Origin of the sequence: Actinophytocola sp., assembly GCF_035634895.1 — a bacterium.
Taxonomy (GTDB): Bacteria; Actinomycetota; Actinomycetes; order Mycobacteriales; family Pseudonocardiaceae; genus Actinophytocola.
In genome coordinates this window covers 1-47542 of record NZ_DASQCC010000139.1, presented here as the reverse complement: position 1 = coordinate 47542, position 47542 = coordinate 1, and the positions used below count along the sequence as shown (strand labels likewise).

At 70.6% G+C, this 47542-nt stretch carries 38 protein-coding genes and 1 pseudogene; 19 read left to right on the top strand and 20 right to left on the bottom strand.

All coding sequences use genetic code 11. From position 1 onward, the window contains the following. Positions 1 to 104: 104 nt before the first annotated feature. Positions 105 to 233, top strand: a pseudogene (locus VET29_RS44090) (CPCC family cysteine-rich protein); the annotation flags it as partial. 208 nt (positions 234 to 441) lie between these two features. Here VET29_RS44090 and VET29_RS20360 read toward each other — a convergent pair. Both VET29_RS20360 and VET29_RS20355 read right to left on the bottom strand, forming a co-directional pair. Continuing rightward, on the bottom strand, positions 442 to 1095 hold the full coding sequence (locus VET29_RS20360) for a TetR/AcrR family transcriptional regulator (RefSeq protein WP_324922758.1): 654 nt from the start codon (positions 1093 to 1095) through the stop codon (positions 442 to 444). 125 nt (positions 1096 to 1220) lie between these two features. Next, entirely contained in the window at positions 1221 to 1766 is a 546-nt protein-coding gene (locus VET29_RS20355; protein WP_324922756.1) for a TetR/AcrR family transcriptional regulator, read from the bottom strand. A gap of 320 nt (positions 1767 to 2086) precedes the next feature. Between VET29_RS20355 and VET29_RS20350 the strand changes: the two genes are divergently transcribed. Continuing rightward, on the top strand, positions 2087 to 3727 hold the full coding sequence (locus tag VET29_RS20350) for a PEP-utilizing enzyme (protein WP_324922754.1): 1641 nt from the start codon (positions 2087 to 2089) through the stop codon (positions 3725 to 3727). A 135-nt stretch (positions 3728 to 3862) separates the two neighbouring features. On the opposite strand, the gene VET29_RS20345 is transcribed toward VET29_RS20350, so the two are convergent. The 5 genes from VET29_RS20345 to VET29_RS20325 form a co-directional block, all read right to left on the bottom strand. Then, entirely contained in the window at positions 3863 to 4477 is a 615-nt protein-coding gene (locus VET29_RS20345; protein WP_324922752.1) for a GTP-binding protein, read from the bottom strand. Beyond that, on the bottom strand, positions 4458 to 4838 hold the full coding sequence (locus tag VET29_RS20340; RefSeq protein WP_324922750.1) for a DUF742 domain-containing protein: 381 nt from the start codon (positions 4836 to 4838) through the stop codon (positions 4458 to 4460). Before VET29_RS20340 ends, VET29_RS20345 begins: the two co-directional genes overlap by 20 nt. Further along, on the bottom strand, positions 4835 to 5272 hold the full coding sequence (locus VET29_RS20335) for a roadblock/LC7 domain-containing protein (protein ID WP_324922748.1): 438 nt from the start codon (positions 5270 to 5272) through the stop codon (positions 4835 to 4837). The genes VET29_RS20340 and VET29_RS20335 overlap by 4 nt, the downstream gene beginning before the upstream one ends. A 17-nt stretch (positions 5273 to 5289) precedes the next feature. Then, complete coding sequence (locus tag VET29_RS20330; RefSeq protein ID WP_324922745.1) at positions 5290 to 7698, bottom strand: nitrate- and nitrite sensing domain-containing protein; 2409 nt, start codon at positions 7696 to 7698, stop codon at positions 5290 to 5292. Between the two features lie 175 nt (positions 7699 to 7873). After that, complete coding sequence (locus tag VET29_RS20325; RefSeq protein ID WP_324922740.1) at positions 7874 to 9484, bottom strand: pyruvate, phosphate dikinase; 1611 nt, start codon at positions 9482 to 9484, stop codon at positions 7874 to 7876. An 86-nt stretch (positions 9485 to 9570) separates the two neighbouring features. Between VET29_RS20325 and VET29_RS20320 the strand changes: the two genes are divergently transcribed. Continuing rightward, positions 9571 to 10164, top strand: a complete 594-nt coding sequence (locus VET29_RS20320) for a hypothetical protein (protein WP_324922736.1) — start codon at positions 9571 to 9573, stop codon at positions 10162 to 10164. 15 nt (positions 10165 to 10179) lie between these two features. On the opposite strand, the gene VET29_RS20315 is transcribed toward VET29_RS20320, so the two are convergent. Beyond that, the gene (locus tag VET29_RS20315) at positions 10180 to 11325 is read right to left on the bottom strand and encodes a glycosyltransferase (RefSeq protein WP_324922733.1); all 1146 of its coding nucleotides are present in this window, start codon (positions 11323 to 11325) and stop codon (positions 10180 to 10182) included. A gap of 312 nt (positions 11326 to 11637) precedes the next feature. Between VET29_RS20315 and VET29_RS20310 the strand changes: the two genes are divergently transcribed. Both VET29_RS20310 and VET29_RS20305 read left to right on the top strand, forming a co-directional pair. Then, a complete protein-coding gene (locus VET29_RS20310) occupies positions 11638 to 12642 on the top strand; it encodes a terpene synthase family protein (protein ID WP_324922729.1) in 1005 nt (334 codons plus the stop codon). A gap of 74 nt (positions 12643 to 12716) precedes the next feature. Next, positions 12717 to 12869, top strand: coding sequence for a hypothetical protein (locus VET29_RS20305; protein WP_324922725.1), 153 nt, complete (start codon positions 12717 to 12719; stop codon positions 12867 to 12869). 102 nt (positions 12870 to 12971) lie between these two features. On the opposite strand, the gene VET29_RS20300 is transcribed toward VET29_RS20305, so the two are convergent. Next, positions 12972 to 14396, bottom strand: coding sequence for an MFS transporter (locus VET29_RS20300; protein ID WP_324922722.1), 1425 nt, complete (start codon positions 14394 to 14396; stop codon positions 12972 to 12974). A 101-nt stretch (positions 14397 to 14497) separates the two neighbouring features. Here VET29_RS20300 and VET29_RS20295 point away from each other — a divergent pair, with 101 nt between their 5' ends. After that, complete coding sequence (locus VET29_RS20295; RefSeq protein WP_324922720.1) at positions 14498 to 15325, top strand: helix-turn-helix transcriptional regulator; 828 nt, start codon at positions 14498 to 14500, stop codon at positions 15323 to 15325. A 335-nt stretch (positions 15326 to 15660) separates the two neighbouring features. Here the strand turns inward: VET29_RS20295 and metH are convergent, their stop codons facing one another. Then, entirely contained in the window at positions 15661 to 19269 is a 3609-nt protein-coding gene (metH, locus tag VET29_RS20290) for a methionine synthase (RefSeq protein ID WP_324922718.1), read from the bottom strand. 199 nt (positions 19270 to 19468) lie between these two features. Continuing rightward, positions 19469 to 20527 (bottom strand): hypothetical protein, encoded by a 1059-nt coding sequence (locus tag VET29_RS20285; protein ID WP_324922715.1) that lies wholly within the window; start codon positions 20525 to 20527, stop codon positions 19469 to 19471. A gap of 110 nt (positions 20528 to 20637) precedes the next feature. On the opposite strand from VET29_RS20285, the gene VET29_RS20280 reads away from it, so the two are divergent. From VET29_RS20280 to VET29_RS20260, 5 genes are all read left to right on the top strand, one after another. Further along, positions 20638 to 20874, top strand: a complete 237-nt coding sequence (locus tag VET29_RS20280) for a hypothetical protein (RefSeq protein ID WP_324922711.1) — start codon at positions 20638 to 20640, stop codon at positions 20872 to 20874. Positions 20875 to 20978: 104 nt separating this feature from the next. After that, positions 20979 to 22001 (top strand): cytochrome P450, encoded by a 1023-nt coding sequence (locus VET29_RS20275; RefSeq protein WP_324922706.1) that lies wholly within the window; start codon positions 20979 to 20981, stop codon positions 21999 to 22001. A gap of 33 nt (positions 22002 to 22034) precedes the next feature. Next, positions 22035 to 22787, top strand: a complete 753-nt coding sequence (locus VET29_RS20270) for an SDR family NAD(P)-dependent oxidoreductase (protein WP_324922704.1) — start codon at positions 22035 to 22037, stop codon at positions 22785 to 22787. Between the two features lie 24 nt (positions 22788 to 22811). Next, the gene (locus VET29_RS20265; RefSeq protein ID WP_324922702.1) at positions 22812 to 25700 is read left to right on the top strand and encodes an ATP-binding protein; all 2889 of its coding nucleotides are present in this window, start codon (positions 22812 to 22814) and stop codon (positions 25698 to 25700) included. A 68-nt stretch (positions 25701 to 25768) separates the two neighbouring features. Continuing rightward, positions 25769 to 26905: an FAD-dependent monooxygenase gene (locus tag VET29_RS20260; RefSeq protein WP_324922700.1), complete on the top strand. Its 1137-nt coding sequence runs from the start codon at positions 25769 to 25771 to the stop codon at positions 26903 to 26905. 195 nt (positions 26906 to 27100) lie between these two features. On the opposite strand, the gene VET29_RS20255 is transcribed toward VET29_RS20260, so the two are convergent. From VET29_RS20255 to VET29_RS20245, 3 genes are read right to left on the bottom strand one after another with little or no spacing between them, the layout of a single operon-like run. Further along, positions 27101 to 27850, bottom strand: a complete 750-nt coding sequence (locus VET29_RS20255) for an SCO6745 family protein (protein ID WP_324922698.1) — start codon at positions 27848 to 27850, stop codon at positions 27101 to 27103. An 11-nt stretch (positions 27851 to 27861) separates the two neighbouring features. After that, positions 27862 to 28353 carry a hypothetical protein gene (locus tag VET29_RS20250; protein WP_324922695.1) on the bottom strand — a complete coding sequence of 164 codons (492 nt, stop codon included), beginning with the start codon at positions 28351 to 28353 and terminating at the stop codon, positions 27862 to 27864. 35 nt (positions 28354 to 28388) lie between these two features. Further along, complete coding sequence (locus VET29_RS20245; RefSeq protein ID WP_324922693.1) at positions 28389 to 29627, bottom strand: alpha/beta hydrolase; 1239 nt, start codon at positions 29625 to 29627, stop codon at positions 28389 to 28391. A gap of 107 nt (positions 29628 to 29734) precedes the next feature. Between VET29_RS20245 and VET29_RS20240 the strand changes: the two genes are divergently transcribed. Then, positions 29735 to 31426: a phosphatidylglycerol lysyltransferase domain-containing protein gene (locus tag VET29_RS20240; protein WP_324922691.1), complete on the top strand. Its 1692-nt coding sequence runs from the start codon at positions 29735 to 29737 to the stop codon at positions 31424 to 31426. A 29-nt stretch (positions 31427 to 31455) separates the two neighbouring features. On the opposite strand, the gene VET29_RS20235 is transcribed toward VET29_RS20240, so the two are convergent. Continuing rightward, the gene (locus tag VET29_RS20235; RefSeq protein ID WP_324922689.1) at positions 31456 to 31839 is read right to left on the bottom strand and encodes a VOC family protein; all 384 of its coding nucleotides are present in this window, start codon (positions 31837 to 31839) and stop codon (positions 31456 to 31458) included. 115 nt (positions 31840 to 31954) lie between these two features. Continuing rightward, positions 31955 to 32416 carry a nuclear transport factor 2 family protein gene (locus VET29_RS20230; protein WP_324922687.1) on the bottom strand — a complete coding sequence of 154 codons (462 nt, stop codon included), beginning with the start codon at positions 32414 to 32416 and terminating at the stop codon, positions 31955 to 31957. Between the two features lie 75 nt (positions 32417 to 32491). On the opposite strand from VET29_RS20230, the gene VET29_RS20225 reads away from it, so the two are divergent. Both VET29_RS20225 and VET29_RS20220 read left to right on the top strand, forming a co-directional pair. Next, entirely contained in the window at positions 32492 to 33037 is a 546-nt protein-coding gene (locus VET29_RS20225) for a TetR/AcrR family transcriptional regulator (protein WP_324922685.1), read from the top strand. A gap of 51 nt (positions 33038 to 33088) precedes the next feature. After that, entirely contained in the window at positions 33089 to 34066 is a 978-nt protein-coding gene (locus VET29_RS20220; RefSeq protein ID WP_324922683.1) for an aldo/keto reductase, read from the top strand. A 45-nt stretch (positions 34067 to 34111) separates the two neighbouring features. Here VET29_RS20220 and VET29_RS20215 read toward each other — a convergent pair whose 3' ends face one another. From VET29_RS20215 to VET29_RS20205, 3 genes are all read right to left on the bottom strand, one after another. After that, complete coding sequence (locus tag VET29_RS20215; protein ID WP_324922681.1) at positions 34112 to 35869, bottom strand: glycoside hydrolase family 18 protein; 1758 nt, start codon at positions 35867 to 35869, stop codon at positions 34112 to 34114. Next, positions 35866 to 37434: a chitinase gene (locus VET29_RS20210; RefSeq protein ID WP_324922679.1), complete on the bottom strand. Its 1569-nt coding sequence runs from the start codon at positions 37432 to 37434 to the stop codon at positions 35866 to 35868. Before VET29_RS20210 ends, VET29_RS20215 begins: the two co-directional genes overlap by 4 nt. A 449-nt stretch (positions 37435 to 37883) precedes the next feature. Continuing rightward, a complete protein-coding gene (locus VET29_RS20205; protein ID WP_324922677.1) occupies positions 37884 to 38261 on the bottom strand; it encodes a helix-turn-helix domain-containing protein in 378 nt (125 codons plus the stop codon). Positions 38262 to 38367: 106 nt separating this feature from the next. Here VET29_RS20205 and VET29_RS20200 point away from each other — a divergent pair, with 106 nt between their 5' ends. The 3 genes from VET29_RS20200 to pxpB all read left to right on the top strand — a co-directional run bounded on the left by VET29_RS20200 (position 38368) and on the right by pxpB (position 42132). Continuing rightward, complete coding sequence (locus VET29_RS20200) at positions 38368 to 39675, top strand: MFS transporter (RefSeq protein ID WP_324922675.1); 1308 nt, start codon at positions 38368 to 38370, stop codon at positions 39673 to 39675. 133 nt (positions 39676 to 39808) lie between these two features. Next, on the top strand, positions 39809 to 40603 hold the full coding sequence (locus VET29_RS20195; protein WP_324922673.1) for a 5-oxoprolinase subunit PxpA: 795 nt from the start codon (positions 39809 to 39811) through the stop codon (positions 40601 to 40603). Continuing rightward, positions 40600 to 42132, top strand: a complete 1533-nt coding sequence (gene pxpB / locus VET29_RS20190; RefSeq protein ID WP_324922671.1) for a 5-oxoprolinase subunit PxpB — start codon at positions 40600 to 40602, stop codon at positions 42130 to 42132. Before VET29_RS20195 ends, pxpB begins: the two co-directional genes overlap by 4 nt. On the opposite strand, the gene VET29_RS20185 is transcribed toward pxpB, so the two are convergent. Next, positions 42077 to 42748 (bottom strand): GntR family transcriptional regulator, encoded by a 672-nt coding sequence (locus VET29_RS20185; RefSeq protein WP_324922669.1) that lies wholly within the window; start codon positions 42746 to 42748, stop codon positions 42077 to 42079. The genes pxpB and VET29_RS20185 overlap by 56 nt on opposite strands. Positions 42749 to 42907: 159 nt before the next feature. Between VET29_RS20185 and VET29_RS20180 the strand changes: the two genes are divergently transcribed. Further along, complete coding sequence (locus VET29_RS20180) at positions 42908 to 46330, top strand: phosphodiester glycosidase family protein (RefSeq protein ID WP_324922665.1); 3423 nt, start codon at positions 42908 to 42910, stop codon at positions 46328 to 46330. 335 nt (positions 46331 to 46665) lie between these two features. Continuing rightward, the coding region (locus tag VET29_RS20175; protein WP_349256447.1) for an IS5 family transposase at positions 46666 to 47542 on the top strand (877 nt) is incomplete at its 3' end.

Sequence of the window (47542 nt, the reverse complement as noted above, 5' to 3'; positions counted from 1 at the left end):
GCCCGCATTCCTGTCCCTGCTACGGATCCTGACTCTCGGCGGACGAGGACAGTTCGAGGTCGGCCCCGTCTGCTTCTGCGAGGACGACCACGACGCCGACACCCGGAGGCGGGCCCAACGGTCGGCTCAGTCTCTCCCAGGCCCGACGCAACTACGCACACGCCGTTGCGTGCGAAGAACGTTACCTGCGACACCTACGAGAACCGATCCCGGACGAGCACCCAGTCATGTAGACGGTTCATTCCGCAGCACCCCGTCGGACTTGGGGAAGGCCACCACTTGCGCCGGCTCGTCGAGCGGCATGGCGATCCGGGTCGAGAACAGGTGCCGGAATTGTCCTGCAACAGGCACGCAACGTCCCATGTCGACGATGGCGCCGGCGAGTACAGGACCACCGGCCGGTGCCATCGCGGGGGTCTTCAGACGAAGCCGAGGACCGCGCTACAGCGCGCCCTCGACCGGTACCGGTATCGACGGCAGCCATCGGGCGCGTTGTTGTTCGACTGCGGTGTCGATGGCCTGCAGGATGCTCGTGATGACGAGGTCGTAGATCTGGTCGGCGTTCAACCCGCGCTCGGCCGCGGCCTTCGCCAGGGACGGGTACTCCTCGGTGGCGCTCTCGGCCGGGCCGCTGCTCTGGGTTTCGTGTAGGGCGCTGCTGATGGCGAACGCCGCGAGGGCGCCGAGCAGGGGCATCACCACCGCGCTCGGGACGCCATCGCTCAGGAGGCGGGCGGCGGACGCGTCCAGCAGCCGTGCGCCCTGGCCGTGTGACCGGGCCGCGACGACCACCGGCAGCAGGGCGGGGTGGGCGAGCAGAGCGTGACGCAGGGCACGCGCGTTCTCCGGCAGCCACTGACGCCAGGACGCGCCGGGCTCGCCAACGCCGCGGACCTCCGCCAGCGCCAGGTCCACCACGCCGATGACGATGTCCTCCTTGCTGCTGAAGTGGTGGTAGAGCGAGGCACCATTGACACCCAGCGCGGTCGCGAGGCGCCGGATACTCAGCGCGTCGAGTCCGTCGCTGTCGATGATCTCGAGAGCGACCTCCAGCGCTTTGCGCCGCGAGATCAACGGAACCTTGGGCCTGACCACGTCGTTACTATAAACAACAACTTGCCAGCGTCCGGGCGGGCCGAAATTTACGTTGGCGTCAATTACGTTCGATCCGGTTCGCCGCGTAGCGGCTGTTCAGGGGGTCGGACCGGTGGTCGGGGGCCTCACCAGAGGGCGCCGGCGATCAACCTTGAAAATTGGTCTACTACCACTTCCAACTGATCATGGGTGCCCACGAAACCGGCGTACAAAGCCATTCCCCACAAAATGGCGATGAGCATTTCCGTCACTGCCGGAATATCGAGATCCTCGCGAACCTCGCCCGACTCGACGGCGGACCGCAGTGCCAGGCGCACGAACTCGCGAACCTGCTCGATCTGCTCCAGCGTGCTGCCGCGTAGACCCTCGTGCCGGTACCCGTCCAGCACCGAAGCGGCCATGAACCTTGCGAACGACCGGTCCCCCGAGTCGATCTGGACGGCCGCGTCGAGGAACGCCGACAGCTGCCCCGGGAGGGTCTCCTGCGCGACCGCCTGCCCGACGCTGGCGCCGACGACACTCTCCTTTACGGAATCAAAGAGCGCTCGATACAACGCCGTCTTGTCCCGGAAGTAGTGGTTGACCGCGGGCCTCGTCAGACCCGCCCGGGTCGCGATCTCCTGGAAAGTGGTGCGCTCGTAGCCAAGCTCGCTGAACACCTGACGGGCCACCCGGAGGATCTCCTCGCGCGTGTCCGCGCCCTCGGACCTGGGCGGCCTGCCTCTTCGACGCTTGTCCGCCACGCTCCCCGCCGCCTTCCACGTCACCAGGGCCCCAGCCTAACAAGATGACCCCGCTGACCTGGATCGATGCCTCTGAGTTAGCGGATCCGTAACCATGCGTTGCTGGATTTGCGTGTCCACGCCGACGGGCTTCGAAACCGTCTCACTTTTTCTTCGGGCACAACCTCTTTCCGCCCCTTACGTGTCCATCGCGGACCGGACTACGATCCGTCGGTCCCTTTGAAACCAAACGATGATTGGTGTCGCACATGCTCTCTCCCACACCAGGATCCGACCCGCTCGACAACGCGGCGTGCGATCCCGGCGTGACGTGGACCACCGGCAACGTCGCCGAAGCGTTCCCCGGAGTCTCCACGGCGCTCGGCTTCACCTTCATCCACCGGCCGATGGAGCTGGCGTTCCGCAAGATGTTCCGTGGCATGGGGGTGTTCGGGAAGGCCTCGCTCGCGGTGCCCGAGCGCATCGAGGACCAGTTCTGGACCGCCTTCGCCGGGCGTGCGGCGGCCAACATCAACCAGTTCCGCACGGTCGCCGGGTTCCTCCCGGGCACCTCGGCGACCGCCATCGAGCAGCAGCTGTTCGGTTACGTGCGGGAAGGCACCGTCGACGACAACTCGATGCGCCGGTACCCGATCATCGCGGTGAAGGCGCCGCGCGTCGTCTTCACCCTGCCCAAGAAGCACGACCGCATGTTCGCCGAGCTCCGCGAGTGGCGCCTCTCGACCCTGCCGGAGATCGCCGAGCGGCCCGCCGCCGACAGCCTGGCGATCCTGCAGGACGCCCGGGAGCGCTTCGAGCGGATCATGATCCTCCACCTGCTGGTGGCGTTCGTCAGCTCGGGAATCACCGACCGGCTCGCCCCCATGGTCGCCGCCGCGAAGGTGCCCGGCCTGGAGTCCCGGCTGTTGTCGGGCGTGGGCTCGGACGAGAACGAGGTCGCCAACGACCTCTGGCTCCTCGCGCACGAGCGGCTCGACCTGGCGACCTTCCTGGACCGGCACGGCTACCACGGCCCGCACGAGGGCCAGCTGCACAGCACCTCGTGGCGGGAGGACCCGGCGCCGATCCTCGCCCGTCTCGACGACTACCGCGCGGTGTCCGAGGACGACCCGAGGGCGCCCCGCAACCGCAGTGCCGAGCAGACCCGGATCCGGCACGAGGCGGCCGAGGAGCTCAAGAAGGCCGTTTCCCCGCTCCAGCGTCGGTCCATCAAGCTGCTGACCAACCTCGCGGCCCGCTTCCTCGCGCTGCGCGAACAGGGCAAGGCCGGGTACCTCCTCACGTTCGACGTCGCCCGCGCCGCCGCCCGGCGAGCCGGGGCGGACCTGGTGGCGCGAGGCCTCCTGGACGACGCCGCCGACGTCTTCCACCTCACCTTCGACGAGCTGGTGTCCGGCGACGCGGTCGACCGTCGCGAGCTGGTGCGGCAGCGTCGTGCCCAGTACGAGGACCGGTTGCGCTACCGGCTCCCCGTGGCGTGGGCCGGGTTGCCCGAACTGATCGAGATCGGCGGTGACGCCGCGACGGACGCACCCGAGGGCACCACCGTCACCGGCATCGCGGCCAGCGGGGGCGTCGTCGAGGGGCGCGCGCGGGTGGTCCGGGACCCGGCGGCGACCGAGCTGGACGACGGCGACATCCTCGTCTGCGAGACGACCGACCCCAGCTGGGTGTCGCTCTTCCTGGTCGCCGGGGCCGTGGTCACCGACTTCGGCGGACTGCTCAGCCACGGCCCGATCGTCGCCAGGGAGCTTGGCCTGCCGTGTGTGTGCGGGACGGAGGACGGCAGCCGCCGCATCCGGGACGGCCAGCGGATCCGCGTCGACGGCGACCGCGGCGTGGTCGAGGTCCTCTCCCCCGTCCAACGGACGGAGCCGGCCACCCGATGACCACCGACTGCATCGGTCTTCGCTGACAAGGCGCCGGTTCGCCCACGTACCAGCTCTCGGTACCTGGGCGGACCGGCGCCGCCGGCGGGAAGTCGAGTCAGCCGCCGGATTCCCGGCGAGGGACGGGCGGGAGGGTCACCACCTGCTGGCGGTCGCTCCGGCTGTCGCGACGGTCATCAGGTGCTCCAGCAGTCGCACGAGGACACGCTTGCTCGAGTCGCGGTCGCGCACGTCGCACAGCTGCACCGGCACGTGGGCCTCGAGGTCGAGTGCCAGGCGCACCTCTTCCTCGTCGTAGACCTCCGCGCCGTCGAAGCAGTTCACCGCCACGATGAACGGGATCTCGCGCGACTCGAAGAAGTCGATCGACCCGAAGGAGTCGTCGAGGCGCCGCGTGTCGGCCAGCACGACCGCGCCGAGCGCACCGACCGACAGTTCCCTCCACATGAACCAGAAGCGGTCCTGGCCCGGTGTGCCGAACAGGTAGAGCACCACGTCCTGGTTGATCGTGATCCGGCCGAAGTCCAGCGCCACCGTGGTCGTGGTCTTGCGTTCGACGCCGGTCAGGTCGTCGACCCCCGCCCCGATCGCGGACAGCCGCTCCTCGGTGCGCAGGGGTTTGATCTCGCTCACCGCGGTGACCAGGGTCGTCTTGCCGACCCCGAATCCGCCCGCGACGAGGAGCTTGACCGCCCGCACTCCGGTGAGGCCAGGAGAGCCGGCGGTCGGGTCAGAGGTTTCGAACGCCATCGAGCACCGCCTGCAGAAGTTTGATGTCGGGCCTGCCCGAGGTGGGCGGAGGCGGCGACCGGTAAATGAGATGACCGGAATTGATCAGATCGCTGACGAGCACCTTCACCGCTGCCAGCAACAGGCCCAGCTTGGCCGAGATCTCGGCGACGGAGAGCGGCCGGCCCTGACACATCCGCAGGATGTCGCCGTACTCCCGGTCCAGCCCGGCGACGTCCGCCTCGGGACGCACGGCCACGACCAACGTGATGATGTCGAGCTGATGCAGGTCCTTCCCGGCCCGCCCGCGGGTCACCGCGAACGGGCGGATGAGGGGCCCTGGATCGAACTCGAAGGACCTGTCGTCCCTGCCGTGCTTCATGGTGCGTGTGGAACGGGCATCTCCGTGAACATCCCGCGGGGCGTCGCCACCATGCTGTCCCCGACCTGCTGCACGATCACGTTCAGCTCGTAGGCGATCATGCCGAGGTCGGCGCTGGCCGAAGCCAGCAGCGCGAGGCACGCGCCCTCCCCCGCCTCGGTCACCACGAGGTAGCCGTACTCGAGCTCGACGACCGTCTGCTGGACCAACCCCTTGTCGAACTGCGTGCCCACGCCGCGTGCGAGGCTCCGGAACGCCGACGCCATCGCCGCGAGGTGTTCGCCGCCCTCCCGGTCGAGGTTCGCGGACCGGCCGAGCAGCAACCCGTCAGCGGACAGCGCGGCGGCTCTCTCGGCCCCGGGCAGACGCTTCACCAGATCGTCGAGCAACCAGTTCAGGCCGCTCGCGTTGCTCCTGACCAGATCTTCGTTCATCGCCTGACCATTCGTGTTCATCGGTTGTGCTCGGACGGCAGACCACGCCCCTGACGCGTCCCGCGCTGGAAGGACGCCATCGAGTTGTGGGCTTCCTCCGGAGTGCGGGTGCGCCGGGGCCGGCTGGTCTTCGGACCGGCTTCGGTGTCCAGTTGCAGCTGTGGCACGAGGTTCGCCTGACGCTGCCGCCGCGGTAACGGTGGCCGTTCACGCGGAGCAGGAGTGGGCGGCCGTTCGCGGGGTGGCGGACTCGCCGGCCGCTCGGTCGCCGCGACCGGGGTCACCGGTTCGAACGCCCCGAAACTCGTCCGAGCTGTCGGCGAGACATCCTCGGGCTCCTCCATGGGCCAGTGCCGGGGAATGTTGTCGGCCGTGCGGGTCAGGCGCGGCACGGGGTCCTGCGTCGGTTGCGGCACGAAGTTCGGCGGTGCCTGGTGCCTGCCGGTGCGCGTCGCCGGGGACGACGACTCCTGCGGGGACTCGCGGCCCTCGGTCTCGGTCGCCGAGGACGGGATCAGGACGATCGCCTTGATGCCGCCGTAGGCCGACTCCTGCAGGCTCACCGAGATCCCGTGCCGTTTCGCCAGCTGGCCGGTCACGAACAGACCGAGGTGTCGCTGTCCCGCCAACGCCATGGACTGGAAGTCCGGTGGGTTGCGCAGTGTCTCGTTGAGATATTCCCGTTCCCCGAAACCGATGCCCAGACCCTGGTCCTCGACCTCCACGACGACGCCCTTGCCGACCAGGTTGCCGCGCACCGTCACCGGGGCGTCCGGCGGCGAGAACGACGTCGCGTTGTCCACGAGCTCGGCCAGGAGGTGGATGAGGTCGGCGACCACGTTGCCGAGGACCTTCACGTCGGGCAGCCGGACCGCGCTGACCCGGACGAAGTCCTCGGTCTCGGAGATCGCGCTCCGCACGATCTCCTCGAGCGCCACCGGTGTGCGCCACTTCCGGCCCGGCTGCCCACCGCCGAGGATCAGGAGGTTCTCGGCGTTGCGCCGCGCGTGTGTGGCTAGGTGGTCGAGCTGGAACAGCAGTTCGAGGTGTTCGGGATCGGCCTGTTTGGACTCCGCCAGGTCGAGCACCTCCAACTGCCGGTGCACGACGATCTGGCTGCGGTGCGCGATGTCCAGGAAGACCTTGTTGATGCCGCCGCGGGTCTTCGCCTCGGCGGCGGCCGCCGCGACGGCGGTGCGTTGCGCGGTCTCGAACGCCTCGGCGACCTGTCCGATCTCGTCGGTGCCGTGGTCGACCCGGAGCAGCTCGGCGTCGACGTTGACCTCCTCGCCGTCGGCGATGCGTTGCACCATCGCGGGGAGCTGCTTGTCAGCCAGGTCAAGGGTGTTCGTGCGCAGCTTCCGCAGCCGGCGGACGAGCGCGTTGGCCATCCGGACGGCGATGAGGAACGCCACGATGGACAGCACGAGCACGACCGAGCCGGCGATGATCGACTGCATCAGCGACGTGTTCGCGGCGTCCTCGGCCAGGGACTCGGCGTAGCGGAAGTGGTCACCCCACAGCCCGAGCAGCTCGGTGGAGACCTCCTTCTCCGCCGAGAGCCAGTCGCCGAGCGGGATGTCCAACTCGCCACGCGAAGCGAGGCCGTCCTCGGCCGCGGTGGCGGTCTGCCATGCCGAGGAGGCGGTCAGGCGCTTGAAGTGGTCCTTCTCCGAAGGGGTCAGGCGGGTGGTCAGCGCCATGAGCTGGTTGCGGTACGCACCGGTCAGCTGAGCGATGACCAGTCGCTCGGGGTCGCCGAGTTCGCCCTGGGCGACGCCGTTCGCGGCCAGGCCGACCGCCCGGGAATGCTGGTCGGTCACCCAGAACAGGTCGACCGCGGTCGTCTCCTCGGCCGCGGTCGCCGCGTCGGGGGTGGTGCGCACCGTGCCCTCGAGCCCGGTGATGATCACGCCGGCGAGGCCGGAGTAGAAGGCGTCGACGTCGGCGGCGCGCGCCTGGTGCACGTCGACGCCCTGACGTAGCAACGCCAACTGTTTGGACAGCTCGGCGAACGCGGCATTGGACTGCGAGACCGCGTCCGGGTTCAGGTTCTGCACCACGCCGGCGAGATCGGTGATCTTGGCGAGCACCGCGTTCGTGGTGTCCCGCTGCGCCTGCAGTCCGCCCTGCGCCTCCGGGTCACCGCCCAGCGCACGCAGGGAGATCGTGCGTTCGTCCTGGACGACGGTCACGAACTCGACGAGCGGATCGATGGCCTGCCCGAGGTAACCGGAGAAGTCCCGGGCATCGAGACCCTCGGAGATCAGGTAGCCGGCGACCGACGCGCCGGTGACCAGCAGGGCGGTACTCGGGATGAGCACGATCGCGAGCACGCGGTTGCGGATGCTCCTCGTCGACTTCCGGCGCGAGAACAACCGTCGCCGCGGTCCCGCCTGGGTGTTCTCTGCGGTTGGTTCACGCAACTGTTTCGCCCTGTCCTCGCTGACGTCTAGGCATCGGCATAGCCCCGGTGCCGGTGACGGCAAATCAAACCACACGCCGATTGGTTACGGAACCCGGGCGGTGACCCACCGAATTCGCGTGGGCACGTTTTCACAGGTGGATCCCGGAGTTCGGGGCCCGTGGCGCAGCCGCGGGTCACCGTCGCGCGTGGATCGCGGCCAGCAGCACCGGCAGCGGATACTCCGTGACCACAACGCCCACGCTGTCACGCAACGCGTTCTCCACGGCCGCGTCGGACGAAACGTCCACTTCGGGCACGATTTGGGCGCCTGCCGGGACTTCGTCCGATCGCCATGCCGCCAGCGGCGAGATGTCGCGCGCCCACTGGGTGAGAAGGCGCAGGTCCTCGTCGTCGTGTTCGGACGGTGCCCGGAGCGGGATCGCCCCTTCGCGCACCTCGCCGGTGTCGCCGCACACGGTGACCATCCGACCATCGAATCCGATCATGGTGTCCTCACCACATCCGACCACACAGGGCACACCCAGCTCGCGACTGACCACGGCCGCGTGTGAGGTCGCGCCGCCGATCTCGGTGACAATGGCGGCGGCGGCAAGCATTCCGTGCAGATCGTGCGGGCTCGTCGTCCGGCGCACGAGCACCACCTCCTCGCCCTCGGCGGCACGGGCCTCGGCCTCGTCCGGGTCGGTCACGACCACTCCGGTGCCGACGCCGGGGCACGCCGGGGTGCCGGTGGCGAGCAGCGGAGCGGCCGCGCGTTCGCGGGGATCCAGGCCGGGCACCAACACGGCGCGCACCTGGTCCGCCGTCACGCGGGAAACGGCCTCCGCCGGTGAGATGAGCCCTTCCCGGCCGAGCGCGGCGGCGATCGCGATCGCACCTCGCGGAGAGCGTTTGGCCGAGCGTGTCTGCAGCAGCCAGAGGCGGCCGCTCTCCACGGTGAACTCGATGTCCTGCACGTCGCGGTTGCGTTGTTCGAGACTGCGCGCGTGGTCCATGAGCTGGGCATGGACCTCGGGCAGGAGCCCGGCGAGGGCGTCGAGCGACTCGGGTGCCCGGGTGCCGGACACGATGTCCTCGCCCTGTGCCCGGGTCAGCCATTCGCCGAAGGGTTCCGGGTCGCCCGTGGACGGGTTCCGGGTGAACAGGACGCCGGTCCCGGAACGCTCGTCCGCGTTGCCGAAGACCATGGCCTGCACGGTCACGGCGGTGCCGGCCTCGTCGTCGAGACCGTGCCGGCCGCGGTAGGCTGCGGCCCGCGGCGAGCGCCAGGACCGGAAGACCGCCGCGATCGCGAGACGCAGCTGGACCCACGGGTCGGCCGGGGTGTCGCTGACGCCGACGACCTCGGCGAAGAGCTGCTCGAAGCGCTGACGGGTGTCGCGTGCGTACGCCGTCCCCTGGGTGCGCGCCAGGCCGTCCGAGATCTCCTGGTTCAGGCCCAGGTTGAGGATGGTGTCCATCATGCCGGGCATGCTCGTCGGCGCGCCGCTGCGCACGGAGACGAGCAAGGGCGCGTCGGCCGAACCGAACAGCCTGCCGGTCCGCCGCTCCAGATAGCTCATCGCGGCACGGACCTGCGGCCACAGCGCGTCCAGGACACCGTCACCCGCCGCGAGGAACTCCCGGCAGACGGAAGTGGACAGCGCGAACGCGGGCGGTACCGGGAGCCCGGCCGAGATCATGCGCGCGATACCGGCCGCCTTGCCGCCGACGACCACCGGGTCCGGGTCGACGGAGCCGTCGAGGATCAGTAACCTCGTCGCTCCCATCGCTGCCGCGCTCATGCTTCTCCTGCTCTCCGGGTGTGGATGCCGTGCGGGACAAGGAAGTCCGGCAGCGTACCCGCCCTTGGGACGAGGAGGAACCACCGATGCCCGCCGACATCGCGGACCAGACGCTGCACATCCTCCGCATCAGAGGACGCGCCACCCCCGAGTCGCTCGCCGCGGCGCTCGACGCCCCACCGGAGCTGGTCAGGGCCACTCTGCTCGACCTCGAGTCGCGTGGTTTGGCCGAGGACAGCGGGAAACCACGGCTGGGTTGGAAGATCACCGCGAACGGTCGCCTGTTCGCCGACCGGCGGATGACGGACACCAGCCCGCGGGCGCTGACCCTGGTGGCCGACCACTACGAGACGTTTCGGAAGCTCAACGACGAGCTGAAGCAGCTGTGCGCCGACTGGCAGGCGCGCACCGAAGGCCAGCGCCCCGCGGACTTCGTCGACCGACTTTCCCCGATAGATCAGCAGGTCCAGCGGATCCTGGACGAGATCACCCCCGAGGCACCGCACTTCGCCGAGTACGGCGCGCGGTTCGCCCGGGCGCACAGCCAGTTCGCGTCCGGCTCGGACGCTCACCTGACAGGAGTTCTGGTCGACTCCTACCACAACGTCTGGTTCGAATGTCACGAGTGCTTCTTCATCACGCTGGGCCGGTCGCGACAGGCGGAGGAATCGGGCGCCTGACCGCCGGTCGCGGTACTACGCCAGCGCGGCAACGTCCTCGGCGAGCACCTCGAAGCCGGGGCAGGCGCGGGCCTGCCTGGACATCGCCGCGGCGCGGTGGCGGTAGGGGTCTCGCAGCGCCTCCGCGCAGCTCTCGGCGACCGACGCCGGGGTGACGGCCTCGGCGTCGAACTGGACGCCGAGGCCCAGTTTCGCGGTACGCGCCGCGTTGTGCGACTGGTCGGAGAACATCGGCAGGAGCACCATCGGCGTGCCGGTGCGGATCGCCTCGGCGAGGCTGCCGAAACCGCCGTGGGTGAGGAGGAGGTCCGCGGACTCCAGCAGCAGTGGCTGCGGGACGAACGACATGAGCCGCACGTTGCCGGGCCGCGACCCGGCCCACTCGCCGGGGTCACTGCCCAGTGCGACCACCGCGGTGCACGGCAGCTCGCCCAGCGCGGTGATCATCGTCTCCAGCACCTTCGGCGTCTCCGGCACGAAGGTGTGCGCGACGCTGCCGAGCCCCGCGACGACCAGTGGCCGGTCGCCGGGAAGGTCGAGCAGGGACTTCTCAAGCGGGCCCGCGGGGGAATCCGGCCGGTAGTAGCGGGCCGAGGAAACCCGCAGCTCGTCCGGGTACCAGGCGCCCGGCACCACCCCGGCGAGCAGGGAGTTCGCCGGGTGCCCCGGCTCGTCGACGGTGTCCAGCCCGAGCTCGGCCCGCTGACCGTTCAGCGCGTCCCGCACCATCGGCAGATTCAGTGCCGAGTAGGGGGAAGTGTCCAGGACCGCCTGCGGCAGCCCCAGTTTCTCGGCGGCGAGGTAGCCGCCGAACTCCTTGCACTCCCGTACCAGCACGTCGGGCCGCCAGGATTCGGCCACTGCCAGGACATCTCGCGCGAAGGTCCCGGCCAGCGAGCCCGCGAAGGCGATCGTGAGCGTGCTGGACGCCTGTCGCACGTCACCCTCCGGCACGGCCGCGGGATTGGCCACCAGCTCGGTCAGGGTCAGCACGTTCGGCAGCGGCAGGTGCTCGATCCCGGCGCGGGCGAGGTGGGGCGCCATGGCCGGCGCCGTGGCCACGGCCACCTGGTGCCCGGCGCGCCGCAGCGCCTTCGCCGCGGGTACCAGCACCGGCACGAGGTGTGAGTAGAACGGCTGGCACGTCATGAGCACGCGCATTCAGGATCTCCAAGCTCTCCGTGCGGAAGACCGTCGCTGTTCGGGCATCTTTTCGCCCCGCCCCGGTACGGCCAAGATCACATTCTTTGCTGGTGAGACCCGCGCTCGCAACCACGTCCACCCGCGAGTCCTTTGTGGACAGATGAACGAAGGGTTGACTGGAGGTTGATCCACTCTGCCGCTGCCGCTATGGTTCAAGTGATCGACTTCGCCGCCGACTGAACGGATGTACTGCCCTGTAAGGCATTTGTTCCACTTCAATCGAATTCGGGCATCCTTGCGGATGCTCGGCGACGAACAGGGGATCTCATCATGGTGGCTACCCGCTGGACTCCTGCGGTGCACTGGTTCGGGGAACAGGCGCCGGACTCGGATCTCGTGATCAGATGTCCTTTCCCCGCCCACCTGAACAAGCACTTCGACCAGCTCGTCGTCGATACCGAGCGATGGTTCCTCGAACAGGACATCTTTTCCGGCTATGAGGACGCCGACCGCCTTACCAGACAGTTCCTCAACTTCCAAGGCGCCGAAGAGCACGCGCGGATGTGGCCCGACGCCGACTATCCCGGACTCTGGCTGGCCGGCCGATTACTGACCCACATGTCCTGCCTGGACGACTTCCTCGACGAGATCTGGGGACCCGACCAGGACGAACACGCCGCCCATGTCGTCGGGCTCATCACCGACATCCTCACCGGCAAGGCCAATCCGGCCGAGGTGGCGGCCGAGCCGCTGGCGGTGCTCCTGGACTCGCTGTGGACCGAGACCCGGGCGGTCGCACCGGACCACTGGCTGGACCGAGCCGCGCGGATTCACCTGGCCTACCTGGAAACCAGCATGGCCGAGCGCACGCACCGGGCGGCGAGCTCGGTGCCGACGACGGCGCAGTACGTGACGTCCCGCCACTACAACGGCGGGATGTTCTACGCCGCCGCGCTGATCGAGCTGGCGAACGAGGCCTGGCTGCCGGAGGACGTGTCCAGCCGCCCGGAGATCTCCGACCTGGCGCTGCGCCTCAGCAACGCGAGCACCTGGGCCAACGACCTGTTCTCCTACGAGCGAGAAGCCGCCCACGGCGCCGGCGACAACCTGGCTGTGGTGCTGACGACGCACGAGGACCTGACCGAGCAGGAAGCGGTGACCAAGATCGTCGAGCTGGTCAACGCCGAACTGCTCACCCTGGACTTCCTGTGCGACGCGGCGGCCGCCCTGCCGGATCCGGCCCCCCGCTACGCGAAAGGCGTGCGTGCACTGGCATCCGGACTGATGTACTGGATGGCCACGACCGCCCGCTACGGCTCGACCCCGAACGCCTGACGCCGGTCCACCCGAGTTCCGCACTCGCCAAGGTCGAGAGTGTCGCCGGGCTGGATGTTGGGTAGTCCCAGCGGATGGCAGAGGATCATGAGCTGGACGAGGTCGCCAAGAAGATCAACGAGGCCAAGACCGCCGCCGAACAGGAGAAGCAGTCTCGCCCGTTCGGGTCGGACGACGACGTGACGCCGCCGGAGCCCGCGACGGACGATGAGGCTTCTCCCAGCTGAACCCGACGGCCGGGAGGTGCGCCTGAGCTTCGCGCCCAGGCGCACCTCCCGGCACGAGCCCTCACGGCTGTCCTGCCGGCGCGGCGGCCGCACGACGCTGCGTCAGACCGACGCCTGACGAGGGTCCGGGAGTCGGGTGATCAGAAGCCCGATCACCACGGACAGTGCCGTCATCACCAGAAGGACGAGCACCAGCGCGTCCCGCACGCCGAGGGCGGTCGGACCGGCCAGCGCCACGAACAGCGAGCCGAGGGTCGCGACACCCAGCGCCAGGGACGTCTGCTGCGTCGTGGTCAGCACCCCGCTGCCGGCGCCCGCGGACTCGGCCGGCACCCCGGACAGGATCACCCGGAAGAGCACCGGGCCGATCGCGCCCTGCCCAACCCCGTAGACGAACGCGCCAGGCGCGAGGCCCCACACGGTGACGTTCGGCCAGGACGCGAGCAGGGTCAGCACCAGCACGATCAGCCCCGCACCCTGGAGGAACGCGCCGGCCAGCAGCACACGACGGCCGTACCGGGCGACGAGCCTGCTGGTCTGCAGTGACATCAGCAGGAAGCCGAGGGCGCCGGGCGTCAGCGCGAGGCCGGCCGTGAGCGGGCTGAAGTGCAGGCCGGCCTGGAAGACCAGCGCGAAGACGAACATGAACCCGCCGAACCCGGCGAACACCGGGATCGCGGCCAGCATGCCGAACCGCATGCTCGCCGACCGCAGCAGCGTCGGCGGCAACAGCGGGACGCCGCCGGCCCGTTCCAGCCTGCGGGCCGCCGCCAGGTACCCGGCCGCGAGCACCGGCACGGCCGCGAGCAGCGCCCAGCACCACACCGGCCAGCCCAGCGCCCGGCCTTCGAGGAGTGGCACCAGCAGCGCGAGCAGTGTGCCGGACAGCAGCACGGTCCCCCATCGGTCGACACCGATCGGGTTCGCGGCCCGGCTCTCCGGCAGGGTGCGGTTGACGAGCAGGATCACGATGATGCCGATGGGCACGTTGACCAGGAAGATCGGCCGCCAGCCGGCGCCGAACAGGTCGGCGGCCACCAGCACGCCGCCGAGCACCTGCCCGGCCACCATCGCGACCCCGGCGACGGCGCCGATGTAGCCGATGGTCCTGGCGCGGTGCTCGCCGGTGGACGTGGCCTGGATGATCGAGAACACCTGCGGCACCAGCAACGCGGCGGCCGCGCCCTGGGCGACCCTGGCCAGGACCAGCACGGCCTCGTTCGGCGCGAGGCCGCAGATCATCGAGGTGACGGTGAAGGCGGCGAGTCCCCAGGTGAGCACGCGCCGCCGGCCGAACGCGTCGCCGAGGCGGCCGCCGAGGACCAGCAGCATGGCGAAGGCCACGCCGTAGCCGGCGAGGACCCACTCCAGCGCCGAGGTGGAGGTGTGCAGGTCGGACTGGATCGTGGGCAGTGCGACGTTGACGATGAACAGGTCGATGGGCGCCAGCGTGTAGCTGAGCAGCAGAGTCGCGAGACCCGCGGCGGTCAGCCCGGTCCGCGCCCGTGGGTTGAGCGTTGTCGTCACGAGTACCAGGAAACGCGTGAGCGTAACCTAGTACCAGTTTGTGTTTGTCCTGGTACCCGCACTACCTGGTAACCGTGTCCGGTGCGTGTCAGAGTGGAGGCATGGCGATGCCCGACCAGCTCGACGTCCGGCGCCGTGAGCTTGCCGGCTTCCTGCGCAGCAGGCGGGAGCGGATCACACCGGACCAGGTCGGCCTGCCGCCCGCCGGCCGGCGGCGGACGCCCGGGCTGCGCCGCGAGGAGGTCGCGCAGCTCGCCGGTGTCGGGGTGACCTGGTACACGTGGCTGGAGCAGGCCCGGGACATCAACGTGTCCGAGCAGGTGCTGGAGGCGATCGCGGGGACGCTGCGGCTTGACCCGTCCGAGCGGAAGCACCTCTTCACGCTCGCCGGCGCGCCGCCGCCGCCGCGGGAGAAGGAGTGCCGGGCGATCCCGCCGGGCGTGCACAAGATGCTCATCAAGCTCGATCCGCTGCCGTCGGTGGTGGCGAACGCGCGGACCGACATCCTGGCGTACAACAAGAGTTACGACACGCTCATGGGCGTGTCGAGCCTGCCCCCCGAGGAACGCAACGCCACGGTGCAGGTGTTCACCAACCCGGAATGGCAGTGGCGGATGCCGGACTGGGAGGAGCGCGCCGACCAGCTGGTCGGACAGCTGCGTGCGGCGATGGCGGAGCATGTCGCGGAGCCGGCGTGGAAATCGTTGATCAAGCGCCTGCGGCGGGAGTCGCCGGCATTCGACGAGCGCTGGCAGCGGCATGACGTCAGACCAATGCGGAACCTGACGAAACGTTTTCTCAACGAGACGGTCGGTGTGCTGAACTTCGAGTACACGTACCTGTGGTTGGGCCAGCGTTCCGAGCTTCGCATGACGACCTACACCCCGGCCGACGCCGAGACGGCGGCGAAGTTCGAGTCGCTGTTCTAGTGACGGAACCCACTTTTTCCTGCGGAACGCGGCCGACCCGTCCGCCGTTGTAATGGTTGGTCGCCGCGGAACTCAGGGACTTCCCGGCACGTGTCGATACCCCAGGACACTGCTGATGTGGCCCAGTTCGCCTTGCGCGCGACCGGAAACGCCGGCCGGAAGTACCCCCCAGCCTCCGGCCGGCGCCCTGACCCCCGCGAGTCCCGCGTTCAAACATGCCGAGTCCCGCGTCCGGACACACCGAACTGCGGTTTCGTGCACACGGACCTGCACAAAACCGCAGTTCAATGTGTGCGAACGCGGGACTCGCGGTGTGCAGACGCTGGACTCGCGGGTTAGTCGGGGTCGTAGGCCAGGTTGGGGCGGAGCCAGTGTTCGGCTTCCGCGGTTTCCTGGCCTCGGCGGGTGGCGTAGTCGACGACCTGGTCGCGGTTGATGCGGCCTACCGTGAAGTAGCGGGCGGACGGGTGCTGGAAGATCAGGCCGCTGACCGCCGCTGCCGGGGTCATGGCGTAGTTGTCCGTCAGGGCGATGCCCTGGGACTGTGCTTCCAGGAGGTCGAACAGCAGGGCCTTCTCGCTGTGGTCCGGGCTGGCCGGGTAGCCCAGCGCGGGGCGGATGCCGCGGAAGCGTTCCGCGTGCAGGTCCGCCAGGTCCGGGTCGGCGTCCGGCTCGAACCACTGGCGGCGGGCCTCCAGGTGGATGTACTCCGCGAACGCCTCCGCGAGCCGGTCGGCCAGTGCCTTGACCATGATCGCGCGGTAGTCGTCGTTCTTCGCCTCGTACGACGCGGCCAGGTCCTCCGCGCCCTGGATCGCCACCGCGAACCCGCCCAGGTAATCCCCTGACGGCGCCACGTAGTCCGCGAGGGACCGGTTCGGCCGGCCCTCGGGCTTCTGCGTCTGCTGGCGCAGCATGGGGAAGCGGTCGCCCGACGCCAGCACGATGTCGTCGCCGTCCGAGTGCGCCGGCCAGAAGCCGTACACGCCCCGCGCGGTCAGCGAGCCCGCCGCGATGATCTCCTCCAGCATCGTCGTCGCGTCGTCGAACAGCTCACGCGCGACCGGCTGGTCCAGGATCGCCGGATACTTGCCCTTCAGCTCCCAGGCCAGGAACAGGAACTGCCAGTCGATCATCTCGCGCAGCTCGGCGATGGTCGGCGTCACCACGCGGGTGCCGGTGAACGTCGGCGTCGGGGTGTCGTCGAACGCCACGACCTCGCGGTTCGCGCGTGCCTGCTCGAGGGTCAGCAACGGCTGGCGGCGCTTGTGCTCGTGCTGCTCGCGCAGCGTGTCCTGGTCCTCGCGGGTGCGCTTGGCCAGCGCCTCGGCCCGGTCCGGGTCCAGCAGGTCCGACACCACGCCGACGACCCGCGACGCGTCCAGCACGTGCGCCACGATGTTCGAGTACGCCGGCGCGATCCGGACGGCCGTGTGCTGCCGGGACGTCGTGGCGCCGCCGATCAGCAGCGGGAGCTTCAGGCCGCGGCGCTCCATCTCCGCCGCCACCGAGACCATCTCGTCCAGCGACGGCGTGATGAGACCGGAAAGGCCGACGACGTCAGCGCTTTCGGCCACCGCGGTGTCCAGGATGGTCGCGGCGGGCACCATCACGCCGAGGTCGATCACCTCGTAGTTGTTGCAGCCCAGGACGACCCCGACGATGTTCTTGCCGATGTCGTGCACGTCGCCCTTGACCGTGGCCATGACGACCTTGCCCTGGCCGCGGCCGGTGTCGATCTTGCCTTCGAGCCGCATCTGCTCCTTCTCGGCCTCCATGAACGGCTCGAGGTAGGCGACGGACCGCTTCATCACGCGGGCGCTCTTCACGACCTGCGGCAGGAACATCTTGCCGGACCCGAACAGGTCGCCGACGATCTTCATGCCGTCCATCAGCGGACCCTCGATGACCTGCAGGGGCCGCGGGAGCTTCTGCCGAGCCTCCTCCGTGTCGGCCTCGATGAAGTCCACGATGCCGTGCACCAGGGCGTGCGACAGTCGTTCCTCGACCGTCCCCTCGCGCCACGACAGGTCGACGACCCGCTTGGTGCCGCTGCCCTTCACGTTCTCCGCGAAGGAGACCAGCCGGTCGGTCGCGTCCTCGCGGCGGTCGAACAGCACGTCCTCGACCAGTTCGAGCAGGTCCTTCGGGATGTCCGCGTACACCGCCAGCTGGCCGGCGTTGACGATGCCCATGTCCAGACCCAGCCCCACCGCGTGGAACAGGAACGCGGAGTGGATCGCCTCACGCACGACGTTGTTGCCACGGAAGGAGAACGACAGGTTCGAGATGCCGCCGGAGATGTGCACGCCCGGACAGCGTTCCTTGATCCTGGGCAGCGCGTCGAGGAAGGCCTTGGCGTAACCGTTGTGCTCGGCCATGCCGGTGGCGACCGCGAGCACGTTCGGGTCGAAGATGATGTCGTCGGGTGCGAACCCGACCTTCTGCGTCAGCAGGTCGTAGGCACGGCCGCAGATCTCGACCTTGCGGTCGGCGGTGTCGGCCTGGCCCTGCTCGTCGAACGCCATGACCACGACACCGGCGCCGTAGCCCTGGATCTTGCGGGCGTACTCCAGGAAGGGCTCCTCGCCCTCCTTGAGGGAGATCGAGTTGACGACTCCCTTGCCCTGCAGGCACTTCAGGCCGGCCTCGATGACCGTCCACCGGGAACTGTCGACCATGACCGGGATCCGCGCCACCTCCGGCTCGGTCGCGATCAGGTTCAGGAACGTGGTCATCGCCTGCTCGCTCTCGAGCAGGTCGGCGTCCATGTTGACGTCCAGCAGGTTCGCGCCGCCACGCACCTGGTCCAGCGCGACGTCCACGGCGGCCTGGTGGTCGTCGCCTTCGATGAGCCGGCGGAACTTGGCGGAACCCGTGACGTTGGTGCGCTCGCCGATCATGACGAAACCGGTGTCCGGACCGATCTCGAACGGCTCGAGGCCGGCGAAGCGGGACCGGCGCTCGACCTCCGGCACCGTGCGGACGGGCCTGTCCTGCGCCGCCTCGGCGATCTTGGCGATGTGCGCGGGCGTGGTGCCGCAGCAGCCGCCGACGATGTTGACCATCCCGGCGCCGATGAAGTCGCCGAGCAGCTCGCTGGTCTGCTCCGGCGTCTCGTCGTAGCCGCCGAACGCGTTGGGCAGGCCGGCGTTCGGGTGGCAGGCGACGTAGGTGTCGGCGAGCCGGGCCAGCTCCGCGACGTGCGGGCGCATCTCGGCGGCGCCCAGCGAGCAGTTCACGCCGACGACCAGCGGGTGGGCGTGCGCGATCGAGCGCCAGAACGCCTCGACCGTCTGGCCGGACAGCGTGCGCCCGGACAGGTCGACGATCGTCACCGAGATCCACAGCGGCAGGTCCGGAGCGACCTCACGGGCCGCGGCGACGGCGGCCTTGCAGTTGAGCGTGTCGAAGATCGTCTCGATGAGCAGCACATCCACGCCGCCCTCGGCGAGCGCCGAGATCTGCTCCGCGTAGGCGGCCTTGACCTGGTCGAACGTGACGGCGCGGTACGCCGGGTCCTCGACCTTCGGCGACAGCGACAGCGTGACGTTCAGTGGGCCGATCGAGCCGGCGACGAACCTGCCGTCGAACTCGTCCGCGGCCTGGCGGGCCAGCCGCGCGCCGGCGAGGTTCATCTCGCGCACGTGCTCCTGGAGGCCGTAGTCGGCCTGACCGATGGAGGTCGCGGTGAACGTGTTGGTGGTCGTGATGTCCGCGCCCGCCGCGAGGTACTGACGGTGGACGTCCAGGATCACGTCCGGGCGGGTGATGTTGAGCAGGTCGGGGTCGCCCGTCACGTCGTGCGTGTGGTCGTCGCCGAACCGGTCACCCCGGTAGTCCTCGGGCGTCAGCGAGGCGGTCTGGAGCATGGTGCCCCACGCGCCGTCGAGCACGGCGATCCGTGAGTCGAGCAGTGCGCGAAGAGCGTCGACCTTGCTCATGCGGCCTCCCGTTTCGAGTGGGAGGCGCCCTTGCTTTCGCGGTTCAGCCGGGTCGAGCGTGGCGGACCCCAGTCCGTTGCAGCGCCTCTCGGCCCGACCCTGACTTTACCGAGCCGGCTTCGCCAGCGCGACGTCGGTCACGTGGTGGGAAGGCCGGCTCGTTCGGTGCGGGCGCCCGAGCCGACGCGCGACCAGGCGGTCAGCCCTGGCCAGCGCGCCACAGAGTTTGGTTGTTGTCTCCACCGGGTCCCGCCAACACGTACGTGGTGTCGCCGACCCGCACGACTGCCGTCACCACTCCCGTGGGGCCGGCCGCGTCGCGAACTTCACCACCGAGGGTAGCAACGTGCACGCTACTCCGATCGGAGTACACCAGGGTGTCACCGGTTGGTGGCACCGGCCGGTCATGGTCCCCGACGGGCACGTCCGGGACCCCGGAAACCCGTTGCCACGTGCTACCCGTCTGCCGCCACACCGCCAGCCGCCCGTCCACCCGGCCGGCCACGGCACACGTGTCCGCGCAGCTCACGGTGATGGCCATGGCCGCCCTACCCCCGTCCGGGAGCGTCGTGAGGGTGTACCTGCCGTCGCGCAGCGTCCACACCACCGGCCGCTGCCTGCCGCCCGTCAGCTGCCAGCCCGCGATCAGGACGTCAGCGCCGTGCGACGTCGCGGACATGGGAAACTTGAGGGAGTCGCCAGTGCTCTCCAGCGGGGTCCCAGCCGAGCTCTGGCGGTTCCACTCGGTGCCGTCGGTGGTCCACACCGCCCCGTCGGAGCCGCCGCTCGCGCCCTGCCAGACGCCGACAAGCAGCGGTCCACTCGTGGGGTACACGCCGTCCACGAGCGCGCCGGCGCCGTACCCGCCGAACGCGGAGAACCTCTGCGGCTGCTCGGACAGCGCCGTGCCCCGCATGCGCCAGACGCTCCACCGGACGTTCATGTGCGCGCCGCCGGACTTCCCGCCGACGGCGAGGATGTCGTGGCCGTTCGCGGCGAGGGAGACCCAGTCGGCGACCTGGCCGTACGGGGTGACCGGGGTGACCGGAATCTCAGTCGTGCGCCCGTTCTCGTAGCGCAGCAGGCCCGGCCCGCCGTCCTCGCGGACGCCGATGATCAGGGCGTCGCCGTCGGCCGTGACGCGGGTCGGCACGGCGCCGGACGGCAGATCGATCCTGGTGAACGGGGCGCTGGCGGGCGTTTCGGAGCCGCAGCCCGCGACCAGCAGGAGCACGGCGGTGATCGTGAGCAGGCGCACACCGGTAAGTGTGCCTCAGGTGGTTAGTTCATGGTCAGGTGCTTAGCCGGCCCGGTTTTCGGGAATACGTGTATCAGAATCCCCCAATGGCCTGGTTGAGGTGAGTGACGGTGGCGAAGGTGGAGAGGAGCCCGGCGCGCGGCTCGAAGGTCACGTTCCTGCTGCGTGACGAGCACGGCGAGCGGTTTCGCGTCGGTGAGGTCGTCGGCCCGCTGGAACCTGACCCGATCACGGGCGAACGATGGGTGGGCATCCGAATGGCTGACGGGCCGAGACGGCAGACCGTGACCATGATCCCGACCGCGACGGTCCTCAACGTCACACCACCGGAGCACGGGGTGGTCTGAGCGCGGCTCGTGCGGCGGTCCCGATGTCTCGAAAGCACAACTCGTCGGCGGCGAATGGGCTCGTAACCAACTGAATTCGCGCTGTCACTCTTAGTGTCAACCTGATGACCGCGCTCGCCGAGCTCTCCGCCGATCCACACTCGGCGTATACGCGGCTGCGCGCGGAGGATCCGGTCACCTGGCTGCCGGAGACCGGGCAGTGGCTCGTCACCCGTTGGCACGACGTGCTCCGCGTTCTTTCCGACCCGGCGTCCTTCGCCTACGAGCACGAAGAGCTGCACGAGGTGTTCCGCACCGCCTACGGGCCGGGCCTGACCGCCGCCGAGGTGGACACCATCACCCGGCCGATCGCCCGCAAGGCCGCCGACGACCTGTTCGCCCTTGGCACGGCCGATCTGACCGCCGAGTACTTCGAGCCGGTCGCGGCCGTCGCCGGGGCGACGGTGCTCGGCCTGGGCCTTGGCTGCGCGGACACGTTGCTGCACTGGGGAAACACGCTCGCACGCGATCCGGACGCGGACGCCGGCGACGATGCCGCGGTGATCATCGATCGGTTGCGGCGCCGGCCGGACGACTCGCTGGTGGCGCGGCTGGTGCACGCGGACGCGGATCCCGTTCCGCTGCTGAAGAACCTCGCCGTGAGCGTCCTGGAGCCCGGCTGGCTCGCCGCGTGGACGCTGGCGGCGCTGTGGACCGAGCCCGAGCAGTTCGCGGCAGTGCGGGAGCACCGGCACCTGCTGGGCGCCGCCGTGTACGAGGCACTGCGCTGGGCCGGGCCGGTCGGCGTGCTGACCCGGCGGACGACCCGCACGGTGTCGTTGGGCGGCAAGGAGATCCCCGCCGGCGGCGCGCTGGCGGTGTCGGTCGCGTCGGCCAACCGGGACGAGTCGGTGTTCCGGCTGCCGCACCGGTTCGACGTGCACCGCGAGATGCGGCCACATCTCGGGTTCGGCGGCGGGCCGCGGCACTGCCCCGCGTACCCGACGGTCATCGCGCTGGCACGCACTGCGCTCGACGAGCTGTTCGACCGGATGCCGGACCTGCGCCCGGCGCCCGGCGCCCGGCCGGCGCCGGAGGGCTGGCGGCTGCGCCTGCCCGGCCCGGTCGACGCCGTGTGGTTTTCTTGACCGTTCGTTCCAGATACGGATAGCCTCCCGCCCATGCGCTTTGTGGACCAGGTGGTGCTCGTGACCGGTGGCGGGTCGGGGATCGGCCGGGCGGCGGCGGAGGCGTTCGCGGCCGAGGGGGCGACCGTCGCGGTGGCCGGGCGGTCGGCGGAACCGTTGGCACAGACGGTGAAGCTCGTCGAGTCCGGCGGCGGGACGGCGAGTTTCGTTGTCGCGGACGTGACCCGTGAGGACGACGTGGCCGCGCTCGTCGAGACGGTGGTGCGCCGGCACGGCGGCCTGCACGTGGCGTTCAACAACGCGGGGGTGTTCGTGGGTGGCGGGGTGGCGGACCTGTCCCTGGCGGAGTGGTCGCGTGCCGTCGACGCCAACCTCACCGGCACGTGGCTGTCGATGAAGCACGAGATCGCGCACATGCGGTCCCATGGCGGCGGCACGATCGTGAACACGGCGTCGAACCTGGGCGCGCACGCCCGGCGCCCGGGCATCAGCGCCTACGTGGCGACGAAGGCGGCGGTGAGTGCGCTCACCCGCAACGCGGCGCTGGAGCACGTCTCGGACGGCATCCGCATCAACGCGGTCAGCCCCGGTCCGGTGGACACGCCCATGTCACTGCTGCCCGGTGAGACGCCGGCCGACCGGGCGAGCCGGCTGCGGTCCGCGCTGCCGATCGGCCGGGTCGGCACGCTGGCGGAGGTCACGTCGGCCGTGCTGTGGCTGGCGTCCGCGGAGTCCGGCTTCACGGTCGGTCACGACCTCGTGCTGGACGGCGGCGCGACGGCCTAGGAGCGCGGCCCTACTGTCGTGAGCGTGCGGATCGGGATTCTGGGGTCACTCGAGGTGACCGGCGCGAACGGTGCGCCGGTCACCGTCGGCGGCCCGCGGCCACGGGCGTTGCTGGTGCTGCTGGCGCTGAACGCGAACCGGGTGGTCGGGGTGGACGCGATCATCGCCGCGCAGTACGGGGACGAGCCGCCCACGGACCCGGCGGGGGCGGTGCAGGCACACGTGTCCCGCCTGCGCAGGTCGGTCGCGGTCGAGTACGACGGGGTCGGCTACCGGCTCGCGGTCGACCCCGACGACGTGGACGCGCTCCGGTTCGAGCGGCTCGCCGGGGAGGGCCGGCGGCTGCTCGCGGCGGGGGGCCACGACAAGGCGGCGGCGGTGCTGCGGGAGGCGGTCGGGTTGTGGCGGGGGCCCGCGCTCGCCGACCTGCCACACGGTTCCGCTCAGGCCGCGCGCCTGGCGGAGCTGCGGCTCGGCGCGCTGGAGGACCTCGTCGACGCCGAGCTGGCGCTACCGGAGGGGACGTCCGTGGCGGAGCTGCGGTCCCTCGTGGCGGCGAACCCGTTGCGGGAACGGCTGCGTGGCCAGCTGATGCGGGCACTGCACGCGACCGGGCGGCAGGCCGAGGCGCTCGCCGCGTACGAGGACACCCGCCGGCTGCTGGCCGACGAGCTGGGCGCCGACCCCTCCCCCGAGCTGTCCGCGACACACCTGGCGATCCTGCGTGCCGACCGGTCGCCGCGGCGGGTCGGGGTGCCGGCGCAGCTCACGAGCTTCGTGGGCCGGGCCGAGGAAATGGCGCGGCTGCGTGGACTCGCTTCGGCGCGGCTGGTGACCGTCCTCGGGCCCGGCGGTACCGGCAAGACGCGGCTCGCGTGCGAGTTCGCGCGGGACGCGTGTTTCGTCGACCTGTCGCCGGTCGAGGACGGCGATCTCGTGCCGCATGCCGTGCTCGGGGCGCTGGGGCTGCGGGAGTCCGGGTTCGTGCCGTCGGCCGGGGACCCGGTCCGGCGGCTGGTGTCGTCGCTCGACCGGCAGTCGTCGACGCTGGTGCTGGACAACTGCGAGCAGGTCGTGGATGCGGTCGCCGGGCTGGTGCGGACGCTGCTGGGCGCCTGCCCGGGGCTGTCGGTCATCGCGACGAGCCGGGAGCCGCTGGGGCTCACGGGCGAGACGCTGCTGCCGCTGGCGCCGCTCGGGGCGGACGCGGTGCGGTTGTTCGCCGACCGGGCGGCGGCGGTCCGGCCGGGCTTCGCGGTGACGGACGCCAACCGGGCGGACGTCGCCGCGATCTGCGCGGCGGTCGACCGGTTGCCGCTGGCGATCGAGCTGGCGGCGGCGCGGCTGCGGCAGTTCACGGTGGCGGAGCTTTCGTCGCGGCTGGCCTCGGACGGCCCGTTCCGGCTGCTGTCCCGCGGCGACCGGACGGCCGCCGCGCGGCACCGGACGCTGACGGCGGTGGTGGAGTGGAGCTGGGACCTGCTCACGCCGGCCGAACGGGCCGTCGCGGCGCGGTTCTCGGTGTTCGCCGGCGGTGCTTCGCTGGCGGCGGTCGAGGCCGTGTGCGAGACGACCGACGACGTGCTGGCGGACCTGGTGGATCGGTCTCTCGTCGAGACGGACGGCCGGCGGTACCGGATGCTGGAGACGATCCGGCTGTTCTGTGCGGCCCGTGCGCCCGAGGACGCGCGGGCCGCGCATGCCCGGTACTACCTGGCACTGGCGGAGCGGGCCGACCCGCACCTGCGGCGGGCCGAGCAGCTGGACTGGCTCGCGACGCTGTCGGCGGACCACGACAACCTGATGGCGGCGCTGCGGTGGTCGGTGCTGGGCGATCCGGCGACCGGGTACCGGCTGGTGGCGGCCCTGACGGCGTACTGGTGGCTGTCCGGACGGCACAGCCAGGCGAGCGAGTCGGCGATGAGACTGCTGGCGGTGCCGGGCTTCGCCGACGGTGAGGAGTACGTGGCGTGTGTGGTACACGCCGTGCCGCGGCAGCTGTCGCACTGGACGAGGGCCCGCGAGATCCTGCGTGGCCTCGACGGGCCGCCGCGGTTCCCGTTCGTGCCGACGGTGTGGGGCATGACCGCCGGGCCGTGGGCGGGCGCGCCGTGGGACCCGGTGGACTCGATGGAGGCGCTGCCGGGCACCGACCCGTGGACGATGGCACTCAACCGGCTGAGCATGGGGATCATGCTGGTGCTGGACGGTCGGCCCGCGCCAGGGGAGGCCGAGCTGCTGGACGTGCTGGCGACGTTCCGGGCGCTGGGCGAGCGGTGGGGAATGGCGCAGGCGCTGGACTGGCTGGCGGAGGTGGCCGGTTGGCGGGGTGAGTGGGAGCGGGCGCTGTCGCTGTGGGCGGAGTCGCTGGGGTACTACGAGCGGTTCGGTGCGCTGGAGGAGTGCGTGGACGTGCTGTGCCGGCGGGCGGACAGCCTGATGCGGCAGGGGGATTCGCCGGGGGCCCACGCGGACCTCCTGCGTGCCGGTGAGCTGTCGCGGCGGGCCGGGCAGGAGGCGCCCGCGGTGCTGCTGGGGCTGGCGCGGTCACCCGAGGACCTGGCCGAGGCGCTGGCCGCGGCCCGCGACGACTTCGGCGGCACCCCCGTGCGGGCGCGGATCCTGACCGCGCTGGGCCGGCACGAGGAGGCGATGACGGCGGCCCGCACGTCCCCGTTCGTGGCGACGCTGGCGGCGGCGGTGGAGGGGCTGGCGAGTACCGCGCATGCCGAGCGCGCGGCGTTCCTGCTGGGGTCGGCGGTGGCGTTGCGCGGAACCGCCGTCGCGGGCGATCCCCTGGTCACGGCGACGGCGGCACGGGCGACGGCCGAGCTGGGCACGGAGGCCTTCGCGGCCGCGTACGCCCATGGCGCCCGCCAGACCCGCGACGAGGCGCTGGCCGAACTGCCCTGACAGTGCCCGCCGGCGGCTGTCAGCCGGGTGTCGGTGGGCTGTCGGCGGTCCCCGCGACCCTGCGGGACATGAAGAACACGACAGTCCTCATCTCCGGCGCCAGCATCGCCGGTCCGGCCCTGGCGCTCTGGCTCGCCCGCTACGGCGCCACCGTCACCGTCGTCGAGCGGTCGCCCGTCCTCCGCGCCGGCGGCCAGGCCGTCGACTTCAAGGGCGACATCCACCGCACGGTCCTCACCAGGATGGGCATCCTCGACGAGGTCCACCGCCGCCAGACCGGTGGTCACGACCAGACCGTCGTCGACGCGCGGGGCAGGCCGCTCACCGTCATTCCCGGCGAGTTCACCGGCGGCGACGTCGAGATCCGCCGCGGTGACCTCGCCGACATCCTCCACCGGCGCACCAGGGACAGCTGCGAGTACGTCTTCGGCGACTCCGTCACCTCGCTCACCGAGTCCACCGGCGGGGTGCACGTCACCTTCGAACGCCAGGCCCCGCGCACCTTCGACCTCGTCGTCGGCGCCGACGGCATCCACTCCAACGTCCGCCGTCTCGCCTTCGGCCCGGAGCAGGACCACGTCCACTTCCTCGGCCACTACTACGCCCTCGCCAGCCTCGGCGTCCCCGGCGACGCGTTCATGTACAACGAGCCCGGCCGCATGGTCGCCGTCGGCGGTCCCAAGGCCGAGGCCTTCTTCGTCTTCGCCTCCCCCGAGCTGACCTACGACCGCTACGACCCCGACCAGCAGAAGAAGCTCCTGCTCGACGCCTACCGCGGTGGTGGCTGGCGGATCCCGGAACTGCTCGCCAAGGTTCCCGGCTGCACCGACCTCTACCTCGACACGATCAGCCGCGTCGCGATGGACGACTACGCCAGGGGTCGGGTCGTGCTGCTCGGCGACTCCGCGTACGGCAACACGCTCGGCGGCTTCGGCACCGGCCTCGCGGTCGTCGGCGCGTACGTGCTCGCGGGCGAGCTGCACCGGGCCGGCGGGGACCACACCGTCGCCTTCCGCCGGTACACCGAGCTGTTCCGCCCGTACGCGAAGGTCTCCAGGCAGGGCAACGCCGGCCGGTTCCTCGCGCCGCACACCAGGCGTGGCATCACCATGCGGAACTGGACGTTCAGGCACGCCGCCCTCTTCGGCGCGATGATGAAGCTCACCGACCGCTTCGCGACGAGGATCGACCTCCCGGACTACTGACGACCGCCGGATCGGGCGAACGCGCGGAGCCGATCAGCTCGACTCCTCTCGCACGTGCACACCTGACCCGAGCGCCAGAGGACAGCGCACTCGGGTCAGGTGTGCACGAACCCGCAAGTTCGGTGTGTCCGAGCGCGGGAGTCGGTGTGTTTGAACGCGGGACTCGCGGTGTTTGAACGCGGGACTCGCGGGGGGTCAGGGGTGGAGGACGTTCGTGCCGAGTTTGTGGACCAGGTCGGCGAACTCGGCGCGTTCGGTTGGGGAGAGTGCGCGCTCGTACTCGGCCGCGAGGAGGCGGTCGGTGATCTCCTGGGCCTGGACGTGGCGGTCCTTGAGGTGGTCGCAGTTCGGCAGTTCGGCACGCCAGCCGAGGAACCGCGCCTGCGACTCTCCCTCGTTGGCGAGGATGGCCTCGAGGGGTCCCAGCCCGACCGCGGTCGTCGCGACCAGGTGGACCGAGCCCCGCCACTCACGCATCACGTGCACGAGCTGGAGCAGGCGGCCGACGCCGCCGTCGGCGCGCGGTTCGGCCCGCCACCCGGCGAACAGCGACAGGCACGACTCGTCGGCCGCGTCGACGACCCGCTCGGCCAGCTCGGACAGCCGGTCGGTGTGCTCGAAGCCGGTGAGGTGGTCCTCCGCCCACGCCGCGCAGGCCTCGGCGTACCGGCGGGCGCTCTCCCTCGGCGTGGCGAACGCGAGGCCCCGGTCCCACATGAGCCGCACGAGACCCGGGTCCCACCAACCGAAGGCCGCGATCACGACGCCGGGGTCGACGTCCCCGAGCACCCCGCCGCGCCCGGCGAAGTAGAACGTCCTGGGCTTGTCGTAGCCGTACTCGACGCCCCGTCGTCCCGTGTCCTCGTGGATCATCCACGCGGTGCCGACATCGTGCAGCACGTGGTCGGCGGCCTGGACGGTCTGTTGTCCACTCAGCTCTGGCATAGCTTCGGAGACTACTTGGGTTGCCGGGCACTCCAGTCGTCCTGCCTGGCCTTCAGGCCGTCCCAGACCTCGGCCGGGACCAGCTCGCGCACCGCGTCCGCGACACCGTCGAGCAGTCGCGCACCGCGCTCGCTCGCCCCGAGCGGGCCGGGGTCGTAGGTCATGCCGCCGGCCATGCCGCCGTCCATGGCCTCGGCCGGGCCGAACACCCCCAGGTCACGCAGCCGCCCGTACAGGGCCGTCCGCTGCTCGGCGTTGATGTCGACGCTCTCCCGCCACGGCGTCGACTCGCCGTACCCCGGCCGCCACTCGACCACGGCCGTCGACGCGTCGAACGTCAGCCGCCACCGGAAGTGGTAGGGCGGCGGGACCGAGCCGTTGGCGTACTCGACCGTGCCGGCGAAGTCGGCCGGCATCACCTGCCCGTCGGCCTCCGGGGCGCCGGCATGGCGCTCCGCACAGCCGGCCACCAGCACCAACACGACGAGGAACACGGCACGCATGCCGGTGGACCACCGGTGGCGTGCCGTGGTTCCCGTCAGGTCGGCGTGGTCGACATGGACGCGGCGATCCTCGGCAGCTCCTCGGCCCACTCCTGCGCACCGAACTGCCAGTTGTGGCCGCCCGGCTGGACGACCACCTGGGCGTCGATGCCGTCCGTCCGGCACGCCGCCGCGAGGCGGTACGCGGCCCGGGTCGTCCGGTGCTCCAGCGTCCCGTCCGCGAAGACGCCGTACACGCCGTGGTAGCGGGGATGGTGCGCGAGCACCGTCAGCGGGTCGTGCGCCGCCCACGCCGCCCGGCTGCCGCCGTACAGCGTGGCGATCGTGGTCGCCCGGTCGCCGACGTTCGGGCCGACGTCGCCGGAGATGTCGAGGAAGCGGGTGAACACGTCCGGGTGCTCGACGGCCAGGTCGACCGCGCAGGTGCCGCCCATCGACCAGCCCGCGACGCCCCAGCCCGTCGGCGACACGCCGAAGTGCGCGGCCATGTAGGCCGGGATGTCCTTGACGAGGTGGGCCTCGGAGTTGCCGTGCGGCCCGTCGACGCACTCGGTGTCGACGGTGAACCCGCCCGACGCGTCGGCGAACACCAGGATCGGCGCGCGGCCGTGGTGGTGCCGCGCGTACAGGTCGGCGACGCCGATCGCGTTGCCCGCCCGCAGCCAGTTCTGCGGAGTCGAGAACTCGGCACCGATCATCTCGATTACCGGAAACTGTTCTTTTCGACCGGACCGGAACCACGCGGGCGGCAGGTAAACGAATTCCTCCCGATGAGTAAAATGACTGTAAGTGTCGGGAATGTTCACCGGGACCACCCGCCCGTCCGGGGTGCTCCGATCCACCGTGGACAGCTGGCCGGCACCCACCTGCGATGGCACCGGCTGCCCGGCCAGCTCACCGAACGCGGCACCCACCGTCGGGTAGTAGCCGACGAAGGTGTTCACCGTGCTGGCCGCCGAGGCCGCCGCGAGCACAACCGCACCCGCCGCCGCGAACCGCCGCCACGACTGCCCGCGCCACACGGCCATGACCAGCGCGAACACAATCACTCCGACCCAGAACCACACCTCGTCCGGCAGCGGCTCGGGCTGCTGGAGCGCGTCGTTCGCGACGATCGAGACGATCACCGCGACGGCGACGGCGGCCACGAGGGCCACCGGCACGACACGCGTCCACCAGCGCCGGTCCCACCGCGCGACCGCCACGACGGCGGCGACGAGGGCGGCGATCCGGAGGGTAGTCGGCAACCATCCGGACAGCAGTGACACACTCACGCCCGCCATTGTGATGGAAATTCCTGAGAGTTGGCTGAAATACGGACTCCGGGATGGCGATCACGTTTTTCCGGGCGTATCAATTGAGGCGGCGAAGGGGCGATGCCATGCGAAACACCTGGGGTGTCTACAACGGAGGCGCGGTCCGGGTGCTGGCGACGACGACACGGGTCGCCGGCCTGCTGGCGATCCTCGTGGTCGCACTGCCGTTCGGACGCCGGATGTTCCGGCCCTCGATCGCGACCTGGTTCGGCGTGCCGTACCAGGCGCATGTCGGCGCGTTGATGGTGACCGCGGTCGCCGGGGTCGGGCTGCTGATGCTCGCGACCGGGCTGCGGCGGCGCAAGCGGCGCGCTTGGCAGCTCGCGGTGACCCTCACGGCGCTGATCGCCGTGCTCCAGCTGGTGTTCCGGCACGCGATCGTGGCGCCGGTGGTCACGGCGGCGTTGTTCGTGGCGCTGGTGGCGTACCGCCGCGAGTTCACCGCCGCGCCGGACCCGGTGACCGGCCGGTGGCTCGGCATCCGGGTGTTCCTGCAGGTCGCGCTCGGCGGCGTGCTGATCAACTTCGTGATCATGCTGTTCGCGCGGCACCGGCTGCTCGGCCACCCGTCGGTGGACGACCGCCTGACGCACGCGGCCCTGTCGCTGGTCGGCATCGAGGGCCCGGTCGGCTTCCGGGTGGAGTTCCTGGACGACCTGACGGCGGCGATCGGCCTGGCGAGCGGCATCACGGCGGCCGTGCTGGGCGGGTACTTCCTGCTGCGGTCGGCCGAGCCGGCGCCGCTGGGGTGCGCGGACGCCAAGCTGCGGCGGCTGGTGGGGCCGCAGGACTCGCTGGCGTACTTCGCGTTGCGGCCGGACAAGTCGGTGGTGTTCTCGCCGTCGGAGAAGGCGGCGGTGACCTACCGCGTGCTGGCCGGGGTGGCGCTGGCCTCCGGCGACCCGCTGGGCGATCCGGAGGCGTGGCCGGGCGCGATCGAGGCATACCTGGAGACCTGCGCCGGACACGGCTGGGTGCCGGCGGTGCTGGGCTGCTCGGAGCGCGGCGCGACGGTGTGGACGAGGCATGGCCTGCGTGCGCTGGAGCTGGGTGACGAGGCGGTGGTCGACGCGACGACGTTCACGGTCGACGGTCGCGCGATGCGGGACGTGCGGCAGCTGGCGGCGCGTGCCCGCCGTGCCGGCTACACGGTCCGCGTGCGCCGGGCCGCCGAGGTGTCCGAAGTGGAGCGTGCGCGACTCTCCGAGCTGGCCGAGGAATGGCGTGGCACGGAACCGGAACGCGGCTTCTCGATGGCCCTGTGCCGCACGGCGGCGGCGGACGACCCGGACTGCGTGCTGGTGACGGCGGAACGGGACGGCCGGTGCGACGGGCTGTTGCAGTTCGTCCCGTGGGGCGCGGAGGGCCTGTCGCTGGACGTGATGCGCCGTGACCGGGCGGCGACGGGTGGGCTGAACGAGCTGATGATCACGTCGTTGCTGGCGGGGTGTGCTTCGCTCGGGGTGCGGCAGGTCTCACTGAACTTCGCGGTGTTCCGGGCGGCACTGGAACGCGGCGAGCGGATCGGCGCCGGACCCGTGGCCCGCGCGTGGGCGTCCCTGCTGCGCCTCGGCTCGAGGTGGTGGCAGATCGAAAGCCTGTACCGCTTCAACGCCAAGTTCCAGCCGACGTGGGTGCCTCGCTTCATCGCGTTCCCGGCCGCCAGGGAACTACCCAGGATCGCGTTGGCGGCCATGGAGGCGGAGGGTTTCGGCGGCCGGCCGCGGGTGCTTCTCCGCGCCCTGCAACGGGTCTGACGGTCCGCCCGGCAACCCGTGCCGCGGTCTCACAGCTCCGGCAGGCGCCGCCGCAACAGGCAGAACTCGTTGCCCTCCGGATCCTGGAGGGGGTACCACGCCTCCTCGCCCGTCTGGCCGATGTCGGCCGGCCGCGCGCCCAGCGACAGCAGTCGCGCCAGCTCCGCGTCCTGGTCCCGGTCGACCGGGTTCACGTCGAGGTGCAGCGGCAGCTTCCCCGCCTTCGGCGTGGCGGTCCGGCTGAACACGAGCGTCGGGGCCGCGCCGCCGAAGCCCGAGGCGGGGCCGATCTCGATGCCGTCGTCCGGCTCCTCGCGGCTCAGCTCGACATAGCCCAGCACCTCCGCCCAGAAACGCGACAGCGCCACCGGGTCGGCGCAGTCGACCACCAGCTCAGAGATTCGGCAGCTCATCAGAACCTCGACAGTGTCCGGTCACGGGCGGTCTCCAGCTGACGGGTGATCGAACCCGCCGCGACGATCCTACGGTGCGGGCGGATCGCCCGCGTTCGTGGAACGGACCAGGTGCCTACCGCAGTGGGAACTCCACGCCGTGCTCCGACTCCGGGCGCGGGCCGAAGATGCGCCGCTCCGACTCGTCGATGGCCAGGTCGTTGATGCTTGCCTCGCGGCGCGCCATCAGCCCGTTCCCCGCGAACTCCCACAGCTCGTTGCCGTAGCTGCGCCACCATTGCCCGTCCGCGTCCCGGCACTCGTACTGGAAGCGGACACCGATGCGGTTGCCGTCGAACGCCCAGAGATTCTTGCGCAGCGCGTAGTCCAGCTCCCGCGCCCACTTCCCCGCCAGGAACGCGACCACCTCGTCGCGACCGGACACGAACGTGTCCCGGTTGCGCCACACGGTGTCCGGCGTGTACGCCATCGCGACGCGGTGCGGGTCGCGGGTGTTCCAGGCGTCCTCCGCCGCCTGGACCTTTCTCAGCGCGGCCTCCCGGGAGAACGGGGGAAGCGGCGGGCGGCTCTCGGACACGGCGACCTCCTCGGGACGAGAACGAGCGTTCTCACGTAAGCTAGAGAACGATGGTTCTCAGAGTCAAGGAACACGATGGATCTCCAGACCGCCCAGGCCCGGGTGCTCGCCACCGCGGCGGACCTCTTCTACACCCGCGGCGTGCACACCGTGGGCATGGACGACATCCGCGACGCGTCCGGTGTGTCGCTCAAGCGTCTCTACCAGCTGTTTCCCAACAAGGAACGCCTGGTGACGGCCTACCTCCAGCGCCGGGACGTCTGGTGGCGCGCCCGCCTGGCCGAGCACGTGGCCGCCTGTGCGGACCCACGTGAGCGGCCACTGGCCGTGTTCGACTGGATGCATGGCTGGTTCCACCAGCCGGACTACCGCGGCTGCGCGTGGATCAACTGCTACGGCGAGCTGGGCGCGACGTCCGGCCCGGTCGCCGAGGAGGCCCGCACGCACAAGGAGGGCTTCCGCGAGTTCCTGCGTGGACTCGCGGTGGACGCCGGCCTGACCGCGGAGACCGGCGACCACCTGTTGCTCCTGGCCGAGGGCGCGATCGTCACGTCCGCGCTGACCGGGGACCTCGACGCCGCCATGACGGCACGCGCGGCCGCGGCGAAGCTGTTGAGCTAACGTCGGTGTCATCCGGGAGCGTTGTGAAGGACGAACGGAGCGACCCATTCCATGCGGTACAGGAGACTTGGCCGGTCCGGCCTGGAAGTGTCCACGGTGGTTCTCGGCTGCATGAGCTTCGGGGACCCGAACCGCGGCAGTCACACGTGGACCCTCGACCTCGAGGCGTCGCGACCGCTCATCCGCGCGGCACTCGAGGCCGGCGTGAACACCTTCGACACCGCGAACGTCTACTCGCTCGGCTCCAGCGAGGAGATCACCGGGACGGTGCTCGGCGAGCTGGCGAGACGCGAAGAGATCATCATCGCGACGAAGGTGAACGGCCGCGTTGGACCGGGGCCGAACGGCGAGGGCCTGTCCCGCGGCGCGATCATGACGCAGATCGACGCGTCGCTGCGCCGGCTGGGCACGGACTACGTTGACCTGTACCAGATTCACCGGTTCGACCCGAACGTCCCGATCGAGGAGACCATGGAGGCCCTCGACGACGTGGTGCGTGCCGGCAAGGCCCGGTACCTCGGCGCATCGTCGATGTACGCGTGGCAGTTCGCGCAGATGCAGCACGCGGCGGACCTGAACGGCTGGACCCGCTTCGTGTCGATGCAGGACCAGTACAGCCTGGTCATGCGCGAGGAGGAGCGCGAGATGCTCCCCTACTGTGTCGACCAGGGCGTGGGCACGCTGCCGTGGAGCCCACTCGCGCGCGGCAGACTCACCCGCGACTGGGACGAGACGACGTCCCGCTCCGCGAACGACGAGTTCGGCAGCTCGCTGTACCGGCAGGTCGAGGAGGCGGACCGCCGGGTCGCGGCGGCCGTCGCCGCCGTGGCGGGCGAGCGTGGGGTGCCGCGGGCGCAGGTCGCGCTGGCGTGGCTGCTGCACAAGCCCGCGGTCACGGCCCCGATCTTCGGCGCGACCAAGCCACACCATGTGACGGACGCGGTCGCGGCCGTGGAACTGGAGCTGTCGGACGACGAACTGGCCAGGCTGGAGGCCGACTACGTGCCGCACCTGCCAGAAGGGTTCTAGCGAGGACGGCCCGCGCGCCAGGCACGCGGGCCGCCGAGGCGTCGGTCACGGGAGCCCGTTGAGGAACGGCCGATGGCTGTTCTGGAACTCCCATCCGTAGTACCTGTCCCAGTTGACCGACCACGTCATCAGGCCGCGGAGGGCCGGCGACGCTCCGCCCCGCAGCGTGTAGCCGCCGCAGTTCTGGTTGCGTGCCAGGCAGTTCACCGCCTGCTGGACCGTTCCCGGTGCGAGGTAACCGTTGCCGGCGCTCACGGCCGCCGGCAGGCCGACCGCGATCTGGTCGTCCCGCAGGCCGGGGAACGTCTGGCCCGTGCTGGCCACCGGGAAGCCGGCCCTGAGCATGTCGCCCATCGCGATGGGGAAGTCCGCGCCGCCCATGTTGTGGTACTGGTTGTCCAGGCCCATCACCGGTCCCGAGTTGTAGTTCTGGACCTGCAGCACGGTCAGCGAGTCCCGCAGCGCGTGGATCACCGGCAGGTACGACCCGGTGCGGTTGTCGCCGCCGCCCGCGCCGCCGTAGAACTGGTAACCCACCTGGACGAAGAACGTCTCCGGCGCCATCGTGAGGATGAACCTGCTGCCGTAGCGGGACTTCAGCGTCCGCAACGCCGAGATCAGGTTCACGATCACCGGCGTGGTCGGGTTGCGGAAGTCCGTGTCGCCGGCGTTGAGGTACAGGGAGTGGCCCTCGAAGTCGACGTCCAGTCCGTCGAGTCCGTACCTGTCGATGATCGCCGACACCGACTGGACGAACTTGTCCCGTGCCGCGGTCGTGGTCAGCTGGACCTGACCGTTCTGGCCGCCGATCGAGATCAGTACCTTCTTGCCCTGCGCCTGTTTCGCGCGGATCGCCGCGATGAAGTCGGCCTCGGACTCGACGTTCGGGCACTCGGCCACCGGGCAGAGTGTGAACCGGATGTCCCCGGAGGTCACCGAGGTCGGCTCGCCGAACGAGAGGTTGACGATGTCCCACGCGGCGGGCACGTCGGCCATCCGCACGTAGCCGGAGCCGTTGGCGAAGCTAGCGTGCAGGTAACCGATCAACGCGTGGCGCGGCAGGTTCGCCTGCTGGCAGCCGGACGTGGTGCCGGTGGCGGCCGCGCTGCGAGCCGACTCGCCCGCCGTGTTGTAGGCCGCCACGGTGTAGCTGTGCGTCTCGCACGCGCCCAGGCCGGTGACCGTCGCCGACGTGCCGGAGACGGTGGCGCGCAAGGAGCTTCCCTCGTAGACCCGGTACCCCGTCACGCCGCTGACCGCCGGCCAGGACAGTGCGATCGAGGACGCGGTCACCGCGGTGACTGACGGGTTGCCCGGTGTCGCCGGCGTGCCGGGAGTGCTGCCACCGGGTCCGTCGAGCGCCACGTCGTCCGCGTTGTAGGTGCCCGTGCCGTACCAGCCGTGCAGGTACAGCTGCGCGGACGTCTGGCCGGCGGCGGTGGTGAAGGACAGCGTCAACTGGGTGTAGGACGTGGACCCGGCCCACGTCGACGGCCCGTTCGTGATGCCGAGGTACACCGGGTTGCCCCGTACCCAGGCCGACACCGTGTACGCCGTGTTGGGCACGACGGTGACGGTCTGGGTGCACTGTGCGGTGTCGGACGCGGTCGCGTTGCCGGCCAACGCATAGCTCCCGGAGTGAACCGGGCCGGTCACGACGCTTCCGCCGGAGCACGACCAGCCGCCGAGGTTGCCGGACTCGAAGCCCGCGTTGGTCAGCAGGTTCGCCGCGCTCGCGGGCTGCGCGCCGGCCACGACGACCGTCAGGACGAGTGCGGCCACCGCCGCGATCGCCCGCCTCATGGCAGCGTGTCCAGGAACGGGGCGACGGTGCGCGCGAAGTTGTTGCCGTTGCTGACATCCCAGTTGATCGACCACGTCATGGCGCCGCGGATCGCGGGGTAGGTGTGCGGCGGGTGGAACGATCCGCAGTTCGTGCCGCGGGCGAGGCAGTCGAGCGCGTTGGTCACGACCGACGGCGCGACCACGCCACCACCCGCAGCCCCGGACCCTGCTGGCAGCCCCACCGCGACCTGGTCCGGGCGCAGCCCGTTCTCCAGCTGGATGCACGCGAGGGCGGTGATGAAGTTGACCGAGCCCTGCGAGTAGGCCTGCGACTGGTCGCAGCCGAGCATCGTGCCGGAGTTGTAGAACTGCGTGTGGACGGTCGTGAGGATGTCCTTGATGTTCAGTGCCAGCGCGAAGTACGAGCCGCCGGTGGACTGCATGTCGATCGTCTGCGGCGCCATCGTGATGATCAGGCTCGACCCGACCTGGTTGCGCAGGTTGCGCAGCGCCTGTGCCATGAAGGTGGGGTTGACGCCGTTCTCGAGGTCGATGTCGACGCCGTCGAACCCGTACGTGGCCATGATCGACCGGACGCTGTTGGCGAAGTTCGTGGCGGAGTTGGCGTCGCCGACCGACACCGTGCCGGTCTCGCCGCCGACCGAGAGGATCACCTTCTTACCGCGGCCGTGCAGGGTCGCGACGTCGGCCTTGAACTGGTCGTTCGTGTAGCCGCCGAGCGCGCTCGACAGCCCGGGGTCGACGCCGAAGGCGACCGCGCCGGGCGTGGACGTCGCCGTGGCGAACGCGATCGCGACGACGTCGTACTCGTTCGGCACGGCCGAGAGCCGCAGCTCGGTGGCCGGGTTGACGAAGTTGTGCCAGTAGCCGGTGAGGGTGTGGCGCGGCAGGTCGGCCTGCTGGCACCCGGAGGTGGTGCCGGTCGCGGGCGCGCTGCGGGCGGACTCCCCCGTCGTGTTGTAGGCGGTCACGGTGTAGGACCTGCTGGTGCACGCGGCGAGGCCGCCGAAGGTCGCCGAGGTGCCGGACACCGTGCTGACCAGTGAGTTCCCGTCGTAGACCCGGTACCCCGTCGCGCCGGACACGGCGTTCCAGCCGACGGTGATGCTGGTGCCGGTGGTCGCGGTGACCCGGACGTTGGCCGGCGTGGCCGGCGCGCCGGGCTGGCCGCCCCCGCCGCCCGCGCAGTCGCCGCCGTTCACCTTGCAGTTCTGCGGCGTCCCGGACCCGCTGGCGAGGAACCCGAAACTCGCCGAGGCGCCCGGTGCGAGCGTCCCGTTGTACTCCCGGTTCGCGAAGGTGTGGTGGTTGCCGCTGGAGGTGAGCAGGGCGTCCCAGTAGCTGCCGAGCGTGGTGCCCGACGGCAGGTCGAACTCGACCCGCCACGAGGTGATGGTGGCGGTGCCACCGTTGGTGATCGTGTACTTGCCCTCCCACCCGGAACCCCAGTCGGAGGTCTTGACGAAGACGGCGGTCTCCCCGGCGGCGGCCGCCGGAGAGGCAGGCACGAGCACGAACCCGAGAAGAAGTACGGAAAGGACAGTCAACAGGCGGCGTCGCATGACAACCTCCGAAACACGCGGAGAGCAGGGGGTAACCCGCGAGATTACCTACTTGTCTAGACCAATACCCCCTCAGTTGTCCAGACCTTTCCCCTCCGCAAACGCGCGAGTCCCGCACCCAAACACCGCGAGTCCCGCGTTCACCCATACCGAGTTGCGGTTTCGTGCACATCGAACCCGGTGGCGTGGCGCGGGCAGGCGGGTCTGCGTCACAATCCAGGGACATGCGTCAACTCCGTGCCATCGTCCATGCGCCGGCCCAGCCGGGCCAGGAACACGTGCCCGCCACGCGGGCCGGTCTCGAGGGGGCCAGACGCCGGGTGGTCACGCGAGCGGAAGTCCAGCGCGGTGGGACACGGGGCCCCTCTCCCCGACGTCGCCGCTACGCCCTGACCGGCTGCACGAAACCGCGACTCAAGGTGTTTGAACGCGAGACTCGCGCATCGGGGTCAGCTGGCGTGGATCTGGCGGGACACCGCGGCCGCCAGGTCGGCGACGAGGCGGCGCAGGCGGTCCGCGGCGACGTCCGACGAGACCGGGCCGCGGGTGCGCAAGGTCAGACCGGCCAGCTGGTCGCCATCGCGGTTCACGATCGGGGCCGTGAACTGGTCGCCGCTGAAGCGTTGCCATCGCATGTTCATGTGATACCGCGAGCCGTCGTGGCACACGATGTCGAGCTCCGCCAGCGTGCCGAGCAGCCGGTGCACGGTCGACTTCGGCAGCCCGCTGATCTGCACCAACCGTGCGAGCGGGAGACCGTCGGGACTACCGGCGAGCAGCTCCAGCAGCTGGAAGGCGCTACGTACCGAACGGTTCGGAGGGTTCATGCCGACCGCCTAACTGACGTTCCACTTTGAGAACGTAGTATTGCCGGATTGTAGGACAAAATCTACCCTGAGTTCGTCCTACCCGCCGGCCGAGGGATGTGCCCCGATGACCGTCGACAAACGCGCCCTGCGACGCGCCTACACCGCCAGCCTGTCCGGCACCGCGCTGGAGTACTACGACTTCGCCGCCTACTCGGTCGCCGCGGCCACCGTCTTCGGCGACCTGTTCTTCCCCTCCGGCGACGACCTCGCCGGCACGATGGCCGCGTTCTCCACCTACGCCATCGGCTACCTCGCCCGCCCGCTCGGCGGGTTCGTGTTCGGCCGGCTCGGCGACGTCATCGGCCGGAAGAAGGTCCTGGTCCACACGCTGCTGCTCGCCGGCATCTCGACCTTCCTGATCGGTGTCCTGCCGACCTTCAGCACGCTCGGCGCGGGCGCCGCGGTCCTGCTCGTGCTGCTGCGCTTCGCGCAGGGCGTCGCGGTCGGCGGCGAGTGGGGCGGCGCCGTTCTCCTGTCGAGCGAGTACGGCGACCCCCGACGCCGCGGGTTCTGGGCGTCCGCCGCCCAGATCGGCCCGCCGGCCGGCACCCTGCTCGCCAACGGCGTGCTCGCCCTGCTGGCCTGGCTGCTCACGGACGCCGCGTTCGACTCGTGGGGCTGGCGGGTCGCGTTCCTGCTGTCCGCGCTGCTCGTCGCGTTCGGGCTGTGGATCCGCCTGCGCCTCGAGGAAACCCCCGTGTTCAAGCAGATCGCGCAGAGCAAGGACCGGCCGACGGCGCCGCTGTCGGAGGTGACCAGGACCGAACTGCGTGCCGTGGTCGCCGGCCTGCTCGTGCGTGTCTGCCCGGACGTCCTGTACTCGCTGTTCACCGTCTTCGTGCTGACCTACATCGTCAAGGAGCTGGACATGAGCAAGGCGCAGGGCTCCCTCGCCATCATGATCGGCTCCGCGGTGCAGCTCGGGCTGATGCCGGCGTTCGGCGCGCTGTCCGACCGGATGAACCGCCGGCGGCTGTACCTGTACGGCACGATCGCCGCCGCGATCTGGCCGTTCGTGTTCTTCCCGATGATCGCCGGTGGCTCGTTCCTCGTACTGGTGATCGGCGTGGTGGTCGCACTCGTCATCCACGCGATGCTGTACGGCCCGCAGGCCGCGCTGATCACCGAGCAGTTCTCGCCACGCCTGCGGTACACCGGCAGCTCGCTCGCCTACACGCTCGCGGGCGTGATCGGCGGCGCGCCGGCCCCGCTCATCCTGGCGGCCCTGCTGAACTGGACGGGCTCGTGGCTCGTCCTCGCGGTGTACGTGGTGCTCACGGCCGTGCTGACCATGGTTGGCTTGTGGCTGGCACGCGACCCCGTGGAGGAGGTCGCGGTCACCGAGCCGAGGTCGGCGGAGGTGCTGACATGAGCGGAGCCCGCGAAGGCCGTGCGCACGAGGAGCTTTGCGAAGGCCGTCCGCACGAGGAGCTTGCGAAGGCCGTGCGCACGAATGGGACTTTCGTACGGGGCCAGGGAGCAAAAAGGACGGTCCGCTCGTTGCCATGGGAAGATCGTCGGGCAGGCAGGGGCGAGGTGACGTGGTGACGATCGACCTGAACTGCGACATCGCCGAGGGTTTCGGCGTGTGGCGCATCGCCGACGACGACGCGTTGCTGTCGGTGGTGTCGAGCGCGAACATCGCGTGCGGCTTCCACGCCGGTGACCCCGGCACGATGCGCAGGGCGTGCGTGACCGCGGTGAAGCACGGCGTCGCGATCGGCGCGCAGGTCAGCTACCGCGACCTCGCGGGCTTCGGCCGCCGCTTCATCGACGTGCCACCGATGGACCTCGTCGACGACATCCTGTACCAGCTGTCCGCGCTGCACGGGCTCGCGAAGGTGTCGGGCGGACGGCTGAGCTACGTGAAGCCGCACGGCGCGCTGTACAACGCGATCGTGACGCACGAGGCCCAGGCGGCGGCGGTCGTCGAGGCGGTCCGGCAGTTCGACGCCTCGCTCGCGGTGCTGGGCCTGCCCGGCTCGCGATGGCTGGCGCTGGCGGCGGAGGCCGGGCTCGAGACCGTCCCGGAGGCGTTCGCGGACCGCGCGTACACCCCGGAGGGCACGCTGGTGTCCCGCCGGGAACCCGGCGCGGTGGTCAGCGACGTCTCGGTGGTGACCGAACGGGCCGTGCGGTTCGCGACCGAGGGCACGGTGGTCGCGACCGACGGCTCGATCGTCGACGCGCAGGCCCGGTCGATCTGCGTGCACAGCGACACACCCGGCGCGTTCGAGCTGGCCAGGGCGGTGCGGACGGCGCTGGTCGCGGCCGGTTTGCGGGTGGCGAGCTTCACGTGAGGATTCGTCCGTGCGGTGAGGCGGCGTTGCTGATCGAGACGGAGGACGTGCTCGGTTGGTACACCGCGCTCACCGCCCGGCGGTTGCCAGGCGTGGTGGACCTGGTGCCGGCGGCCAGGACGGTGCTGGTGCGCTGCGAGTCCGCGGTGGACCTGGAGGCTCTGGCGTCACTCCTGTCCGGCGTGCGGCCGTTGTCGGCGGCGGTGACCGGGGACGAGGTCACGATCCCGGTCCGGTACGACGGCGCGGACCTGGCCGACGTCGCGAAGGCGGCGGGGCTGTCCGAGGACGAGGTCGTGACCGTCCACACCGGACCGGAGTACACCGTGGCGTTCACCGGCTTCGCACCGGGTTTCGGCTATCTGACGGGCCTTGACGAGCGACTTCGCCTGCCGCGCAGGGATACGCCGCGCACACGCGTGCCGGCAGGGGCGGTGGCGGTCGCGGGCGAGTTCACAGGGGTGTACCCGCGACCGTCACCGGGCGGCTGGCACCTGCTGGGCAGCACGACGGCGCCGCTGTGGGATCCGACCCAGGAGCCACCGGCGCTGCTGCGTCCCGGCACGAAGGTCCGCTTCGAGGCGGTGTCGGCGCTGCCCGCGGCGCCGACACCCACGGTGTCGGCTTCCGCTGTGTCAGGCGGGATCGAGGTAGTCCACTGTGGACCGCTGAGCACGGTGCAGGACACCGGTCGCCCCGGTTACGCCTCCCTCGGCGTCGGTCCGTCGGGTTTCGCGGACGCGGCGTCGGCGGGGCTGGCGAACCGCCTGGTGGGCAACGAGCCGTCGGCGGCGTGCCTGGAACTGTCGTTCGGCGCGACGCTGCGGTTCCGCGAGCCGGCGCGGGTGGTGGTGACGGGCGCGACCTGTGCGCTGACCAGGGACGGCCGGAGCGAGGCCATGAACGCGCCGTTCGACGTGCCGGCGGGCCAGACACTGGTCGTCGCGCCGGCCTCGGTGGGACTGCGGGCGTACGTGGCGGTCCGCGGCGGTCTGGCGGCGCCTTCGACGCTGGGCTCGCGGTCGACGGACGTGCTGTCGGGCCTGGGCCCGGACCCGCTGGCGGCGGGCATGGTGCTGCCCGTCGGCGACGGGTACGCGGGGCCGCCGCCGGCCGTGGAGGTGGCCCCGGTCGCGGCGCCGCACGCCGGGGACCTGGCGGTCCACGTGCTGCCCGGCCCCCGTGACGACTGGTTCGCCGAGGACGAGGTCCTCTTCGGCGGCCGCTACGAGGTGACGGCCGAGAGCAACCGTGTTGGCGTGCGCCTGTCGGGCCCGGCGCTCGAACGGTCCCGCGACGGGGAACTGCCGACGGAGGGCATGGTGGCGGGCGCGGTGCAGATCCCGCCGAGCGGCCAGCCGATCGTGTTCCTGGCCGACCATCCGGTGACGGGCGGTTACCCGGTGATCGGAGTGGTGCGCGCGGCGGACCTGCCGGTGGTGGCGCAGGCACGGCCCGGTCAGTCGATTCGGTTCATTCGGTCGGGTACTCGGAGACGATCTGCTGCTCGGCGTAGTCCAGGTACTTGAGCATGAGCCGTTCGGCGCGGGGCCCGTCGCCCGCGTCGACGGCCTCGAGGATCTCCTTGTTGCGCTCAAGGTAGGGCTCGTGGAAGCGCCGTGGGTCCGACATCGTCTGGAAGACGAGGCGCATCTCGGCGAGCATGTTGCGCATGAGCTCGTCGATGCGCGGGCTTTCTGCCACCGAGCCGACGGCCTGGTGGAAGAGCATGTTCGCGGTGCCGAGGGCGCGCCAGTCCTCGTCCCGCACGGCGCGGTCGCCGGCGGCGACCGCGGCGGCCATGTCGTCGGCCTGTGGGGGGCGTTTGTCGAGGCCGCGCAGCACCGTGCACTCGACGAGCTTGCGCACTCGGTAGAGGTCGGCGACGTCCTCGACGGTCAGCTTCCGGACGAAGACGCCGCGGTTCAGCACGTGCACGAGAAGTCGTTCGTGGGTGAGCAGGCGGAACGCCTCACGCAGCGAGTTGCGCGACACCCTCAGTTCCTTGACGATCTCGTCCTCGGCAAGCCGCGTTCCCGGCGGGTAGACCCCTTTGATGATCCGTTCCCGAAGCGCGGCGGCGAGCAGCTCGACCGTACTGGCGCGATCGAACAGCTTCCGATCGGCGTCCAGCTCGGCGTCCACAACACACTCCCAACATCCCTGACCAGCGACGTCCCGAGTCTATCGGATCGCCCTACAATCCCTCATCCACCCGATCAAGGATGGGACAGTTATCCGGAATTTCCTTTCCGATCATCTTCAGGTCTGGTAAATCTTCGACCACGGCGGCAGACTCGATTCGTGTCGACGACGTCCTTACGCATCCTCACGCTTCTCGCCGCCACCGCTACGGCGCTGGCGGTCGCCGCGCCCGCGAGCGCCGACCCGGTCCTCGATCCCAACGCCTCGACCAGCGACGCCGCCGCCTTCCCCGGTGACGACTTCCTGGCGAACGCGCGCCAGGCCACGACCGCGACCGCACCCCGGCTGGAAACCGCCACCCGCTCCAGGCCCGTCGCCCCCGGCGTGACGCTGCGCTCCTTCGACCGCTACGGCCCCGACGCGTACACCGGCGCCCCCACCTGGCTCCAGGCCGACAGCCTGTCCGTCGACCTCACCAGGGGCACCACCGTCGACTACCTCTTCCCCGGCCAGGTCGCCAAGGGCGAACCGCTCTCCGCGACGGCGAACCGGGCCCACGCGGTGGCCGCCGTCAACGGGGACTTCTTCGACATCAACAACTCCACCGCCCCGCTCGGCGTCGGCATCCAGAACGGCCGGCTGATCCAGTCGCCCGACGCCGACGGGACCTGGCGCCAGTCGTCCGCGATCCTCACCGAGAGCGGCATCGGCGACATCGGCGAGGTCCTCTTCCAGGGCACCGTCAGGACCCCGGCCGGCGACCGCCCCCTCGCCGGCGTCAACAAGCCGACGCTGCAGCCCAACGGCGTCGAGGCCTTCACCCCACTCTGGGGCACCTACTGCCGTTGCCGCGCAACACAAGGATCCGCCTCGGTCACCGAGGTCGAGATCGCGGACAACACCGTCACCGCCGTCCGCGACGCCGCCGGCGAGGGTGCGATTCCCGACGGCACCACGATCCTCGTCGGCCGGGACGACGCCGCCACTGCGCTGAAGGCGCTCAGGCCCGGCGATCACGTCAGCGTCGACTACCAGGCCCGCACCGCGGACGACCAGAAGATCCACGCCGCCATCAACGGCCGCCAGCTCCTCGTCGTCGACGGCGTCGCCCAGAAGGCCAGTCAGGGCAACAACGTGCCGGCCGCACCACGCACCGCGCTCGGTTTCTCGAAGGACGGCAGGAAGATGTTCCTGCTGAGCGCCGACGGCCGCCAGCCCGCGTTCGCGGAGGGCCTCGGGCTCGACGAGCTGGCCGACATGATGGTCGAGCTCGGCGCGTACACCGCGGTCAACCTGGACGGCGGCGGCTCCACCACGATCGTCGCCCGCGAGCCGGGCAACACGACCGCCCAGCTGGAGAACACTCCCTCCGACGGCGGGGAACGCAACGTGCCCAACGGTCTCGGCCTCTTCGCCCCCACGGGTTCCGGACGCCTCAAGGCCTTCTGGGTCGAGACCCGGCTCGACCCCACCCGCGCGTCCGGCTCGTCCGCCGTCGCGCCGAGCCACCCCGAGCGGGTCCTCCAGGGCCTCTCCCGCACCCTCACCGCGGCCGGCTACGACGAGACCTTCGGCCCCGCCACGGGCAATCCGCACTGGCGCACCGACAACGGCACCGTCCGCGACGGCGTGTTCACCGGCCGGCGGAAAGGCGCCGCCAGGGTGGTCGCGGAGGACCGGAACGCACGCGGCGAGGTCCAGCTGACCGTCCTCGGTCCGGTCCAGCGCACCAGGCCCACCCGCGAGCAGGTCGCGCTGACCGGCACCGCTGAGTCCGCCACGTTCGGCGTCCTCGGCTACGACGGCGAAGGCACCAGCGCACCCGTCGAACCACAGGACGTCACCCTCGGCTACGACCGGAACCTGCTCGACATCGCGCGGAACGCCGACGGCCAGTTCACCGTGAAGGCCAAGCAGCCCACCGGATCCGCGCTCGTCACCATCGACGTCCGCGGCAGGACGTCCGTGCTGCCGGTGACCGTCGGCCTCACCGAGGCCTCCGTCGCCGGCTTCGACGACCCGACCGGCTGGAGCTTCTTCGGCGAACGCGCGACCGGCGCCATCGCCCCCGCGGCCGGTCACACCGGCCAGGGCCTGCGCCTCACCTACGACTTCACCCAGAGCACCGGCACCCGCACCGGCGGCGCGCTCGCCCCGTCCGGGCTCGTGGTTCCGGGGCAGCCCAAGGCGATCCACGTGTGGGTGAACTCAACCGGCAAGGGCGAGTGGGCCAGTCTCCAGGCGTGGGACGGCAACGGCACGCTCCTGCCCGCGTTCCGTGCCGGCTTCCTCACCTTCACGGGCTGGCGCCAGCTGGAGTTCCCGGTGCCGGCCGGCACGGTGTACCCGTTGACACTGCGGCGTTTCTACGCGGCCGAGACCGACGCGAGCAAGAGCTACCAGGGCGACCTCGTGATCGACGACATCACCGCGATGGTCCCGCCGGCGCTCGACGTGCCGCCGCGGCCGGTGGTCCGGGATCCGATCATCCACACGACGGCCGGCGGCGACTGGCGCTTCGCGGTCATGTCCGACGCCCAGTTCGTCGCCCGCGACCCGGACAGCGACATCGTCCGCAACACCCGCCGCACCCTCCGCGAGATCAGGGCCGCCAGGCCGGACTTCCTCGTCATCGACGGCGACCTCGTCGACGAGGCGTCCGCGGCGGACTTCGCGCTGGCCAAGCAGATCCTGGACGAGGAGCTGCAAGGCACGCTGCCGTACTACTACGTGCCGGGCAACCACGAGCGCGCCAACAACAGCCTCGCGAACTTCAGTGCCGTGTTCGGGGCCACGCAACAGGTCTTCGACCACCGCGGCACCAGGTTCATCACGATGGACACGTCCGGCATCAACCTCCGCGCCAGTGACTGGACCCAGCTCGGCCGCCTGCGCACCGCGCTGGACGACGCCGCGAGGGACCGGCGGGTGAAGTCCGTGGTGCTCGTGGAGCACGTGCCACCCGACGACCCGACGCCGGCTCGCGCGAGCGAGTTGTCCGACCGCAAGGAGGCGGCGACCGTCGAGTCGTGGCTGTCCGGCTTCCATGACCGCACCGGAAAGGGCACCGCGTTCATCGGCGCCCACGTCGGCACGTTCCACGCCGGCCACGTGGACGGCGTGCCGTACTTCGTCAACGGCAACTCCGGCAAGAACCCCTCGACCCTGCCGGCGGACGGCGGTTTCACGGGCTGGTCCCTGTGGGGCGTCGACACGCACGGTCGCCGCGGCGACTGGCTGGCCGCCGAGGTCCGCCCGCACGTCGACACCCTGACCGTGGCCGCGCCCGACTCCCTCCCGACCGGTCAGTCCACGGTGGTCACCGCGAGCATCACCCAGGCCAACAGGACCGTGCCGGTCGCGTACCCGGTGTCGGCCAGGTGGTCCGCGTCCCCGAACGTCCACATCGGACGCATCGGGGACGCGAAGCGTTACCACAGCGCAGTGTTCGACCCGGCCACCGGCGAGCTGACGGCCCTGCGCCCGTCGACCGTGACGATCGCAGTGACGGTCAACGGGGTCACGACCCGCCACACGGTGGAACTGGTCCCGGCACAGGTGGCCGCGGCGGCCGGGCACTAGACCTCCCGCGGCGACTCGAACCGGCCGGCCCCCTGGTGCCGGCCGCGTTCGGGTCGTCGCCGCGTATCACCTGCCATGGTGAACAGCCTTACCGGCGAACCGGCGGCCGACAATTCACCGGCCGGGTGGCGTTCGGCGCGGACGGGCCCACTGTGCGTTGGTGTTCCACGGCATTCGGGTGGCGAATCCCACCACTTCGACCGTCCAGTGTCAACACGCCGAATTTCCTGGCAATTTCCCACCACGCCATACCCGACGAAAGTCGGTGACGACATCGCGGACACATTTCCTAAGAACGTGTTTGAGATCTTGGTCGGCGTGGCTGGTTGATCTTCGTGGTGGGGGCGGCCAGGGTGTCGTGGGTGGCTCGTGAGCAGAGGTATCCGTCGGATCTGACTGATGCGGAGTGGGTGGTGGTGGAGCCGTTGCTGCCGGCGCCGACTCAGCATCCGCGGGGTGGTCGGCCGGAGAAGCATCCTCGTCGGGACATCGTGGACGCGATCCTGTATGTGGTGCGCACCGGGTGCGCGTGGCGGCAGCTGCCGGTGGACTTCCCGCCTTGGGAGACGGTGTACTGGTACTTCACCCGGTGGGAACAGCAGAAGTTGACCTTCCGGATGGTTGACGCCCTGCGGGCCCAGGTCCGTACCAGCGAGGATCGAGACCCGGAACCGAGCGCTGGGTTGATGGACTCCCAGTCGGTCAAAGGCGCCGACACCGTCGGTGCCGAGACCCGTGGCTATGACGCGGGGAAGAAGATCAACGGCCGGAAGCGGTTCATCGTGACCGACACCCTCGGGCTCTTGCTGGTCGTGCTCGTGCTGCCGGCCAGCGTGCAAGATCGTGACGGCGCCAAGAAGCTGCTGCTGGAACTGCGGCATCGCCAACTCCTGTCCCGCGCCCGTCGTCGAGTGCGGCACCTGTTCGCCGACGGCGGGTTCGCTGGCGCCCTGGTCGACTGGGCACGCACCATCGTGAAGACCACGATCGAGGTCGTGCGCAAACCCCAGGGTCAGAAGGGATTCGCGGTGATCCCCAGAAGGTGGGCGGTCGAGAGGACGTTCGGCTGGCTCACCGCATACCGGCGCCTGGCCCGCGACTACGAACGCCACCCAGCCACCGCCGAGGCCATCATCCGCTGGGCCGCTATCGCCACCATGACTCGCCGCATCACCCGCGGACGGCCCGCCACCCGACCCGGACCACGCCACT

Coding starts and splice junctions, on each gene's coding strand:
- VET29_RS20235 (WP_324922689.1), bottom strand. CDS start 31,839: ATGAGCTGCCGAATCTCTGAGCTGGTGGTCGACTGCGCCGACCCGGTG.
- VET29_RS20275 (WP_324922706.1), top strand. CDS start 20,979: ATGACCGCGCTCGCCGAGCTCTCCGCCGATCCACACTCGGCGTATACG.
- VET29_RS20340 (WP_324922750.1), bottom strand. CDS start 4,838: ATGAAGCACGGCAGGGACGACAGGTCCTTCGAGTTCGATCCAGGGCCC.
- VET29_RS20250 (WP_324922695.1), bottom strand. CDS start 28,353: ATGCGTGCCGTGTTCCTCGTCGTGTTGGTGCTGGTGGCCGGCTGTGCG.
- VET29_RS20195 (WP_324922673.1), top strand. CDS start 39,809: ATGGGAAGATCGTCGGGCAGGCAGGGGCGAGGTGACGTGGTGACGATC.
- VET29_RS20255 (WP_324922698.1), bottom strand. CDS start 27,850: ATGCCAGAGCTGAGTGGACAACAGACCGTCCAGGCCGCCGACCACGTG.
- VET29_RS20335 (WP_324922748.1), bottom strand. CDS start 5,272: ATGAACGAAGATCTGGTCAGGAGCAACGCGAGCGGCCTGAACTGGTTG.
- VET29_RS20200 (WP_324922675.1), top strand. CDS start 38,368: ATGACCGTCGACAAACGCGCCCTGCGACGCGCCTACACCGCCAGCCTG.
- VET29_RS20260 (WP_324922700.1), top strand. CDS start 25,769: ATGAAGAACACGACAGTCCTCATCTCCGGCGCCAGCATCGCCGGTCCG.
- VET29_RS20225 (WP_324922685.1), top strand. CDS start 32,492: ATGGATCTCCAGACCGCCCAGGCCCGGGTGCTCGCCACCGCGGCGGAC.
- VET29_RS20305 (WP_324922725.1), top strand. CDS start 12,717: ATGGCAGAGGATCATGAGCTGGACGAGGTCGCCAAGAAGATCAACGAG.
- VET29_RS20215 (WP_324922681.1), bottom strand. CDS start 35,869: ATGAGGCGGGCGATCGCGGCGGTGGCCGCACTCGTCCTGACGGTCGTC.
- VET29_RS20350 (WP_324922754.1), top strand. CDS start 2,087: ATGCTCTCTCCCACACCAGGATCCGACCCGCTCGACAACGCGGCGTGC.
- metH (WP_324922718.1), bottom strand. CDS start 19,269: ATGAGCAAGGTCGACGCTCTTCGCGCACTGCTCGACTCACGGATCGCC.
- VET29_RS20310 (WP_324922729.1), top strand. CDS start 11,638: ATGGTGGCTACCCGCTGGACTCCTGCGGTGCACTGGTTCGGGGAACAG.
- VET29_RS20220 (WP_324922683.1), top strand. CDS start 33,089: ATGCGGTACAGGAGACTTGGCCGGTCCGGCCTGGAAGTGTCCACGGTG.
- VET29_RS20320 (WP_324922736.1), top strand. CDS start 9,571: ATGCCCGCCGACATCGCGGACCAGACGCTGCACATCCTCCGCATCAGA.
- VET29_RS20345 (WP_324922752.1), bottom strand. CDS start 4,477: ATGGCGTTCGAAACCTCTGACCCGACCGCCGGCTCTCCTGGCCTCACC.
- VET29_RS20270 (WP_324922704.1), top strand. CDS start 22,035: ATGCGCTTTGTGGACCAGGTGGTGCTCGTGACCGGTGGCGGGTCGGGG.
- VET29_RS20210 (WP_324922679.1), bottom strand. CDS start 37,434: ATGCGACGCCGCCTGTTGACTGTCCTTTCCGTACTTCTTCTCGGGTTC.
- VET29_RS20315 (WP_324922733.1), bottom strand. CDS start 11,325: ATGCGCGTGCTCATGACGTGCCAGCCGTTCTACTCACACCTCGTGCCG.
- VET29_RS20295 (WP_324922720.1), top strand. CDS start 14,498: ATGGCGATGCCCGACCAGCTCGACGTCCGGCGCCGTGAGCTTGCCGGC.
- VET29_RS20240 (WP_324922691.1), top strand. CDS start 29,735: ATGCGAAACACCTGGGGTGTCTACAACGGAGGCGCGGTCCGGGTGCTG.
- VET29_RS20205 (WP_324922677.1), bottom strand. CDS start 38,261: ATGAACCCTCCGAACCGTTCGGTACGTAGCGCCTTCCAGCTGCTGGAG.
- VET29_RS20325 (WP_324922740.1), bottom strand. CDS start 9,484: ATGAGCGCGGCAGCGATGGGAGCGACGAGGTTACTGATCCTCGACGGC.